At 55.2% G+C, this 57671-nt stretch carries 45 protein-coding genes and 1 tRNA gene (1 of these 46 only partly in view); 26 read left to right on the top strand and 20 right to left on the bottom strand.

What is annotated here, in order from left to right:
- Both HMPREF2625_RS10485 and HMPREF2625_RS10480 read right to left on the bottom strand, forming a co-directional pair.
- On the bottom strand, window positions 1-565 hold the 5' portion of the coding sequence (locus HMPREF2625_RS10485; RefSeq protein ID WP_013397478.1) for a DUF1003 domain-containing protein. The gene continues 227 nt to the left of window position 1, outside the view; 565 of the gene's 792 nt are visible here — the first part of the coding sequence; the start codon lies at window positions 563-565; its stop codon lies off the left edge, out of view.
- Window positions 558-1886 carry a magnesium transporter MgtE N-terminal domain-containing protein gene (locus HMPREF2625_RS10480; RefSeq protein ID WP_004005110.1) on the bottom strand — a complete coding sequence of 443 codons (1329 nt, stop codon included), beginning with the start codon at window positions 1884-1886 and terminating at the stop codon, window positions 558-560. The genes HMPREF2625_RS10485 and HMPREF2625_RS10480 overlap by 8 nt, the downstream gene beginning before the upstream one ends.
- A gap of 184 nt (window positions 1887-2070) precedes the next feature.
- On the opposite strand from HMPREF2625_RS10480, the gene HMPREF2625_RS10475 reads away from it, so the two are divergent.
- Window positions 2071-3078: a hypothetical protein gene (locus HMPREF2625_RS10475; RefSeq protein WP_070524397.1), complete on the top strand. Its 1008-nt coding sequence runs from the start codon at window positions 2071-2073 to the stop codon at window positions 3076-3078.
- 95 nt (window positions 3079-3173) lie between these two features.
- Here the strand turns inward: HMPREF2625_RS10475 and HMPREF2625_RS10470 are convergent, their stop codons facing one another.
- A complete protein-coding gene (locus HMPREF2625_RS10470; RefSeq protein WP_004005107.1) occupies window positions 3174-4703 on the bottom strand; it encodes an aminopeptidase P family protein in 1530 nt (509 codons plus the stop codon).
- A gap of 126 nt (window positions 4704-4829) precedes the next feature.
- Between HMPREF2625_RS10470 and HMPREF2625_RS10465 the strand changes: the two genes are divergently transcribed.
- The gene (locus tag HMPREF2625_RS10465) at window positions 4830-5693 is read left to right on the top strand and encodes a PHP domain-containing protein (protein ID WP_070524395.1); all 864 of its coding nucleotides are present in this window, start codon (window positions 4830-4832) and stop codon (window positions 5691-5693) included.
- 112 nt (window positions 5694-5805) lie between these two features.
- Here HMPREF2625_RS10465 and HMPREF2625_RS10460 read toward each other — a convergent pair whose 3' ends face one another.
- The 4 genes from HMPREF2625_RS10460 to HMPREF2625_RS10445 form a co-directional block, all read right to left on the bottom strand.
- The gene (locus HMPREF2625_RS10460) at window positions 5806-7047 is read right to left on the bottom strand and encodes a DNA-methyltransferase (protein WP_246826789.1); all 1242 of its coding nucleotides are present in this window, start codon (window positions 7045-7047) and stop codon (window positions 5806-5808) included.
- Window positions 7048-7054: 7 nt separating this feature from the next.
- Window positions 7055-8797, bottom strand: a complete 1743-nt coding sequence (locus HMPREF2625_RS10455; protein WP_070524392.1) for a DEAD/DEAH box helicase — start codon at window positions 8795-8797, stop codon at window positions 7055-7057.
- Between the two features lie 425 nt (window positions 8798-9222).
- Window positions 9223-9450: a DUF3107 domain-containing protein gene (locus tag HMPREF2625_RS10450; protein WP_004005102.1), complete on the bottom strand. Its 228-nt coding sequence runs from the start codon at window positions 9448-9450 to the stop codon at window positions 9223-9225.
- Window positions 9451-9598: 148 nt separating this feature from the next.
- Window positions 9599-10846 carry a glutamyl-tRNA reductase gene (locus HMPREF2625_RS10445; RefSeq protein ID WP_070524390.1) on the bottom strand — a complete coding sequence of 416 codons (1248 nt, stop codon included), beginning with the start codon at window positions 10844-10846 and terminating at the stop codon, window positions 9599-9601.
- A gap of 276 nt (window positions 10847-11122) precedes the next feature.
- Here HMPREF2625_RS10445 and hemE point away from each other — a divergent pair, with 276 nt between their 5' ends.
- From hemE to hemB, 7 genes are all read left to right on the top strand, one after another.
- A complete protein-coding gene (gene hemE, locus HMPREF2625_RS10440; RefSeq protein ID WP_070524388.1) occupies window positions 11123-12310 on the top strand; it encodes a uroporphyrinogen decarboxylase in 1188 nt (395 codons plus the stop codon).
- Between the two features lie 47 nt (window positions 12311-12357).
- The gene (gene hemG / locus HMPREF2625_RS10435; protein ID WP_070524386.1) at window positions 12358-13821 is read left to right on the top strand and encodes a protoporphyrinogen oxidase; all 1464 of its coding nucleotides are present in this window, start codon (window positions 12358-12360) and stop codon (window positions 13819-13821) included.
- A 179-nt stretch (window positions 13822-14000) separates the two neighbouring features.
- A complete protein-coding gene (hemQ, locus tag HMPREF2625_RS10430; protein WP_013397467.1) occupies window positions 14001-14792 on the top strand; it encodes a hydrogen peroxide-dependent heme synthase in 792 nt (263 codons plus the stop codon).
- Complete coding sequence (locus tag HMPREF2625_RS10425) at window positions 14789-16153, top strand: ferrochelatase (protein WP_070524384.1); 1365 nt, start codon at window positions 14789-14791, stop codon at window positions 16151-16153. The genes hemQ and HMPREF2625_RS10425 overlap by 4 nt, the downstream gene beginning before the upstream one ends.
- A 75-nt stretch (window positions 16154-16228) precedes the next feature.
- Window positions 16229-17344: a hydroxymethylbilane synthase gene (hemC, locus tag HMPREF2625_RS10420; RefSeq protein ID WP_070524382.1), complete on the top strand. Its 1116-nt coding sequence runs from the start codon at window positions 16229-16231 to the stop codon at window positions 17342-17344.
- Between the two features lie 2 nt (window positions 17345-17346).
- On the top strand, window positions 17347-18246 hold the full coding sequence (locus tag HMPREF2625_RS10415; RefSeq protein ID WP_070524380.1) for a uroporphyrinogen-III synthase: 900 nt from the start codon (window positions 17347-17349) through the stop codon (window positions 18244-18246).
- A gap of 38 nt (window positions 18247-18284) precedes the next feature.
- Entirely contained in the window at window positions 18285-19280 is a 996-nt protein-coding gene (gene hemB, locus HMPREF2625_RS10410) for a porphobilinogen synthase (protein WP_070524485.1), read from the top strand.
- 13 nt (window positions 19281-19293) lie between these two features.
- Here the strand turns inward: hemB and HMPREF2625_RS10405 are convergent, their stop codons facing one another.
- The 6 genes from HMPREF2625_RS10405 to HMPREF2625_RS10380 form a co-directional block, all read right to left on the bottom strand.
- Entirely contained in the window at window positions 19294-19929 is a 636-nt protein-coding gene (locus HMPREF2625_RS10405; RefSeq protein WP_070524378.1) for a DUF1643 domain-containing protein, read from the bottom strand.
- A 116-nt stretch (window positions 19930-20045) separates the two neighbouring features.
- A complete protein-coding gene (locus HMPREF2625_RS10400) occupies window positions 20046-20774 on the bottom strand; it encodes a DUF6318 family protein (protein WP_037231075.1) in 729 nt (242 codons plus the stop codon).
- 598 nt (window positions 20775-21372) lie between these two features.
- On the bottom strand, window positions 21373-22374 hold the full coding sequence (locus HMPREF2625_RS10395) for a hypothetical protein (RefSeq protein WP_070524376.1): 1002 nt from the start codon (window positions 22372-22374) through the stop codon (window positions 21373-21375).
- A 160-nt stretch (window positions 22375-22534) separates the two neighbouring features.
- The gene (gene hemL / locus HMPREF2625_RS10390; protein ID WP_070524375.1) at window positions 22535-23884 is read right to left on the bottom strand and encodes a glutamate-1-semialdehyde 2,1-aminomutase; all 1350 of its coding nucleotides are present in this window, start codon (window positions 23882-23884) and stop codon (window positions 22535-22537) included.
- Between the two features lie 211 nt (window positions 23885-24095).
- Window positions 24096-24530: an EVE domain-containing protein gene (locus HMPREF2625_RS10385; RefSeq protein ID WP_070524373.1), complete on the bottom strand. Its 435-nt coding sequence runs from the start codon at window positions 24528-24530 to the stop codon at window positions 24096-24098.
- Window positions 24531-24624: 94 nt separating this feature from the next.
- On the bottom strand, window positions 24625-24993 hold the full coding sequence (locus HMPREF2625_RS10380) for a VOC family protein (protein WP_070524371.1): 369 nt from the start codon (window positions 24991-24993) through the stop codon (window positions 24625-24627).
- Between the two features lie 74 nt (window positions 24994-25067).
- On the opposite strand from HMPREF2625_RS10380, the gene HMPREF2625_RS10375 reads away from it, so the two are divergent.
- From HMPREF2625_RS10375 to HMPREF2625_RS10365, 3 genes are all read left to right on the top strand, one after another.
- The gene (locus HMPREF2625_RS10375) at window positions 25068-25514 is read left to right on the top strand and encodes a MarR family winged helix-turn-helix transcriptional regulator (protein WP_070524369.1); all 447 of its coding nucleotides are present in this window, start codon (window positions 25068-25070) and stop codon (window positions 25512-25514) included.
- Between the two features lie 199 nt (window positions 25515-25713).
- Entirely contained in the window at window positions 25714-26430 is a 717-nt protein-coding gene (locus HMPREF2625_RS10370) for a hypothetical protein (RefSeq protein WP_004005085.1), read from the top strand.
- Between the two features lie 81 nt (window positions 26431-26511).
- The gene (locus HMPREF2625_RS10365; RefSeq protein WP_070524367.1) at window positions 26512-27366 is read left to right on the top strand and encodes a hypothetical protein; all 855 of its coding nucleotides are present in this window, start codon (window positions 26512-26514) and stop codon (window positions 27364-27366) included.
- 104 nt (window positions 27367-27470) lie between these two features.
- Here the strand turns inward: HMPREF2625_RS10365 and HMPREF2625_RS10360 are convergent, their stop codons facing one another.
- The 3 genes from HMPREF2625_RS10360 to HMPREF2625_RS10350 all read right to left on the bottom strand — a co-directional run bounded on the left by HMPREF2625_RS10360 (window position 27471) and on the right by HMPREF2625_RS10350 (window position 30616).
- Window positions 27471-28133 carry a hypothetical protein gene (locus tag HMPREF2625_RS10360; RefSeq protein WP_070524366.1) on the bottom strand — a complete coding sequence of 221 codons (663 nt, stop codon included), beginning with the start codon at window positions 28131-28133 and terminating at the stop codon, window positions 27471-27473.
- A gap of 225 nt (window positions 28134-28358) precedes the next feature.
- Window positions 28359-29702, bottom strand: coding sequence for a threonine/serine exporter family protein (locus HMPREF2625_RS10355; protein ID WP_070524364.1), 1344 nt, complete (start codon window positions 29700-29702; stop codon window positions 28359-28361).
- A gap of 221 nt (window positions 29703-29923) precedes the next feature.
- A complete protein-coding gene (locus tag HMPREF2625_RS10350; protein ID WP_070524362.1) occupies window positions 29924-30616 on the bottom strand; it encodes a 3'-5' exonuclease family protein in 693 nt (230 codons plus the stop codon).
- 106 nt (window positions 30617-30722) lie between these two features.
- Between HMPREF2625_RS10350 and HMPREF2625_RS10345 the strand changes: the two genes are divergently transcribed.
- Together HMPREF2625_RS10345 and HMPREF2625_RS10340 are read left to right on the top strand one after the other, a co-directional pair.
- Window positions 30723-34241, top strand: a complete 3519-nt coding sequence (locus HMPREF2625_RS10345; RefSeq protein ID WP_070524360.1) for a PD-(D/E)XK nuclease family protein — start codon at window positions 30723-30725, stop codon at window positions 34239-34241.
- A gap of 208 nt (window positions 34242-34449) precedes the next feature.
- Window positions 34450-38784 carry an ATP-dependent DNA helicase gene (locus tag HMPREF2625_RS10340; RefSeq protein ID WP_246826788.1) on the top strand — a complete coding sequence of 1445 codons (4335 nt, stop codon included), beginning with the start codon at window positions 34450-34452 and terminating at the stop codon, window positions 38782-38784.
- Window positions 38785-38910: 126 nt separating this feature from the next.
- On the opposite strand, the gene HMPREF2625_RS10335 is transcribed toward HMPREF2625_RS10340, so the two are convergent.
- Window positions 38911-39906 carry a macrolide 2'-phosphotransferase gene (locus HMPREF2625_RS10335; protein WP_013397446.1) on the bottom strand — a complete coding sequence of 332 codons (996 nt, stop codon included), beginning with the start codon at window positions 39904-39906 and terminating at the stop codon, window positions 38911-38913.
- 228 nt (window positions 39907-40134) lie between these two features.
- Here HMPREF2625_RS10335 and HMPREF2625_RS10330 point away from each other — a divergent pair, with 228 nt between their 5' ends.
- Together HMPREF2625_RS10330 and HMPREF2625_RS10325 are read left to right on the top strand one after the other, a co-directional pair.
- On the top strand, window positions 40135-42081 hold the full coding sequence (locus HMPREF2625_RS10330) for an ATP-dependent helicase (protein WP_070524356.1): 1947 nt from the start codon (window positions 40135-40137) through the stop codon (window positions 42079-42081).
- A gap of 70 nt (window positions 42082-42151) precedes the next feature.
- The gene (locus HMPREF2625_RS10325) at window positions 42152-42742 is read left to right on the top strand and encodes a M48 metallopeptidase family protein (RefSeq protein ID WP_070524484.1); all 591 of its coding nucleotides are present in this window, start codon (window positions 42152-42154) and stop codon (window positions 42740-42742) included.
- Between the two features lie 151 nt (window positions 42743-42893).
- Here the strand turns inward: HMPREF2625_RS10325 and HMPREF2625_RS10320 are convergent, their stop codons facing one another.
- Window positions 42894-44336 carry a zinc-dependent metalloprotease gene (locus HMPREF2625_RS10320; protein ID WP_070524355.1) on the bottom strand — a complete coding sequence of 481 codons (1443 nt, stop codon included), beginning with the start codon at window positions 44334-44336 and terminating at the stop codon, window positions 42894-42896.
- A gap of 214 nt (window positions 44337-44550) precedes the next feature.
- Between HMPREF2625_RS10320 and HMPREF2625_RS10315 the strand changes: the two genes are divergently transcribed.
- The 9 genes from HMPREF2625_RS10315 to HMPREF2625_RS10270 all read left to right on the top strand — a co-directional run bounded on the left by HMPREF2625_RS10315 (window position 44551) and on the right by HMPREF2625_RS10270 (window position 53501).
- Window positions 44551-45744 (top strand): YlbL family protein, encoded by a 1194-nt coding sequence (locus tag HMPREF2625_RS10315; RefSeq protein WP_070524353.1) that lies wholly within the window; start codon window positions 44551-44553, stop codon window positions 45742-45744.
- A gap of 153 nt (window positions 45745-45897) precedes the next feature.
- Window positions 45898-49080: a UPF0182 family membrane protein gene (locus tag HMPREF2625_RS10310; protein ID WP_070524351.1), complete on the top strand. Its 3183-nt coding sequence runs from the start codon at window positions 45898-45900 to the stop codon at window positions 49078-49080.
- 211 nt (window positions 49081-49291) lie between these two features.
- Window positions 49292-49368, top strand: a tRNA-Met gene (locus tag HMPREF2625_RS10305).
- A gap of 435 nt (window positions 49369-49803) precedes the next feature.
- Window positions 49804-50034, top strand: a complete 231-nt coding sequence (locus tag HMPREF2625_RS11190) for a helix-turn-helix domain-containing protein (RefSeq protein WP_371440673.1) — start codon at window positions 49804-49806, stop codon at window positions 50032-50034.
- Between the two features lie 10 nt (window positions 50035-50044).
- Window positions 50045-50677 carry a hypothetical protein gene (locus HMPREF2625_RS10295; RefSeq protein ID WP_070524346.1) on the top strand — a complete coding sequence of 211 codons (633 nt, stop codon included), beginning with the start codon at window positions 50045-50047 and terminating at the stop codon, window positions 50675-50677.
- A gap of 416 nt (window positions 50678-51093) precedes the next feature.
- The gene (locus HMPREF2625_RS10285; RefSeq protein WP_070524344.1) at window positions 51094-52017 is read left to right on the top strand and encodes a DUF2637 domain-containing protein; all 924 of its coding nucleotides are present in this window, start codon (window positions 51094-51096) and stop codon (window positions 52015-52017) included.
- 2 nt (window positions 52018-52019) lie between these two features.
- Entirely contained in the window at window positions 52020-52445 is a 426-nt protein-coding gene (locus HMPREF2625_RS10280; RefSeq protein WP_070524341.1) for a hypothetical protein, read from the top strand.
- A gap of 186 nt (window positions 52446-52631) precedes the next feature.
- A complete protein-coding gene (locus tag HMPREF2625_RS10275; protein ID WP_141745434.1) occupies window positions 52632-52988 on the top strand; it encodes a hypothetical protein in 357 nt (118 codons plus the stop codon).
- 270 nt (window positions 52989-53258) lie between these two features.
- Window positions 53259-53501 carry a hypothetical protein gene (locus tag HMPREF2625_RS10270; RefSeq protein WP_070524338.1) on the top strand — a complete coding sequence of 81 codons (243 nt, stop codon included), beginning with the start codon at window positions 53259-53261 and terminating at the stop codon, window positions 53499-53501.
- A 680-nt stretch (window positions 53502-54181) separates the two neighbouring features.
- On the opposite strand, the gene HMPREF2625_RS10260 is transcribed toward HMPREF2625_RS10270, so the two are convergent.
- Entirely contained in the window at window positions 54182-54832 is a 651-nt protein-coding gene (locus HMPREF2625_RS10260) for a class I SAM-dependent methyltransferase (protein WP_070524334.1), read from the bottom strand.
- A 642-nt stretch (window positions 54833-55474) separates the two neighbouring features.
- Between HMPREF2625_RS10260 and HMPREF2625_RS10250 the strand changes: the two genes are divergently transcribed.
- A complete protein-coding gene (locus tag HMPREF2625_RS10250; RefSeq protein WP_083295664.1) occupies window positions 55475-55861 on the top strand; it encodes a cysteine peptidase family C39 domain-containing protein in 387 nt (128 codons plus the stop codon).
- 280 nt (window positions 55862-56141) lie between these two features.
- Here HMPREF2625_RS10250 and HMPREF2625_RS10245 read toward each other — a convergent pair whose 3' ends face one another.
- Window positions 56142-56990, bottom strand: a complete 849-nt coding sequence (locus HMPREF2625_RS10245; RefSeq protein ID WP_070524330.1) for an aldo/keto reductase — start codon at window positions 56988-56990, stop codon at window positions 56142-56144.
- Between the last annotated feature and the right edge of the window lie 681 nt (window positions 56991-57671).

Below are 57671 nucleotides of genomic sequence, written 5' to 3'. Positions count from 1 at the left end.
CGCGGGTAGCAACCTCGCGCAGGGCGATGCGCAGCGAAGCGATCTCGCGCGTCAAATACTGTGTCTCCTCAAGGTTTTGCTGATCGCGTTTGCGGTCCTCGGAGGCAACCACGCGGTCGCGGTCATCCTGCCGGTTCTGCGCCAACAGCAGCAGGGGAGCGGCGTAGGATGCCTGCAATGAGAGCATCAGGGTGAGCAGAGTGAAGTTGAGGCTTCGCGGGTCGAACTGCAGCTCTTCGGGGGCGAGCGTATTCCAGCCCAGCCACACGCCACAGAAAACGGTCATCCACAGCAGAAATTGCGGCGTACCCATGTACCGGGCGAACGCCTCAGTCATACGTCCGAAAGCGTCCGGGTTCGGGTTGTACGCAAAAAGCTTGTTCTTGCGCTCTGCCGGGGTGCTCAGTTGAGACTCAGCGCGGTTACCGCTCCTGCTGGTTTCCCGGGTGTCGCGGCTGCGTTCGGCGTATTTCTTTTCGAGACGGTCTTTGAGGATACGCGCTTTATCGATCCTCGGATTTTCCTCGTGCTTCAGGTTTTCGTTGCGGCGGTTCTGATCAGACAAAGCGTCGCCCTACCTTTCGTACGGGGGTTCCGTCGTCGAATGTGCGCCAGTCTTCGGGCAGGAGCGCATCGAGTACGTCGTCAATCGTGACCGCACCGACCAGGCGGTGAGATTCGTTCACGATGGGGATAATGGTCAAGTCGTAGGCGGCGAGTACGCGCGCTAATTCCGCAAGACTTGCCTGGTCAGAGACCGGTTCGGTGTCTGTGTCTAGAATGTGGCCAATCGATTCGCTCGGCGGCACCCGCAAAAGCTGCTGCATATGCACCAGCCCCAAATATTTGCCAGTCGGCGTTTCTAGGGGCGGTCGGGCCACCAAAACTGCGGCGGCCATCGCGGGCGAGATTTCTTCGGCACGAATATGCGCCAGCGCCTCGGCAACTGTGGCTTCGGGGGAGAGGATAATCGGTACCGGGTTCATGAGCGAACCGGCGGTGCCCTCGTCATATTCGAGCAGGCGGCGCACATCGTCTGCCTCATCCGGTTCCATGAGTTCGAGCAGCTTTTCACGCTGCACGTCGTCGAGCTCGATCAGAAGGTCGGCGGCGTCATCCGGTTCCATCTCTTCGAGCACCTGAGCAGCACGTTCGTCTGCTAGGTAGGAAAGAATTTGTACCTGGTCCTCTTCGGGCAGCTCTTGAAGCACGTCCGCCAGGCGCTCATCCTGCAGCTCCGCCGCGATTTCGACCATGCGTTTATCGTTCATCTCGTGGATCGCATCGGCAAGGTCGGCAGGTTTAGAATTTTCGTGGTTCGCCACGAAAGCGGTTGCGGCCTGCGGCTCCAGCTCGGTGGAGAGCATCGCCTGATCCCAGTCCACCACCAGGGTTTCTTTGGAGCGGCGGCGCCACCCGCTGGAACTGCTCACACGGGATACGAAGAGTTCGGTCACGCCCCAATCACCGTTGCGGCGCTGTTCAATGGCGACGTCTTCGATCACGGCATCCCCGCTGCCGTCGAGCAGGCGCACACGGCGGTCGAAAAGTTCGCCCACAACCAGAGTCTCGGAGTTGCGTTGTTCAAAGCGGCGCAGATTCACGAGCCCGGTTGAAATAATTTGTGAGGCGTCGATGCTGCGCACACGAGTCATTGGCATGAAGACACGCTTTTTGCCGAGCACCTCAATAATGATGCCCACGACCACGGGTTCGCTGCCTTTGCGCAGGTGAGCACCAGCCGCCAGCGCCGCGCCAAAACCGCGCTTGAGTACGACTACATCACGCAGGCGACCGAGGCGGTCACCGAAGGGGTCGAAGACATCAAGACCGAGCAGGCGGGCGATATAAATTTTGCTGGGGGCGCTGAATTTAGTATTGCTCACTCTATCTAGGGTACGCTGTGAACCCCGAATACGCACTTCACCAGTGCTTTAGGCATGCTGCGAGTCATGACCGGTGTGGGGTCGCAGGCCCTAACCGATGCGCAAAATTTTTCTATGCGTGGGGAACTAAGCCCATCGCAAATATCCCGCCGCCTGCAGGCCCTCTCCCGGTAAAATATAGGGCATGACTCAGATGCCTCCCAATATGCCCCCGTCTTCTTATTTAGCGTCTCGCCTGGCGCAGGCCAACGGGCAGCTTATGCCTCAGGGCGAACCCGTGGCAGCCTTTAGCCGCCGTGAAGAAGCCTTCGCTGCTTTTGATGTGCTTGCCGCCGCAAACTACCCTATCACTGCGCTTTACCTTGTGAACGAAGGACTCAAACAGGTCGAATACCCCACCCAGCAGGGGTACGGCCGTCCGCTTCTGGTCGCTCTTATTCAGGGTATTCTTGCGGGCCTGTTCTACTCAGCGTTGGTTTCCACTGCGGGCACGAACTTCTGGGCTGCCGCCTCGTCAGCCGTGCCGATCGCCGTTGCGGTTTTCGTGGTCTGGAAAATTTTTGAGCTTCGCCGCGGCGGTTCCGGTCGCTACCCGATGCGCGGCGAGGCAGTCCCGGAACGCACCATAGTCTACGCCCTGAGTGATTATTCTTCGGAGGCGCGGCGCATCCTCTCGGCGAACCCGCTGTTTCAGAAGGCGGTAGCTTCGGCATCCTCGGGAACGCCGAGTGCAGGTACCGGCTTGCCCCATGCCGCCAGCCCCTATGTCTCTTATACACCAACGTCTGCCGGTGAATCTTCGCAGGCTCCGAGCACCCCGTCGACTGTGACGGATCAGCAAGGTGGCTACACCGAAAACCGCGATAGCGCTGCCAAGAACCCGAATCCCGAGCAAGCGGATGCGGGCGGACAACAGGGTACAGCGGCACAGGAGATTCCGTGGCAAAGCCCAGTCGGTGGGGATTCCCAAGCGTCACAAGCCGCTGCATCACAAACTGCCGCGCCGCAAACCCAGCCCAACGACTCTTCTGAGCAGTCTTCGCCCGCCGACGACGCCCGCGAGCACAAGTCTCAGACGCAAGCGGCACAGCGGTTCGGTCTGCGCATTGACGATCCGGAAGAATATGCCAAAACTATCCGGCAAGCTCCAACTCGTGAGACTCCTAAGCCCAAGGGAGTCAAGGAAGACTAGCGTCCAACGCCACAGAGGCATCTGACACAACGAAAAAGTCCCCGCAGCCAGTACTGTACTGATCGCGGGGACTTTCCGTCTGTGAAAGTAAGAGACTACTGGGCGAGCTTCGCCATCCACGCTTCAATCTCTTCAACCGTGCGGGGCAGTGCCGCCGAGAGGTTTACATTGCCGTCCTCGGTGCACAGCACGTCATCCTCCAAGCGAATACCGATACCGCGGTACTCCTCAGGAACAGACAAATCCTCATCCTTGAAGTACAGCGCGGGTTCAATCGTGAAGACCATGCCCGGCTCCAAAGTTGCGCCGGTGTACAGCTCCGCCTTCGCCTGCGCGCAGTCGTGCACATCCAAACCCAAATGGTGGCTGGTGCCGTGCGGCATCCACCGACGATGCTGACCACCCTCAACCGTCAAAGAAACCTCAGCCGAAACGGGTAGCAGTCCCCACTCCTCCAGACGATGCGCCAGCACCTCCATCGCGGCATCGTGAATCTCATGGAACTTACGACCCGGCACAGCGACCTTGAACGCTGCATCCGCAGCATCCAGCACCGCGTTATAGACCTTCGCCTGAACCTCGGTAAACTTACCGTTCACCGGGAACGTGCGGGTCACATCGGCGGTGTACAGGGTATCGTCCTCAACACCGGCATCCAGCAGCAGCAGCTTGCCCTCATCCACGGTGCCGTTATTGCGAATCCAGTGCAGAATCGTCGCGTTATTCCCGCACGCCGCAATCGTGTCATAGCCCAGGTCGTTGCCGTCGGTACGTGCTACCGAGAAAAACGCTGTCTCCACCACGCGCTCACCACGATGATGCGCCACCGCCTTCGGAAGCTCACGCACAACCTCCTCGAAGCCCTTAACCGTCATATCGACCGAACGCTGCAGGTTCTCAACCTCGATTTCATCCTTAATCAGGCGGGCTTCAGAGAGCGCCACCGTCAGCTCGGAATCGAGCTTATCGGATTCCTCCAGCGCAACGCCCGTGTTATACCGGGAGGTATCAACCAGCGCATCAATGGAAGGATCAACCTCACGCACCAGTCGGATGCGTACCCCGCCCAACGCCTGAGCTCCGGCGTTCTTCGTAATCGCAACTTCAAGCTCCGAAAGGTCCTTCGTCCGCACACCGTAACGCTCCGAAAACTCCTTGAGCGTGGGGCGCGGACCAACCCAGAACTCGCCATAGCGCGCATCCGCGTAAAACTGCGTGGTGTCACGGCCAGCTAACGGGCGGAAATACAGGGTAACTTCATGGTTCGAGCCGTTATCGCCGGTGCCCTCATCTACGGGCTCAAAGACCAGCACGGCGTCAGCCTCATGATCAACACCCAACCCGGTCTGATGTGCAAACGCCGAATGCGGGCGGAAACGGTAATCGCAATCGTTCGAGCGAACCTTCAGCGGCCCCGCGGGCAGAACCAGACGCTCACCTGGGAACTTTTGGGAAATCTTCTTACGACGTTGCGCCGCAAAATCGGCGACGCGCTCGCGGGTATAGCCATCATCCGCAGCGGGCTCCCAGTTAGATGCGATGAACTCCTGAAAAGCTGATGCTTTGGGGGTATCGCGGTGATCTGTTGTTGGAGCTCCGGTGCTCTTCTTCGTATTTTCAGTCATAGTTGTATTCTATCCCACGCGCCGCGAGAAATCGCCGGTATACCGCCGCTATTTTCTGCGGGAAATCGCCTTGAGCGAGGCACTATCGCGGGTGATGCGGACGTGGGGTGCGTTAGAGTTAGAACTATGACCGAACGTTACGATCTGCATATTCACTCTGCAATTTCTGATGGTACTCAGCCGCTCACCGAATTAATTCCGCTTATTCACGAGGCGGGACTGACAGGATTCGCGCTTACCGACCATGACACCGCGTGCGGATGGTCGCAGGCGGCCGAGCTGGCGGGGGAGTACGGGCTGGATTTTCTGCCCGGTGCCGAGTTTTCGTGCCGTTATACGTACCGCGATGAGCAGGGGCGAAAGCGTACTAAGAGCGTGCATCTGCTGGCCTACGGGTATGACCCGCAATCCTCCGAGTTGGCGCGGCGGGTTGAGGAAATTCGGTGCTCGCGTGCGGGGCGGGCGCGGCGCATCGTTGAGCTACTATCCGCCGACTACCCGCTCACCTGGGAGCATGTGCAGGAACAGACGGGTGAAGAGAATGCATCGGTGGGGCGACCCCATATTGCGGATGCGCTGATCGCCGCCGGAATCGTCGCCAGCCGTGAGGAGGCGTTCGGTCGTATTCTCTATGCGGGCTCACCCTACTATGTGCCGCAGGAGAGTATGGACCCGCTGGAGGCGACTCGGTTGGTGCGCGCGGCGGGCGGTGTGCCGGTGGTGGCGCATCCGATGAGTGAAAATCGTGGGCCTGCGTTGCCGCTTGAATACCTGGGGCAGATGGCGGATGCGGGCCTCGCCGGGGTCGAGGTCTACCACCGCGAAAATTCTGAACCGAATCGTGCGCGTCTGTTGGAATTTGCGCGCGACCGTGAGCTTTTGGTGACCGGTTCCAGCGACTACCACGGTGCGGGCAAACCAAACCAGCTGGGGGAGAATACCACTGCCCGCGAAACTGTTGAGGCGATCCGCGCCCAGATTCGCGGCTAAAGCTCACAACCGAACTAAAGTAATCACTGTAACCCGTACACTTTGCCGCATATCGTACGGTTAAACCCTACGAAGATGCAGCAAAGTGTACGGCATACGCCGGGTCAGTCCGCTATGAAGACGCCGCCGTCTCCTTGACCTGCTTCCGCTTCTTCGTCAGCTCTTGGCGTTTGCGGTCTTTACGCAGTTTTTCGCGAGCCTGGGCGCGCAGCTCGCGTTCCAAAACATCGGTCGAAGGATGCCGCACAAACTGGCTGTGCGCCCCGTCTATAGGCTTCACACGCTCCTGAATCTTCTTGCTCTGTTCTGCCAGTGCGCGCCGCGATGCCGCCGTGAGCGCATCCCGAGAGGTACCCCCGCGAACCCCCACGTGACGATGCGGAGTAAACAGCACCGCCGCACCGCGCGGAACGCCGCGGTAGTCGGCGAACGATTCAGCATCTACGTTCAGGCGTTTCGCCATGACCTCAATCGCGGGCGGGTTCTGATCCACACACACGAACCTGCGCCCCAATGCCGCCGCAGCCGCACCGGTGGTACCGGAACCAGCGAAGAAATCCAGCACCCAGTCGCCCGGGCGTGACGAAGCAGCAATCATCCGCTTGAGCAGACCCAGCGGCTTTTGCGTGGGGTACCCGGTCTTTTCCTTACCCGTGGGCGAAACGATTGTATGCCACCACACATCGGTGGGGAGTTTGCCGCGCGCTGCTTTCTCTTCGGTCACCAGACCAGGGGCCATATAGGGTTCGCGGTCTACCGCATCCGCATTGAAGTAGTATTCCTGCGGGTTCTTGACATACATCAAGATATTGTCGTGTTTAGTGGGCCAGCGCTTTGTCGATTTTGCGCCGTAGTCGTAGGCCCAAATAATCTCGTTGATAAAACAATCGCGCCCAAAAATCATGTCGCACATAACCTTGGCGTAGTGAACTTCACGCCAATCGAGGTGCAGGTAGAGGGTGCCATCCTCCGTGAGCAGACGGTGAGCCTGCCTAATACGCGGCTCTAAGAACGCCCAGTAGTCCTCAAAAGCATCGTGATAACTCGCAAGGGTTTGCAGGGCACTCGTGTAGCTTTTGCCCTGAAATCCGGTGCGATTACCGTTGCCTTTTCCCTGTTCTTCGCCGTCTGCAGCGGGGGCGGTTTTGAGGGTACGCCGGGTCTGGGTTTTGCCGGTATTAAACGGCGGATCAATGTAGATCACAGTGAACGAGGAACTTGGCAGCTCGCTCAGATACGCCAGATTATCGGCCTGAACTACCAGCGAGGAACCGTTCGGATCGAAAGCTGGAACATCGCCGGTACCCGACCGTTTGGGCACAGATGCGTCGGCGGAGGATACTGCTTCGCTCACTCGCTATTTACTCCTCACCCGATGCGGCATCAGACTTCTTCCGCCCCTTTGTCTTGGCTGCGGTCGAGTCTGCCTTGCCCTTATTCCCGGAACGGCGACGGCTGCGGCGGCGCGATGAGCCTTTAGAATCTGTTTTCTCAACCGAGCTATCCTTGGCAGAGCCGGATTTCTTAGCCGATTTTTTCTCAGCGGATTTCCCAACGGTTTTCCCGGCGTGTGTCTCAACGGTTTCACCCTCAACACGTCGAGTACGGCGGCGCGGTCGGCGTTCACGCTTCGGTGCGGCATCCTTCGAGGGCGAATCCTCCCCGCGCTTTTCGGACTTTGCCTTGCGGGAACCGCCGCGGGAGCCGCGGGGTTTAGAACCGCGCGAACGCGAGCCCCGAGAGGAACGGGAACTGCCCCGCGAAGAGCGCGAGTCGCCATAATCATCAAGGTGCTCCGCATCCAAACCTTCGAGAGTCTGCTCGGAACGCGGCAGGCGGCCCTTGGTTCCCGGCGGAATATCCAGATCGTAGAACAGATGCTCAGAAGAAGAATAAGTTTCTACGGGGTCGGAAACGCCTAGATCGAGCGCATCGTTAATGAGGCGCCACCGGGCAATATCCTCCCAATCCACGAAGGTTACGGCGGTACCCTCATGACCCGCACGACCGGTACGTCCGGTGCGGTGCAGATAGGTTTTCTCGTCTTCGGGCACGCGGTGGTTAATCACATGGGTTACGTCTTCCACATCGATACCGCGAGCCGCAACATCGGTTGCCACCAGAATATCCACCTTGCCGTTGCGGAAAGCACGCAAAGCCTGCTCGCGAGCGCCCTGGTTGAGGTCGCCGTGCAGGGGAGCGGCGGCGAATCCGCGCGCGATAAGCTCATCGGCAACACGCGCGGCATCGCGCTTGGTCTTTGTGAAGATCACGGTGCGTCCGCGTCCATGAGCACGCAGGATGCGGCCGAGCATTTCGTCCTTATCCATATGGTGCACGCGGTAAACCACCTGACGAATCGAGGCTTTGGTCTTGGCGTGATCTTCCGGGTCTGCCGCACTGATATGCATGGGCTTAGTCATGTATTTGCGCGCCATCGTGATCACCGGGCCGGGCATCGTCGCGGAGAACAGCATGGTCTGGCGGTCGGTGGGTAGGTACCCCATAATTTTTTCGACGGAAGGCAAAAAGCCTAGGTCGAGCATCTCATCGGCCTCATCCAGCACCACCGTTTTTACCTGGGTGAGGGTGAGCGCACCATGCTGGTACAGGTCGATCAGGCGCCCGGGAGTGCCGACCACAACTTCCAGCCCCTTGGTGAGCTGCTCAACCTGAGGCTCGTAGGGAACGCCGCCGTACAGGGTTGCCACTCGGGCGTTGCGCAGTTTAGAGGCTACCGCTAAATCGTTACCCACCTGAATTGCAAGCTCGCGGGTGGGTACCAAGATAAGCGCCTGAGGCGCCCCCGGCTTCTGTAGCGAACCCCACTGATCGTCGTCACGACCCACCACACGTTGAATCGTGGGGAGACCGAACCCGAGGGTTTTACCGGTACCGGTTTTTGCCTGCCCAATAATGTCATGCCCGGCAAGTGCGACCGGCAGGGTCATTTCCTGGATGGGGAAGGGGCTCACAATGCCCACAGCGGCAAGCGCATCGCTAATATCTTGGCGGACCCCAAAGTCGGCAAAGGACTTGGGGGAAGACTGTGGTGTTGAGGAAGGCTGGGCCTCATCGGTCGTCGCGTTTTGAGCGTCGGTCATCTCATATCTTCCTGCCCTGATCGGGCGGTTTGCGCCGCGCCCGTACCTGTGCGTGAGTGTGCACAGGTGTTATGCCGTGTAGCTGCCCAAGTACTGTGCTGTGGGGAGCACGGTGTGTTCACAACGCCGGGCTGGCGCTAGGTGAAGGAAGCCGATCGCGGGAAATTCATATTCCGAAGCCGAGCTCTTGAAGATGTACCTGCCGTAAAAGAACTCAGGCTCTCGGAAAGACGCGGTGTCTGGTATATCAAGAACGACCGGGCATCCACTTAACCCTTAAATCTTAACCCGTCTTGGCGTCAGATGCACCCTTACAGGTCGATATGTCGAGTATGCGTACTGCCGTATGAATGCGCGAAGCCCGCATTCATACGGCAAAACCGTGAATGCGGGCTTCGTAAAAATTATTGGGTGTACCCCTGCTATTAGGCGCCGACACCGAACCCAACGCGGCGCTTCTCTTCGGAGCCGAGTTCAACATAACCGATCTGCTCACCGGGTACGAGGGTGGTTGCTCCCTTATCGTCGGTGATCTCAAGGAGGGAACCGTTCGTAATGGCGTCGGCTACCTTGGTTCGGATAGTCTCGACGCTTTCCTTGGTTTCGAGCGTAACTTCGCGGCTAATGTGACGAATGCCAATTTTGATTTCCATGATGACCCTTCAAGCCGTCAGCGGTGTTTTCTTCTGGATTTAGTGTACCGTGCCTGCCAGGCGGATGCCGTAAGGATGCGCGCATGATTCGCCTGTGGCTTAGGGCTGCGGTGGAATAAAGCGCAGCGTGCAGAAGATTATCCCGCAATTAGCGGTCGTCGATGGTGATTCCGTAGAGCGTTTCGAGCGCCGCAATGTAGTCGGAGGTTCGCCCCTGGGTTGCGAGCTGTTTCGCGCGTATCGTGGGGGTGTGCAGAAGGGACTTCACCATGCGGCGCATTGCGAGTTCGAGCTGCTCGGTGGCGGCGGTACAACCGAATTGGCTGCGTACCTTATCGAGCTCTTCGTCCAGCACCTCCATAGTATGAGAGCGAAGCGCCACGATTGCCGAATCAATATTGCGAGTCTTTTGCCGTGCAGCAAAGGCCTGCGTTTCAGACTCGACGATGCGCTCGGCGGTAGCGACCGCCTCCTCAGTTTCTTCGGGGGCGGCCAAACGCACGGACTCTAAGGTAATAAGCTCCACCTGCGGCAGATCCGCAATAGCGGGATCAAAATCTCGGGAGAGCGCTAAGTCAAGGATTGTATGATGCCCCGGTGGAATTTCGGCGGGGGAGAGCGGGTCAGACCCGCCCGAGCAGCCAACAATCACATCCGCCTGTTCCATGGCCTTATACGTTTCACCTTTGGGAACCGCGCGAACATCGCGTTTTGCGGCAAACTCCGGGGCGCGGCCCGAACGGGAGTTAACCCAAATGTCTTCGCATCCGCGTTCACGCAGGGCTGCAATAGTAGCACCCGCGTAGGCACCCGTTCCAAAGACGAGAGCACGGCGGGTTTTCCAGTCTTTCTCGGCGACCGCATCCGCCAAATCGAGAGCAACCGAGACGATGGAACGCCCCTGTGACCCGATAGTGGTGTGCTGCCCAACCTGACGGGCGGTGTGTGCCGCATGCTCGAAAAGCTGTACAAGCTCCCCGGGAACCGCCCCTTCTTCTTGGGCGTAGGCAAGCGCACGGCGCACTTGCCCGGCGATTTCGCGCTCGCCGACCACGGCGGACTCTAGCCCTGATGCCACTGTAAAGAGATGTTTGGCAGCTTCAAGGTTTTCATAGATTTCAAAACTGTCTGCAATAAGCTCTGCATCGAGTTCAGATTTTTGCGCAATCTCGGCGTAGAGCATATCGCTTACGGGGCCTAAATGCTCGGCCACCGAGAGCTGCACATAAATTTCGAGGCGGTTGCAGGTTGCCAGCACAATAGTGCCGGTAACGCCCAAGTTTTGCGCGGTTTCGGTACGAAAAAGCTCGGGTATGCCAGCTGCACCGTTGCTCAGTAGAGCGACGGTGGTGAGATCGATGATCCTGTGTGATGCAACAAATGAGTACGTAGCCACTAGACAATAATCATAAACACATTTTTAGTCGGTGAGTGTAACCTAACGTGAGCTGGCTCCCAATAATGTGAGTTTGTGTGAAAAGGTCCCGAACTATGCCCAACAAGGCCCAGCAAAGGACCGGTGTATAAAAACTTAGGGTAAATAAATTTTGAGATAGCTAAAACAGCTTTAAAAATAAGGTAACCCTACACCAAAACTTATAAAGGTTACGAAGGGGTACTTTATGACACCGTGTCATAAAAACAGGCGCGAAAACCTGTCAAACTAGAGGGTATGACCGAAACCCAGCAGCCCCAGCGAGCCGCCAATGGTGCAGATTCTCAGCAGTCGCGCTCTACAGTGGGTAATCACCCGAGAGATCGCCAGCGTGATTTGCTGACCGAGGCGCAGCTGTCGCGCCTGAGCGCATCTCACCCGCTGCGTGCCGCTCAAACCGCCGATTCTCCGATGCTGCAGGCACTCACCGGGCGCGCATCTGAGCATCGTCCGGTCTGGTTTATGCGCCAAGCGGGGCGTTCGCTGCCCGAGTATCGCAAGGCGCGCGAGGGAATTCCCATGTTGGACGCCTGTTTGACACCCGAACTTGCCGCCGAGATTACCGTGCAGCCGGTGCGCCGCCACAAAGTCGATGCCGGTATTTTCTTTTCGGATATCGTTATCCCCATGAAACTCGCGGGCGTGAATGTCGATATTGTGCCCGGTCGCGGTCCCGTACTCGAACATCCCGTGCGCACGCTTGATGAAGTGCGTTCCCTGCCCGAACTGACCGATGCGGCACTTGACCCCATTCGTGAGGCAGTCGCAGCAACCGTCGACATGCTCGGTTCCACCCCTCTCATTGGTTTTGCGGGTGCTCCTTTCACCGTTGCCGCCTATATGGTTGAGGGTGGTCCCTCCCGCGATCACCTGCGTCCCCGCACCATGATGCATGCTGACCCCGTTGCCTGGCGCGAGTTGGCGCAGTGGGCCGCGCGCACCTCGGGGCAGTTTTTGCGGGCTCAGATCGAGGCGGGTGCATCCGCCGTGCAGCTCTTCGACTCTTGGGCAGGCTCTTTAGGGGAAGCAGACTACCGCCGGTATGTGCAGGAACACTCTGCCACCACCTTGAGCATGGTCGAAGAATTTGGGGTGCCGCGCATCCACTTTGGTACCGGAACCGCCGAGTTGCTGCCCGCCATGCATGAAGCTGGTGCCGATGTGATCGGGGTGGACTACCGCCTGCCTCTTGATGAGGCAAACCGCAGGCTCAACGGCGCGGTGCCGCTTCAGGGAAATATCGATCCCGCGCTTTTAGCCGCAGGGCGTGAGACTCTATATGCTCACGCGGACGAGGTACTCGCCGCCGGGGCGAGCGCCCCCGCCCATATCGTGAACCTGGGGCACGGGGTGCCGCCCACAACGGACCCGCAGGTGCTCACCGATCTAGTGACATATCTTCACGAACGCACCCGACGCCCATAAAACGGATACTCTTAAGAGAGGCAGTTAGAACCGAAACATTAACGGGGATGAATATGGTACATCAGCACAAGAATCATCATGCACCAAGCGCCATCGTAGTTGGCGGCGGCATTTCTGGGTTGTTGGCGGCGCGTCGTCTTACCGATGCCGGAGTGAACGTAACCGTCCTAGACCAGAACGATTATCTGGGGGGCGCCCTCGGCGCGCATAAGGTCGCCGGTTTGGTGCTAGATTCCGGTGCGGAATCCTATGCGACCCGAACCCCAACCGTGACAAACCTCATCAAAGAGCTTGGTCTAGACGACCAGATTGTGCATCCCAACTCCCACGGTTCATGGCTGTATCTGCCTCAGGGTGCCCGAAAGACCCCGAGTACTGGAATTATGGGCATTCCCGGCGATCTTTCCGATAAATCTTTGGCTGGTGTGCTCGGTAAAAGCGGTTTGCGCCGCGCTCGCATGGATAAGGTGCTTCCCGCCTCGGTTGGGGCAAACGCAAAGACGCTGGGCGAACTGGTACGTGCCCGTATGGGTAAAAAAGTACTCGATAATCTGGTTGCGCCCGTGGTCTCCGGGGTGTACTCGACCCACCCGGATATGCTCGATATTGATGCCGTTATCCCCGGCTTACGCGAAGGGCTGAAAAAGCATAAGTCCCTAGCCGCCGCCTCCGCCGCGATACGCGCTCAAGCACCCGCGGGTTCCCAGGTCGCCGGACTATCTGGGGGCATGCACCTGCTGATCGAACAGCTTATCGAGAAGATGCCCGCACCCGTGCGGTACATTCCCGAATGCGGCGTGATCGCGGTGGATCGTGACCCCATCACTAATGAATGGGTGGTAATTCGCCGCCGCAGCGACGGTGAGAAAGCTGCCTCGGTGGGCGCCGATTATTTGGTGATTGCTACCGATGGTTCCACCGCTGCGCGTCTGCTCGGACCGCATATTAAGGGAAGTTCTCTGCCTAATATTGACCCCGGTCCCGAGGTTGCTCTTGTAACGCTCGTTGTCGATCAGCCCGCGCTTAACTCGAACCCGCGTGGTACGGGTCTGCTGGTTTCCGAAGCCGTGACGAACGTGCGTGCCAAAGCGCTCACCCATGCCACCGCTAAATGGGCGTGGGTAGCCGAAGAGGCAGGCAAGAACCGCCACGTGGTGCGACTTTCCTACGGCCGCGGGGGAGAACAGAGTACTTTCTCCGACGTTTCTCTTGACGAAGACCAACTGATCACCCTCGCCTTGCGCGACGCCTCGAAACTGCTCGATGTGCCCATTACTGCCCAAAATCTGGTGGACGCAGATGTGGTTCGCTGGAACGGCGTGCTGCCTCTCTCAACGCCCGGATACCGCGAGCGTGTGCAGCTTTTCCGTGAACGCGCGGCAGAACTCGATACCGTCTGCACGGTTGGTTCGTGGGCCGCAGGATCCGGACTCGCCGCCGTGGTGCGCGATACCCAGGAACAGCTGGATCAATTCATTGCACATATAACACAAAAACGCGCCTCGAAGTGACGAAGATACTTGCGGCTGCCCGCGCAGTGCAGGCACCGTGTTAACCAAAGAAAACAGAAGACAAAACCTCACGAGTGAGGAGCATAACCGCAGGCAGACTAAGATCTGTTTGGCTGAGACTCGCAGGTGAACAGAAAACATTCAGCGAATCTTGGGCGGTTTTCACCGAAAGGAAGAAAATGTCTCACGAAGAACATCAGAATGCGGCTCACGGCTCTCATGGAAGCGGGTACGGGGGCGCGCCCAAAGGATATGCCGTGCAGCATTCCCCAGCTGATGAGAACAAACGCGGTCGTGAAGAAGGCGAAACTCTGCACTATACCCTGTACACCGTCTTCGCCCGTGCCGGGCAGCGTGCCGAGAGCGCATCCTCAGCGGAAGCTATCGCAGAGTTCGAGCAGCTCATCGAGGAGCTCAAAGCGGACGGCGTAACGCTACGCGGGCTCTACGATGTTTCCGCTATGCGCGATAACGCAGATGTTATGGTGTGGACCCACGGGCCGACCCCCGAAAAGCTGCAGGCAGCCGTGCGCAAGATTCGCCGTACCGCGCTCTTCAGCGCGACCACCATCGTCTGGTCGACTATGGGCGTGCACCGCGAGGCAGAATTCACCCGCAACCATGCACCCGCCTATGCGCGCCAGAAGGCACCCGAGGCATGGGTATGCGTTTACCCCTTCGTGCGTTCCTACGACTGGTACTACATGAATCCCGAACGCCGCGCCGAAATGCTCAAGAACCACGGCATGAAGGCTATCGATTTCCCGCAGGTGCTCGCGAACACCGTGGCAACCTTCGGTTTGAACGACTACGAATGGGTACTCGCCCTTGAGGCTCCCGAATTGGTCGATCTGGTCGATATGATGCGCCACTTCCGCAATACCGAGGCACGCCTGCACGTGCGTGAAGAAATTCCCTTCTACACCGGTCGTCGTGTGAACGCCGCCGATGTCGCCGAGGTGCTCGCGTGAGTGAGACCGTACGCGCAGGGTGCTGCGGGAACGTCCCGGACGATGTTTGCCCGAACGCTACAGACCCCGCAAATACCGCCTCCAACGGACCAGCAGTGCTCACCCCCGAGACGCTAAAGTCGTACCGGGGGGAGTGCGGTATTACACGCTCTCGCACCGCCGTGCCCGCCCCCTATGACCTGGTGATTCTTTCTTCCTTCGGCGGGCCCGAAGGACAGGAAGACGTGATTCCCTTCCTGCGCAACGTTACGGCGGGGCGCGGCATACCCGATGAACGTCTGGAGGAAGTCGCCACCCACTACCGCGCAAACGGTGGTATCTCGCCCATTAACGAGCAGAATCGTGCGCTTTTGGTGGCACTTCGAGAAGCCATGCAGGAACGTGGGCCGCATATTCCGATCGTGTGGGCAAACCGCAACTGGAAACCCTATGTGACCGACGTAGTACAGCAGGCTTATGAGGAAGGGCACCGCAATATTCTGGTGCTCGCCACCAGTGCCTACCCCGGGTACTCCAGCTGCCGCCAATACCGCGAAGACTACGGCGTGGCGCTGGAGAAACTCGGTCTTCAAGACCGCATGCGCATCGATAAGATTCGCCAATTTTTCGATGCCCCCGGGTTCGTTGAGGCCTTTACTGAGGGCTTAGAGAACGGGCTGAAACAGGTTCGCAGTACCGTGGCGGAGCGCATTGCTGACGGAACAGCGGCTGCCGGGAATGGGCGCATTCGCATTATGTTCTGCACCCATTCGGTGCCGACCTCTGCCGCTAATGAGGCGGGTCCGCGCGGAATCGACTACGAGGGTGGTTCCGCCTATGTGGAGAAACACCTGCAGGTGGCGCGCGCTATTCTTGCAAAGATCCGCGAACAGGACGAGAGCCTTCTGGATAACATCGATTGGGAGCTCGTCTATCAGTCGCGTTCCGGCTCACCCTCCACGCCCTGGCTAGAGCCCGATGTTAACGATGCCATCGATAAAATTGCCGGTGACGTAGACGGCATTATTATGGTTCCGCTGGGATTCGTCTCTGACCATATGGAAGTCCTCTGGGACCTCGATACCGAGGCGATGGAAACCTGCCGTAACCACGGTATCGTGGCGGTGCGCACCCCCACTCCCGGCGTGCACCCCGCCTATGTAGAATCGCTGCGCCGCCTGATTGCCGAGCGTATGGCTGAGCCTGCAGAATCCGGCCACGACAGGCGCGAAAGCGTTTTCGGGGAGTCCATATCCGGCGAACTCGGTTGGTTCGACGAATGTGACCCCGACTGCTGTAAACCCCAGCGCGGTCAGGAAAAACCTGTGATCGCGGAGTATACCCCTAAGAAAACCTGTGCCTGCTGTCATGAGCACGTATAAGCGCCGCCGTATATGCGGGATCCCATCCGAGTGATGAACCCGCATATACGGTACCCATAAAACCTGAGGAGAACCATGAGCGACCCCTATATTCTCGGCACCCGAGGCTCAGCCTTGGCGCTCACCCAGAGCACCCTTGCCGCTGAACACATCGTTCAGGTGTTCAACGCTCACTCCCGCGAACACGGTGCCGAACGCACCCTATCCTTTGACATCACCACCGTCAAAACCGACGGGGATGTGCTCACCGGACCGCTCGCAACCCTCGGCGGCACCGGAGTCTTCGCCGCCGCACTGCGCCAGCGCCTTCTCGACGGTGATACCTCCGGTGGAGTCGATGTTGCGGTGCACTCCCTCAAAGACTTACCTGCCGAACCGTGCCCCGGGCTCGTTATTGCGGCAATTCTTGAACGCGAAGACCCGCGCGATGCCCTGGTAGCGCGCGATAACCTCACCCTCGATACCCTACCTACGGGTGCCCGCGTCGGTACCGGGTCACCGCGCCGCGCCGCACAGGTACATGCCCTGCGCCCCGACCTTGAAATCGTTGATATTCGCGGCAACGTGGGCACTCGTATAGCCCGCGTGAAAGGGCTCGAAGAACACGGAAACCGCCAAGTCGTCGTGCGTGACAGCACCGAAACCGACGAAGCCGCACACCGTGGAATCGGTACCGAAAACACCGGTGATTGCGATGCCGTCATCCTCGCCGTTTCGGGGCTCAAACGCCTTGGCAAAGAATCCGTTATTACCGAGTACCTTGACCCCTCCCGCATGCTCCCGGCTCCCGGGCAGGGAGCGCTCGCTATTGAAGTGCGCGAAACAGAATTTGCTAACCCCGATACCGCGACCTTATTCGACTCTGAAATTTCCCGGCCCGTGCGCACCCTGGGGGAAGCGCTTATTGCTGCCGACCACTTTGAAACCCACCTTGAGGTCACCGCTGAACGTCGTCTTCTGCGCCGTCTTGAGGCCGGATGCGCCGCCCCCATTGGCGCCTATGCCACCGTCAAAGACGGCGATCTTGTGCTCACAGCAGTTGTCGCATCGCCTGACGGTACCGAAAGCTTGCGACACACGTCCGCCACTGGTGAGCTTGATGTTCCCGGTGCTGAACGATTGGGTATTCGCGTTGCCGAAGACCTGCTTCAGATGGGCGCCGCAGCCCTTGCCGGTCTTGAGGTGAAATAGAGGTGGCTCGTGTTCTGCTGACCCGCACGGCGGCTCAAGGTGCGCCTTTTGAGCGTGCTTTGAACGATTTGGCGGCGGAGCGAGGCATTCCGAAGATTCAGGTGGATTTTGCGCCCATGCAGCTGCCCCGTACAGTTGCGCCCGAGTATTCGCTGTTTTCCTTGGTGAGCTTAGCGGCGGACGGAGCCTTTCTCTGGGCTACTTTCACGAGCGCGAATGCGGTGCGTTCCTGCGCCGAGCTTTTTGGCACATCCTTTGCATGGGCACTGCGCGATGGCGGAACCCGGATCGCCTGCGTGGGATCCGCAACAGCACGGGCACTACGCGAGATCGGCCTGGAACCCCACTTCATGCCCGAAAAACAGGATGCTCTGGGGATGCTCGCAGAATTTCCTACCGAGGGCGCCAACCCTGAGCTGGGCATCCCTGAGAGTCTGCGTAAGCCGCAGAATACCCCGGAATCTGCCGCATTGGGCTGGGACGATATGCTTTCTGCTCAGGTGAGCGTGCTCGTCTTCGAAGGGGCAAACGCCCGCTCAACTCTGCGTGAAGGGCTAGTGGGATTAGGCTTCCGTGCCGTGCGTGCGGTGGTATATGAGATGGTCCCGGCGACCGCCTCCGTACTTGAGGCGGGGGAGATTTCTTGTGTGAATGCGCGTGAGCTTACTGCCGGTACTGGCTCGAATTCCGCCGCAGTAGACGTTATTGTTGCCACCGCTCCGTCAAGGCTCAAAGAACTGGTGGGGGAGAACCCAAACCCTGAACGAACCCCGCCGGTGGCAGCTATTGGCCGTACGACCGCCCGCACGTGCGAGGAGCTAGGGCTGCGCCATAGGACGGCTGCTTCTCCCACCCCGGAGGCCCTAGCTCTAGCAGCCATTGAACTGCTGCGTTCCGCCTAGGCGCTAAATAATAGAAGTATTTTAGAAAGGCTATGTCGATGAACCTTACCCGACGACCCCGCCGACTGCGCACCACCGCCGCGATGCGCGCCCTCACCGCCGAGACCGCGCTGCGTCCCGAGCAGCTTATTCAGGTGTTTTTCGTGCGCGACGGCATTAGCGAACCACAGCCAATTTCCTCAATGCCCGGCCAGTACCAGCACACTCTAGAATCTCTGATTCCCGCCGTGCGTCAGGCCACGGAGGCGGGCATTAAATGCATCGACCTCTTCGGGGTTCCGCTTGACGATGATAAGGACGAGGTAGGCTCGGCGGCCTGGGACGACAACGGTATTTTGAACCGCGCTATTGCTGCCTGCCGGGCAGAGTTTGGCGACGAGGTTGTTATTATGGCCGATACCTGCCTGGATGAGTTCACCTCTCACGGGCACTGCGGCGTGCTTGTCGATGATGGTTACGGCACCATGATTGTCGATAACGATGCAACCGTGGAACTGTACTGCAAGATGGCGGTGTCTCAGGCACGCGCCGGGGCGCACACGGTGTCGCCTTCGGGCATGATGGACGGACAGATTGCCGCAATGCGCGCCGCACTGGACGAGGCCGGGTTCCAGAACGTCTCTATCATGGCGTATTCGGCGAAGTATGCCTCCGCGTTCTTTGGTCCGTTCCGCGACGCGGTGGAGTCTAGCTTTACCGGGAACCGCAAAACGTATCAGCAGGATCCGGCGAACCGCCGCGAATCTCTCCTAGAGGTGCAGACCGATATTGACGAGGGCGCCGATATGGTGATGGTCAAGCCTGCCGGAAGCTATCTCGATATTGTGCGTGAGGTCGCCGAGTTTTCACCTGTGCCGGTGGCGGCGTACCAGGTGTCGGGGGAGTACGCCATGATTGAGGCCGCCGCAGCAAACGGCTGGATCGATCGTCGTGCCGTGGCGTTGGAGGCTCTGCGGTCGATTCACCGCGCGGGTGCAGACATGATTCTCACCTACTATGCAACCGAAGCCGCCCGCTGGCTGCGTGAAGACTAACCCTAGGGATACTTTATTGGGGAGTAAACCGGGCAAGGACCATGCGGGTACCAGACGGCAAGTTCCTGAGGGCACTGTTGATACCTCGCGGTGACCAGGAACGCGCATCCAATGAGCCATCAGGAACATGGGAATATGGTAGCTCCAGACGGTAGCAGGAACGATCTGCGAGCCGCCGGATAAACTCGCTTATCTGCTGATGCCACACTTCCCGGCTCTCAGGTGAATTATTCTCTTTGCCCCAGCCACAGACGATTGGCGCGTGCGGGAACTCGGTAAGTACCGTCTCTAATTCGGCAACCGCATGCTGGTCTAGGGAATAATCTATATTGTGTGCATTTGGTTCTACGAAGGTAAATAGATTAATAAGTAGCACTGTACGGGCGTGCAGCAATGGTGCAGAATGCGCGGGATCGAGAAAACGACAGGTTCCCAGCATAGCCTGAGTTAGAGCTTTTACCGTAGGATCGGAGGTTCTAAAGCTTCCGGCTAAACTTGGGTTTAACCCAATGAAAATAGCGGGTTCACCGGTTCCGTGAGTGTTATCAATTCTATAGCGGTATCTATGGAATCTTTCTATAAGTAGCTCAGAACTCCAGGTAATACCGTCTTCTAAAATACCCTGGCGCAACAATTTGGAGATTTCCATCGAGTTCCTTTTTTAAGTATATGTATTAGCCTACAGTTTTTGGAAATCCCCGCCAGCGCATCCATCATGAATGTACCGGCGGGGATTAACACGGCTAGGAAAGCAAAATCTAAGAATTATTTCTGGGCTTGCTTGCGGGTAATGCTGTCGATAATCCAACCTGTTTCTTCATAATGAACGGTAAGCGTGTAAAGATTATCGGCATAGTTGGTATTCCTGCTGCGCTTGTGCCGGCCATCTGCGCCTACGGTGATGATATAGGACCATCCCACGAAGAAATCCCAGGAATACACGCCGTTACCCTGGTGAACGGGGTCATTTCTGAAATCATAAGAGCGCTGCTCACCGCCAATAATCCAGCCACCGTCGTGGTACAGTTTTGCATCTGCGTTGTAAGCATTAATCTCTTCGACGAGGTTTTTAGACACAAACTTATATGCCTCGGTGTAATCACCTGTCTGCATGCCGTAATTGCGCCATTGCGTCCATGCCTTCATGCTTTTCATCATGCCGTCAAGGGTGGGTTCGGTGTAGCCAGGTGGATTTGTGGGTTTAGGAACATTCTGTGCCGGGCCGTAAATATCGGCCGCTCGGAACTCTCCCGCAGGAGCTTTAGACTTGCCGGAATACTTGGGCCCGGACGAGCTGGGGGCGGCACTGGGTGAATCGGCAGGTTCTGGAGGTTCGGTCTCAGGCGCGGCGGCGCTGCTGGTTGTCGTGCTGGGCCGTGCCCCGGGCTTGTCCTCGTCGTCGCAGGCGGTCAAGAGCGCTACCAGAGACGAAGCTCCTAGAAAACCGAACGCGGCTCGGCGTGTACAGGTGGTGAAGTTATTGCTGATGCTCATCGGTGAATTGGCTTTCTGAGTTGTAGTGGTTGGTGAATAGTCGGAAGTGATATGTACCCCCACAGAAGAACCTCAGTGTTGCACAGCAGGCGAGCTAACCGACGATGGTGTGACGCATACTCTCGGCCTGAATTAGCCGATCCGGAAGGTTTGCGCCCAGCCGCAGAACGTTGTGATCTTCTTTAGGGAAGGTCAAGGCAATCTTTGAGGATTCGCCGAGTACCTTGCGAGAGCCGCGTCTTATATCCGCATTTCATGGTGCGGATGCGCAAAACGGTACGCACAATACAGGGCAGAAGATCCTCAAAAGAGTGCCTCTAGTGCAACTGTACGACGAATAAACGTTTTGTGCGAACCAATCACAAAGTTTACGTAAAAAATATTTAATTTAATAGGATATTCTCAGAAAACCGTTGAAGAAATGTAGAAGATTTACTTTACTGTCATAACTTTTAGTGCCGGATTGAGAAGATATCGTCAAAAAGCGAAGAATATTCAAAGATAGGCTCTCCATAAAACGTGAAACCAGCATTTCTGCGATAGCGTCACGATATTAGAGAACCCATCTTTGTGCCTGTGCAGCAGAGCGAGGAAAACTCTAATGTGTCTGCTTGAAGGATGCGCGATCTGCCGCCTCCTGCGCGTGTTTACCGGCTGGAATATAGCCCTTAGTGATGCACACGAGGCGCGCATCCCGGCCATATTCTTCGAGCCGTTCTCGGTCGGCAGGGGAGTTATCGTCAGCCCAGCGTTCTTGCTCCACGCGGAAGGCAATCTGCCGAACCAAATACTCAAGATTGGGGTCGCGCAGCTCTTTCGTATATTTGTTGGCCCGAGGTACCTTAAATTCCAGATTCCACTGCGATAAATCTTTGGTATCAGGGTCAGTGGCATCTGGGTCTTGAGGCACCACGCGGTAACTCCTCAGCTGGCGGTATGGAATATCGCGCGGGTTGCGGAAAGGTCCCCGGCCGACCTGCAGAAGAGTGGGGGTGGAGACAAGGTACGAGTTCGTATACGAGACGAGCGCGACGATACCGGCAATATATCCGATTCCCAGAATAATAGCGTTATAGGGAACCGGCGGCGCGTATTCAAAATCGATATCGGTCAGCCGAAGTAAAAACAGGGCAATGGACGCGAAAAAGATAAGGCCGCTTATCAGCGCGGTAGTGCTCAGGTCATGATCTAGCGTTAGTCCAGATTGATGACCCGTCGTACGCAGGGGCTTGCTGAGCTTACCCAGGGTAGCGCTGTAGATTTTGGGCATACCTACAGCGCGGTCGTCTGGAGAAGCGCCGTGGAAGATGCGGTAGTTGCGCCGCCCAATACGTGCCGCTGCATATACCATCAGGAACGGGAGAGATAGGGCTATGGGGCGGAGTATTTCATTAAACTCCCAGAACAGCATGAAAAGGGACGCGTTAACAATCCATGCCCAAAGGTACAGGAAAAAGTGTTTATACGACCAAAACCACTTAGCGTGCTCGGTTTTGAGCGCATACTTTTTACGCACCCGCACCGGATAGACCGCCTCAATGAGCAGGCATAGCCCCAAATATACGATGAATGCTATAAGCCAAATATCCCGAAAGTCCATAACAGCATTCTACGTTGTTCGCTTTTGCGATGTTCACAGTATGGATGAATATCTCAGAAAATACCCGCCGTCAGCAAAGCTGAGAAGCTGCTGCTGGCGGCGGGCAGAGTCCGGAATTTATAACGAGATTTTGTGGGAAAGTGCTGGGTCAGAGGATGTGCTATGCCTTAGCTGCCGCACGTGCCGCGCCCGGGAGCACTTCAATGATGCGTTCCATCGCGGTATCGTCGTGTGCTCCGGAGAGGAACCACGCCTCAAAAGCACTTGGGGGAAGGTATACGCCAGCATCAAGCATGGCGTGGAAAAATGCCGTGTATTTGGCGGTGGCAGAACCCTTAATATCGGCGTAGTTGTGCACGCCGTGCTCGCCGGTACCAAAGGCAACCGAGAACAGGTTGCCCGCCGTCTGAATCGAATGATCCACCCCGGCATCGGTAAGCGATTGCGTCAGTGCAGCCTGCAGCTGTTCCGAACGTGTATCGAGCGTGCGGTAGAGGGCATCATCGGCAAGTTTGAGGGTCGTAATGCCGGATGCCACCGAGAGCGGATTACCCGAGAGCGTGCCCGCCTGGTAGACGGGGCCGGTCGGTGCCAGATGCTCCAACACCTCACGTTTACCGGCGAGTGCGGCGATCGGCATACCGCCGCCGATCACTTTACCGAAAGTGAAAATATCGGGAACCCAGCCGTTATCTTCGGGAGCAAATTTACCCCAGTACCCGGCAGACGAGACACGGAAACCGGTCAGCACCTCATCAAAAATCAGCAGGGCATTATTGCTCTGCGTAATTTCGCGCAGGCCGCGGTTAAAGCCCGGTTCGGGAGTCACCACGCCCATATTGCAGGGGGCGGCTTCGGTAATGACGGCGGCAATTCCTCCCGGATGCGTGGCGAAAGCCTCGCGCACAGCGTCAAGATCGTTGTAGGGGAGCACGATAGTTTCGGATGCGGTTGCTGCGGTCACGCCCGCCGAGCCGGGTAGGGCGAGAGTCGCCACGCCGGAGCCTGCTTCAGAGAGCAGCGCATCCACATGCCCGTGATAGCAGCCCGAGAATTTGATAATTTTATCGCGCCCGGTGATGCCGCGTGCCAGGCGAATAGCAGTCATGGTGGCTTCGGTGCCGGTAGATACCATACGTACCTGCTCGATTGCGCCGGGGATCGCGGTGTTGATGCGATCGACCACAAGCTCTGCGAGTTCTGCTTCGGGTGCGGACGCAGCGCCGAACGACAGTCCGCGTGAGGCAGCCTCTTGAACCGCCGCAACAACCTGCGGATGCGCGTGCCCAAGAATCGCCGGACCCCACGAACAGACGAGGTCCACGTATTCGTTGCCGTCAGCATCATAGATGTAGGGGCCGGATGCACGGGTCACAAAGGCGGGCGTGCCGCCCACGGAGTTGAAAGCGCGCACGGGGGAGTTTACCCCGCCGGGGATTACGGAACGGGAGCGTTCAAAAAGCTCTTCGCTGTGCTGGTGTGCAAGGTGGTGTTCAGCTGATACGCTCATGGGTAACCTTTCGTGTGTGGGCGCCTGAAAGTCTCTTATCCCATGATAGGCGGTTATCGGTCATCGGACAGCGACGCTGCGTCAATACTCACGGACCTGGGTGAGTTGGCAACCGAATATAACGGGCAGTTTAGATTTGTTTTCACATGCCCGATCGCCCACACTTTGCTGCCGCCGATGGGTCAGCATGGCCATACAGTCGCATGGCCGCCTAACGCTTGTTCGGGGTTATCTCGTGCTTGCTCGCCATCATGTAACGGTAAATGTGCTCGAAGAAGTCGTGGGAGACTTCAAAATGTCCGTACCGCAGCTGTTTCGCATAACTCCGCCATTCGGGGCGCTCGCGTGCTACCTCAATCGGACACGGATGCGGTGCATCCTGAAACACAACATCACGCCTGAACGGCTCAAAATTTTCGGCCATGCGGAACTGGTAGACTCGGTCGTCCACAATCTGCCCCACAGCGGTAAAAGCCTGAACTTTTTCACCGGAATTCATACCGGTTTTAGGGCTGTAATACAGAATCCAATCTCCCCGTTTCATGCGTGCCAGCGGTGCCTGTTTGCCGTGGCAAACCTGGCAGAATCCGCCCGCAACGCCGAGTAAAACATGATCGCGTGAGGCTACTCCAACCCAGTAGCGCATAAGAACCTCCTAAAACCGTGAAGAGTACCAAGAGTCCGGGGCTCACACGGTATTGATAAACCCCGGACTCCAGATTATGTCTTGAAGCGGATCTTTAGGCCCGATCGTGTACCGTCACCGCGTACCCGTCCGGGTCAGCAAAAATAATGCTCTCACCGAAAGGTCCGGGTGTTGGTTCTTGCAGAATGCGCACGCCAGCTTCCTTGAGCTTCGTAAGAAGGTTCCACACATCGCTACCGTGCATCCACAAGGCTACACCCAAACCGGGGCGCGAAATTTCGTCAAGGTTTACCCCGGGCAGCGGCTCGCGCACGGCGAAGGGGATGGGCTCAGTTGCGAAGACCACGGCATTCGGCGGCGCTTGCGGGGTGCGGCGCAAGCCGAGATAGGTTTCGTAGAACTTCGCGGAACGCTCAAGATCGCGCACCTGCAATGCGATGAAGCTAGGGCCAGTCACCGTCATGATAGTCCTCCTCAAGTAGACCATATTTTGCATGTCAGTATGCTGACATTAACAGCATATGTCAGAATATTGACATGAGGCAAGAGGAATTTAATCAACTTATTGGATACCGACTCAAAGAAGTGCAATCGCTGCTGCGCTCGCGCATGGAAGAGGTTCTGCGCCCGCTTGGGATTACCGTTGCGCAATACGTGTGCCTGGAAATTCTAAAATCTACCCCGGGTGCTTCTAACGCTGAGCTGGCGCGGCAGGCTTTCGTAACCCGCCAAACGATGAATACGCTTTTGCGAGGGCTTCAAGAACGCAGTTTGATCGAGCGAGCAGAACAAGCCCCCCGAGGTCGCGCGCTACCGACCATACTCACAGCGGAAGGGGAGCGTGTGCTCGATCAGGCGACCGGGCGCATCCGCGATGTTGAGCAGCACATGGTGGGTGGACTCAGCGATGCGAAACGGCAAGAATTATGGGATTTGCTGACGATCTGTGTTGAAGGGCTGCACGCTGGAGGGTCAAAGACCTGATGCAAGGAGGAGCAAAGTCTTCCCTCTAAGACTTAAATATCCCGTATTGGAGGAGATGTAATGCTAGCCTTGAAATGCCAATAAAGAACAGAATGGGGGACTCTAGCACCAGTTGCAAGAATCAGAATATTTAGACACTCACCAAAGAATTATTTAAATAATCTATAGAACGTCAAGGACCGTGGAAGGATGTACACCTGTGAATACATCAGTTTTTGTGAGTGCAGGTATTGCTGGTGGTGTGTTGCTTACCTGTGCAGCGTTACATATTACCTATTTGGGGATGAGAGCTAAACGTGAGAGCGAAGCAATGCTTCGGCGGGCACGATACCCGTGGTGGATTCTAGTGATTGTTGATATTTTTCTGGTGGGCTTTGGCAGTTTCTTTGCATTTGTTCTTTCTGTCATTCTGACGCCAAGCGCAGGGACTCCTATAGTCATCGTACTTTTTGCTGTACCGATGTGCCTAATATTCGCATTCTTTATTTTTATTATTCTCCTTATACGTGGTCTCACGATTCGGTATATCGAACTTGTTCCTTCGGGGTTTGTCTTTCGTAGTGGTTTTGGGCGAGTGCATAATATTCCTTTTTCTGATATCAAAGGGTACGATTATCGCCCAGCTCGATTTGATTTCGAAGGAACCCTTCGCGTGTCTATGGGAGATCGACACGCTGTGAATACTTCCCGCGGCGATAGGCTCCGCGTGATCAATCACGAAGGTAAAAAAATTCTTCAGACACAGGTACGTCATTCGGCCATGCCGGATTATGTGGGACAGTGCTTGATGTTTCGCGGTATGCAGGAACGATGGCCTCAGCTGGGGTACTCAGAGGATGAAAAAATTCTGGCGGAGTACACGAAAGATGTGGTTGTCAGGTATCTAACCGTTAATCGATGGCGACAGGATTTTTAAGGGAGGAACTGTGCATGAGACCTGGGTACCTCTCAGGGTATCCTGGTAGGGAAATATCACCGATGATATGGAGTTTCTATAATGGTTTTTGCCTGGATTGCCGTGGCAGTGCTATGTTCTATTCACCTTATTTTCTCGCTGGCACAATCTTGGGTGGAGTCTAAAAAACATCCGTACCGCGTACGGCGCTTTCATGGAGCTAACTATATTCTCTATATTTTAGTTATTGGATATCTGTATTTTGCTCCACTCATATTTTCAGGAGAATATGATGGGTCGCATACCATTAAGATAACAATCTTTGCATATGGTGGACCCATCCTGATATTAGGTTTATTTTTCCTCGTTGCTCAGCATGATATGAGTTATATCGATATAACCTCTGAAGGGTTCCTGACTCAGACCGTCTTCGGGAAAGAAAAATTTACTCCCTTTGCAGCTATTGACGGGTATATATACAGTCCCAAAAGGAAACGTCAAACCTTAGATGGGCAGCACTGGAAAATTACTCAAGACCTTAGCGATGATCTTTATCTGATAGATCCCTGGGGAAACACAGTTTTCTCATGTATTCCGGCCAAACCTCAAGAAAGAATCTTTGGCGCCTTGCTCTATGCGCGGGCACGTTCTGGTCGTTGGCCTGACCTTGAGAACCCTGAAGATGAACTTGTGATCATGAAACTAGCAGACTCCAAATATGAAGTAACCGATTTCTTGATGGAATACCCTCAAGTAAATGGATTTATAACGCCCGAACAGACTGCTGCCCCACAACAACCAATGCCGCCACAATACCCGCAGAACGCGTATCCTCAAGAGGGCTATCTGAATTCAGGTCAGCAGCCCTCGAACCAGCAGATGAGCCCCTATGGATACCTGCAGCAGCCCCACAACTATCAGCAGAATCAAAACCCACCGCAGGGGAGCGCATCGTAAAACCTGCAAGCCTCAGATAATTTCACCCGGAATATAGCCCCTGACAATAAACGGTGGGAGCAGAAACAGCCAAATAATTTCTGCTCCCACCGTTTACTGTGGAATTACTGAATGTCTTGCGGCATCAACAGGTTCTTACCGACCGGATGCTCATTCCAGAGGGCTTTTTCGGCGATACCGTTTGCTGCTTGAGTTTCGACAATGTGCTGATCGCTGCTGTTTCGCGGGTCAGGCCAGCGGGAGTTATACATCCTAAACGCCAAAACCGCGAGCACACGTTCCCCACGGTATATTTTGGGGCGGAAAGAAACTTGACGGCCGTCAGAGGAGAACAGCGTCAGTATTTTGTTGTTGTACTCGTACCAATAGCTGTAAGCGCTTACCTCGCTGTAATAGATGCGGGTAATCCGGCCGAAAGCATTTCGTTGCTCTACATAGTCACGCGCTGTCTCAACGTAGATATTTCTATAGTTGAGGTACGCCCAAACGGCTAAGGCATAAAAGATAACAACACACAGGATAAAAGATCCCAGGATTGAGAGTGATTGTTGGGGCGTTTGCGTTGTGTTTGGATGCAGCACCATATACACGATAAGAGCTGTGAGCAGAGTGCCCACCAGAGCCGAAATGAAGACCGAAATAAGGATTAAGGCCGGATGTCTGACGCGCAAAACGCCATCTGGACTTATAGGGAACTTGGCGGCACGGCGGGCATAAAGTTTATCAAAGGCAGTATTCAGAGGGCGCTGGATAATGCGGTGTAGCATGACGGTGATCTTTCTCGTTCGGTAAGTGGTCGAGAGGAAAATATGCCGTGCAAACAAGCGATACCGGAAGAGCAGTCGCTTGGTTGGTGAGTGTGAGCGGCACAAAACCCCTGAAACAATACAAACGTAGCACACGAGATAGGGCACAGGTTTGCTGACTCGTCACGGAAGCTTGCAGAATCCGCCACCTAAACGACGAGCCGTCACGCATTCATTGCAGAAGATCTACCGCATATGTGAGGCGCTATCGAGTTTTTTCATCACCTGAGTATCCTGATCGAAGAGCCAGTTCTTATCGAAAAGAAGGCGCACAAACGCCAGCCCTAGCCCCAGGGCCAAGAAGGTGAGGAGCGACTGCACGAAACCATTGGTAGCCGCGTACATATTCCCGCCCGAAAAATACGACATTGACAGATAAAACGGCACACCCGGAACCATCGTCACCACAGCAGGCACCGACAAGGAGATACGAGAATATTTACGCCCGTGCAGCGGCGCCACGATCTCCGCCATAATGCCGACCCCGAACACCGCGACCGTCGCCGCCATATGGGGAGCCCAGCCCGCCTCCACAAGCCAAATACGCGCCGGGTTAGCGATAGCGGCAATAACGCCGCCCCATACGCACGCCACGGGAGATGCGGCAAAGAGCATGGCAAACCCGGCGGCAGCAACTCCCGATGAGATAACCTGCAGCAGGATATATAACCCCACCGGAATATCCGGGCGAATATTTTGCAAAAGCGGAATCTCGAAGAGCGAGGCAAGAACCCACACCGCGAAAGACCCGCTCACCAAAAGTACCGCCACATAGGTCAGGCGTGAAACACCGGCCAGGAAATCCATACGGGAAATATCGAGCATGCCGGTCACCATAGGGAATCCTGGCACCAAGAACAGAATTGAGGAGATGAACCCCACCATATGGTCGCTTCCCACGAGGTTTAGAGCCACCAGAAGCCTAATAATTCCAATATAGGTTCCTGCCCCAAGAAATCCGCACGCCATCCAAATCGCCATATGGCTTGTACCGCGCTTCATCAGGGTAGAACGCAAAAATTGCCCGGCACCAGCGGCAATAAACACGACGAGGCATTCCACCAGACCACCCCTGTTGAGGAAGGCGAACCCGGTACAGGCTACGGCGGAGGCGAGGGAGAGCATCCAGCGTTTGTAGAGATGCGGCATGGAATCGATGCGGGTAATCTCGGCATCAGCCTCAGATGGAGATATGCGATCGGGAAGCTCAGAAATGAACTTACCCAACAGGTCAATCTTGTAGGAATTAATGCCCATCGTGCGCTGCTCGGCAACTTCAGTACGGAAATTACCGTCTGCATATGATGAGGTGGCGATCTCTGTGAAGGTCACTTGCGCATGATGTTCCTGCAGCCCCACGGCCTTCGCTAAACGCGCCATTGATGCCTTGATACGGTAGGCACTTGCCCCCGATTTCATGAGGATTCTGCCGAGCTTGAGGACCACCTGCGATTGCGACACGATATATTTGTGTTGCTCGCGGGAGGAACCGAGATAGATACTGTACGTGTTGGTGTCTTGATATTCCATGACAATTCTGAATGCTGATGTGATACATAACCGGCGCGCTGCATTGCGCCTTGGGGCGAGAACCCCTACCTCTTTAGCATAGGCGTTAGCGGCGCGCAGGTATAGTGCCGGACGTATTGAAAACCGGCGAGATAATCTTCGCGATACTTAGTCAATAGGGGAGTTAAGCAGCCTCAACAGACTCTGTTCAACGTGACGAAATCAACGAGGCTGATAGAGAATTAGCGGCGTATTGGCCACCGACCGTCGATAACCTCGTTCTCTTTACCCGGCTTAGTGCGCAGCCAGTCCTGGAAATCGCGCGCCTGATCAAGCGACCACTGAACCTGATGCGTGTGGAGGGCAGCGGCATCTGTGGCAATCTCGGGGAAACGCTCGGCGAGCTTAACGAGTAGTCGCTCGGCGGCGAGGGCATCCGCCTTAGATGTGTGGGCGTTCTCTAGAACCACACCGTGCTCGGTGGTGAGGGTTTCGAGCTTGCGGTTGCCGCGTTTGCGGGGAATAACGTGCTTATGAATCACGTACGGGTCAAGAATGTGCCCGGCGGGAAGCTCGCCGTGGGCGATGTTATAGCGGAGCATCTCGTGGTGAAGCACCGAAAAATCGTAGGCGGCGTTAAACGCGATGACGGGTATGCCGTCTAGGAAGAGCGAACCGATCGCACCCGCGACCTCCCAGATCACCTGCTGGGCAGGTTGTCCGTGGGAGCGCGCATATTCGGTTGTGATACCGTGCACGGATGCGGCACCTTCGGGAATCTCAATGCCGGGGTTAGCCAGCCACTCGCCAGCTCGCTGCACGCTCCCATCCGGGTTCAGCAGAAGCAGCGAAGCGGTCACGATGCGGGCGGTGGTCACATCGACACCGGTGGTCTCTAAATCGAAGGTTGCGCGAGGGGCATCTATCCAGCTCATAGCTCAAGCCTAGCGGAGTTCGCGTGTAAATGCCCGATGCTTCGTGACGTTCTCAGGCAGAGGACACGTCTGCGTAGCGCCGAGAAACCCCGATAAACTTAAAGCCATGACGGCTACACTCATCCTGGGGGCGCCCGGTACGGGCAAGACTGAGCGCGTGATTACGGCGGCGGTAGATTTTCTAAACGCCGGGGGCGATCCCGCGCGGCTTTTGGTGCTGACCCCTACCCGCGCGGGTGCTACTCGTGTGCGCGATGAGCTGGCACGGCGTATTGACCGCAGCATGTCTACCGCGCCCACTCGCGCGTGGGCTGCGTATGCCTTCGATCTGCTGCGTCGCGCGCATGTGTCGGGACTTTTGCCCGGGGTGGAGTTCGCTCCGAAGCTGCTTTCCGGACCCGAACAGGATGTGATGATCGGCGAAATCCTGGCGGGGCACCGCGAAGGCAAAGGCGCGGCGGTGCGCTGGCCCGCCGATTTGCATGAGGCACTAGGTACGCGTGGTTTCCGCCAGGAGATTCGGGACTTTTTTGACCGTATTGCCGAATATGCGCTAACCGCCGAAGAACTTGAAAACCTGGCGCAAACCCTGGACCGCCCGGCCTGGCATTCGGTGGCGCAGCTCTATACCGAGTACCAGCAAATTCGTCGTCTGCGTGCCCCAAACGCTTACGATCCCGCCGCGTTAATCCATGAGGCGTGCGCCTTCCTGCTGGCAAACCCCAAATATTTGCGGGAAGAACGCGCGCGCTTCGACTTGATCCTGATTGACGATGCGCAGGAACTTAGCCCCTCCGTGTATCGGCTGATGCGCATCCTAGTAGGGCGCGAGCCGGCGCAGGTTCTTGCCACATACACGGGCGATCAGCGCGAGGCAGTGGAGGCCGCATTTGCCCCGTTCGCACGGGTGTTAATTACCTGCTGCACCGAAACCGTGGTGCAGGGGTTCCGCGGTGCGCGCCCCGACCTAGCGGCGACTTTACCCCAGATTTTCCCGGAATTGCAGCGAGAAGAACTGAAGACTTCGTACTGCATGAATGCGCCCATCACCCTGGCTTGGCGGAATATCGCGCGTCGGCTCCCCGTGATTGCGAATGTACCTACGCCGCGCAAACCGCAGGCCGCACCGAGTAAATATGAGGAATCTGCGCTCCTGCGCCTCAGCGATGATGGTGACCTGCTTGATCCGCGGCACTCTGATGAACTTCCCGAGGGGGTTTTCGGGTACCTTCTGGGTTCTCCTCAGGACGAGGCGAACCAGGTAGCACAACTCCTTCTTGAGGACTATCTGTACCGGGGAGCGGCGTATGCGCGTTCGGCGATTATCGTGCGAAGCGGCACCGAAGTTTCGCGGTTCCGGCGTGTTTTGGCGGCATCCGGCATCCCTACCGTGACGGGTGCAGCGCTGGTTCCGGTGCGTGATGAACCCGCTGTACGCCCTTTCCTGGATGCGCTTTCTCTGCTGGTTTATGCCCGTCAGCAAAGCGCCGACTACCTGAAACTGCCGGATCATAACGATTTTGACGGGAGCCTCACGGAGAATATAACCCCCGAAGCTGTCACGGAGGCGGGCACACGTTCTGCCGATGACGAGGCCGAAAAGCTTGCGCGGCAAAGCCTAGCCGATGTTCTCGCCGAAGAAAATCGCACAAATCCCGGCAGCGGCGCTCACAACGCGATTACCTTGCTGACTTCGCGGCTTGGGGGCGCATCCAGCATGGAAGTGCGCCGTCTACGTCAGCAGCTTCGCGCCGCAGAACTGCGAGCGGGCGGGCACCGTTGTAGCGACGATCTTCTGCTGGGCGCCCTCTTGAACCCGCAGGCACTTCCGGCGCAAGGTATCGGTGCGGCGGTACGCCGCGTGGCACGTGTACTTGCCGCTGGACATAAGGCCCTCACCGAACGCGGCGCCAACGCCGAAACCGTACTCTGGGCACTGTGGCAGGCAAGCGGACTCGAAAAAATTTGGGTGACCGAAAGCGCGCAGACCGGGCCGGAAGCCGAGCGGGCGCATCGAAATCTTGACGCCATGATAGGGCTTTTTGAGGCGGCTACTCGTTTCGTCGACCAGATGCCCGGTTCCTCCGCTGAGCTGTTCCTCGACTATATCGATGCCCAAGACCTTCCCATGGATACTCTCGCGGCGCGCGGCAAACGCTACGATGCGGTTGAAATCCTCACCCCGGCACTCGCGGTGGGCAGGCACTGGCAGACCGTCTACGTCTGCGGGCTGCAGGATGGAACCTGGCCGAATACGACGGTGCGAGGCTCGCTCCTCAAAGCTGGTGAGCTGACCGACATCTGCGATATGGGTATTGCCGCAGCTCAGCAGGTGCGCATGAGCGACCGTGTGCGGGCGGTGCGGCACGACGAATTACGCATGTTCTCCACGGCAATATCGCGGGCGAACGAAAGGCTCGTTGTCACCGCCGTGAGCTCAACGGAAGACGCACCCAGCGAATTTTTCGATATTCTCGTGCCGGATGCGCGCACCGCCGACATCACCCACGTGCGCCGCCCTATGACCCTGCGCGCCCTCGTCGCGGAACTGAGGCGGTATGCGCAGGCTCAAGACACAGACCCTACCTTGGCAAATGCTGCGGCAGCACAGCTCAACAGGCTGGCGCAGGCGGGGGCACCCGGAGCAGCCCCGGAACAGTGGTGGGGACTTTTACCTCTCTCGACCGAGCAGAATGCGTTTACACCGCATCCACACCGCGACAGCTTGCCGACTGAATCTGGTGACCCCGAAAAACTCACAGTTCCGGTATCGCCCTCGCGTATCGAGACGATTCATAAATCGCCCCTGGACTGGTTCGTATCGGCGGCTCGTGCCGAGGCGCAGACCGATACCTCGCGCTCGCTGGGAACGCTCATTCACGCGATCGCAGAAGAGTACCCGGATGCCGATTATATGACCCTGCGCGGTCAGCTTGAAGAACGCCTGAGTACGCTTGCGCTGCCTGATACTTGGGAGGGGCAGCAGATACGTGAACGTGCCGAGAAAATGGTGGATAAACTCGCGGTGTATATCAATGAGATTATGCCGGGTGATCACCGCGAACTCGTGGGTGTCGAGGGGTCCTTCCGGGTTTTGGTTCCCGGCGATACCGTGAACGCCCAGATCTCTGGGCGAGTCGATAGGCTGGAGAAAACCGAGGACGGCCGATACGTCATCGTTGATTTGAAGACGGGCAAGACCAAACCCAATAAAAACCAGATCGCCGAACATGCTCAGCTTGCCGCCTATCAGGTAGCGGTAGAGGCGGGCGCCGGGGATGCCATGAGCCGTGATTTCGGCGTTGAGCCTGACGGTCTTGATATTCCTGCCGGGCTTGAGCACCGCGAGGCGGCGCCCCAGCGTTTCGAGGTTTTCACGCGCAAATCCGGGGGAGCCGCGCTCGTGCAGCTGGGCGACGGCACCGCAGCAACCTCCCGAAACCGCCCGCAAGAGCAAGATGCGCTCGACCCAGATACCGGTATCTGGGCGGTTCAGCTGGTTCAGCGTGCGGCGGAGCTGATCGCCGGTGCTGTTATGCAGACGCGGCATCGGCCCGGGGAAACCTGCCGACTGCCGGAAATTTGCCCTCTATGCCCGCAGGGACGCCAGATCACTCAGGACTAGCCCGGCAACGGCACTTTCGGCTCGCTCGTGTGCCGGGCAGACAACCCCGGCAGAAACGACAGGCTCCCACAGGACACTAGTTAGTGGTGCCTAGAGGGTGACGTGCGGCCTCTATTCTGAACTGCGTCGGTGGTAAACTGCATCCTGTGGCTGTATCACATCTGATACAGCTGACACTATCACCCCGTCAGGAATGGATACGTACCGTATGACTACCTCTGAACCGGATCAGCCGCACAAGCATGACGGCGACCGTGGCGCATCCGGAGTATCCGGGGGAACAGCACACCAACCTGCCCGACTTAGCGCCCGCGAGATCGCGCATGCGCTGGGGCTGAACCCGCCCACCGATGAACAGGTTCGCATTATTGAGTCGCCGCTTGAACCGCGGCTGGTGATCGCTGGCGCGGGCTCGGGAAAGACCGCGACGATGGTCGATCGTGTGGTGTGGCTTGTGGCCAATAAAATCGTGCGCGCCGACGAAGTTCTGGGCGTTACCTTTACCCGCAAAGCCGCAGGAGAGCTGCGCGATCGCATGCGCACCCGCCTAAATATTCTGCGCGAGCGTAACCTGATTGAGCTGAGCGAAGAAGAACTTCTTGCAGGCTCTTCCGAGCCCACCGTCTCTACCTACCACTCATACGCGAATAATCTCGTCAAAGAATACGGTCTGCGCCTGGGCGTTGAGCAGGATGCACAAATGCTTGGCGATGCTCAAGCCTGGCAGCTCGCCGCGCAGATCGTGCAGTACTGGGACGGTGACTTGCCCGCCGCCAGCTCAGCCTCGGGAGTCGCCTCAAAAAGTACGATTGTGCAGAGCCTTTTGCAGCTGTCGGGGGAGTGCGCCGAACATTTGGTAAGCCCGCAGCAGGTTATCGAATTTTGTTCCGCACACCTGGCGGCGTACGAATCACTCAGCTCGCCCGGTCCCAGCGCCAACGCGAAAAAGGTCATAGAGAGGCTGAAAGCCAAAATTATTTTGGCGAAGCTTGTGCAGCGGTATGCGCGAGTGAAAGCGCGTATGCAGGTGCTCGATTACGGCGACTTGATCGCGTTGGCGGCGCGGATCGCCCGTGAGGTGCCAGCCGCCGCACAGCTGGAGCGGGAACGCTATAAGGTTGTGCTTCTTGACGAGTTTCAGGATACATCGCACGCCCAGCTGCGGCTCTTCGCTGATTTATATGGCGCTCGCGACGGGCATGATGGGCGTCCCGGTCAGCCTGAGCATCCGGTCATGGCGGTGGGGGACCCGAAACAGTCTATTTATGGGTTTCGAGGTGCCTCCGACGGTCAGCTGTTTAGTTTTTATCAATACTTCCCAACACGCGATGAAACGCCTCTTTATTTGACAGTCGCGTGGCGTAATGACGTCGCTATTTTGGATGCCGCAAACCTGATCGCCGCTAAACTCAAGAATATTCCCGAATGGGTGCGTGCCCCTGCTCCGCCTCACGTGCCCGATCTGCGGCCTCGCTCGGTGATCCTCAACCCCGATGAGGCCGGTTACCGCGCTATGCTCGGCTCAGTGCAGTTGGCACGCTACGGGTCTGAGACCGAGGAAGCGCAGGGTATTGCCGAACGCATCGCCGCCGAACGCGCCCGCTACGCCGATACTCCGGAACAGATGCCCACGATGGCGGTGCTCACCCGCACCCGCGCGCAGATGGAACCCATTCGCCAGGCTTGCGAGAGCCTGGGTGTTCCCGTACAGGTGGTTGGTCTGGGTGGGCTTCTGGAACGCCCCGAAATTATTGATATGGTCTCGATGCTGCGGGTCTTAGCAGACCCGAACCGTTCAGATGCCTTGATGCGTCTGCTCGCTGGCGCACGTTGGCGGTTGGGCACAGCGGATCTGCTTGCGCTGGGGGATTGGTCGAATTACCTGACGACCACGCGCGAGAAAAATATGGGACGAACCTTTGGCGAGCAGCCCTCTGAGGAGACGAGCGGAGATGTACCTTCGAGCCCTCAAACTGATACCGATGCCAATCTGCGTGCCGCCCACGAAGAATTTGAGCGAGTCCGTAAAAACGCTGTGGAAGACCTCGCTGAATACGGTTCGCTTATTGAAGCGATCGAGCATCTTCCCGCAGCAGATGAGGCCGGTAACCCCATCTACCCTGCGGATTACCCCGAATCCCGGCGCCGTCTGAGCGTTGAAGGTTTGCGCCGTCTGCACGCTTTCACCGCCGAGGTTGAGTATCTGCGCCAGTTCACCACCGAGGATATTGACACCCTGCTCTATGAGATTGAGCGTGTGATGCTCCTGGATATCGAGCTTGCCGCCCGCCCCGGCGGGGACGCCTATGGATCGCGCGCACATCTGGATGCCTTTCATGAGGTCGCCGCAAGTTACGCTGCGAGTTCACCGCGCATCAATGCGATGCTCTATACTGGCGCAGACGGAACCGAGGTCGATGAGGACGCCCCCACCGCCCGGCGGTTTGTGCTCTCTGCCAACGGTATTAGCTATCTGCTGGGTTTCCTCTCCTGGCTGGAACAGGCCCAAAACCACGAGCGGGGACTAACCCCCGCCGAAGAGGAACCCCGGCGAGATGCGGTGCAAATCCTTACGATGCACGCGTCGAAAGGTCTGGAATGGGATCACGTGTATCTGCCACGTATGTGCGATAAATATCCCACTCGCCCACACACCTGGCACCGCCTGGAACATGGAAGCCTGCCCTGGCCTCTACGAGGTGACCGCGACTATCTGCCGTCCGCATTAGAACGGGCTGAAGAGGTGAGCGCCCTAGAGAACTATAAAGAGCTCAATGCGCGTCTTGAAGACGGCGAAGATATGGCGAATGACTATGTGGGCTTTGAGGGACGGAGGCTGGTTTATGTGGCGATGACCCGCGCCCGCTCGCTGCTGCACATCAGTAATTGCCGATGGGTGGGCCCGAATGTAAACCCCTATCAGCCCGAGCCCTATTGGAACGAGCTGGTGCAATTCGCGCAGGGTGATGCTGAGGAACCTTACGAAGGTATTCAGGTGGCACCCTGGCTGTATCCGGGCTACCTGGGCACCGGTTTTTACACCTCTGGGTGGGCGATTGAGCATCGTGACGCCAGCATTGAGGTACTTTTTGGGCGCTGCTTATGGCTTGAGAACTACAGTATTCCCCAGGGTATAAGCCTGGAAAATGGTACGTCTGTACCGGTTATTCCTGCTCATGATGACCCCGAAGATACGGCGGTTTCTCAGCGCTATACAAGCGCGGTCTATGAGCAGATTGCGCGTTCGCTTGTGCACGACGGTGGAAACCCGATCACAAATGCCGAGGTACTGAATCTGCCTGAAGTGCACCGGGTGAAGCAGGCGCTGATGGGCGGCGTGCAGGAGCCCGACCTGCCCGATCCGCAAGAGTCCAAAGAAGCATACGACGAAAATCTGGAACAGCTCAAAAAGCGTTACGGGCTGGATGCGGTCGAGAATTTCCGCTACGCCCGCGAACCTTTAGCGCAGCTTGCGGAAGGGAAACGTGTCCCTGAGCAGCCGGGAGTGCGACCGAAGATTGTGCACCGTTTCTTGGAACCGGCGGCATGGGTTAAAGATAACCCGCAGCAGGGCTCCGTGCTGACCGCCGACTGGCCCTTTGACCCCTTTGACGGCGCTCAGGTGATCCGCTGGGCATCCGAGAAAGATCTCGCCGAACGCACCGAGAATCGTGACATTATTGCGGTACCCGGTCAGCGGCGTGCACGGGTGGAGCGTGCCGCTCTTAATGTGGCGCGTGGATCGTTAAGCCTTGACGAGCTCGATAAACTTACTAGCCCCACCGAAGCGGAAGCTCAACAGATTCAAGATTGGGAGCATGAGGTCGATCTGCTTCTTGCCTTGGCACAGCGCGCCGTTACCCCAGCGGTTCCCACGAAACCCGAGCATATGTCGGCATCCACCCTCATTGCTTTGTCGGAGGATAAAGAGACGGTTCTGAGTCGTCTGGTGCGCCCGGTACCGATGCAGCCATCTGCGGCGGCGCGGCAGGGTACACTTTTCCACGCCTGGGTTGAGGAGTACTTCGGGGACGAACCTATGCTCGATATACAGGACGAACTTTATAGCGATGACGATCTTGACGGCAGTTTCGACCTTGATAAACTGCGCGCGACATTCCTTGAGAGCGAATGGGCTTTCCGCACCATATGGCGTGCCGAATACCCGGTGGAAACTCACGTGGCGGGCGTGAACATCCGCGGGCGTATTGATGCGGTCTTCCGCCGTACCGAACAGGTCCCTAACGCCGACGGCACCCTCCAGGAGCAGGAACACTGGGATCTTGTGGACTGGAAAACCGGGCGTAAACCCTCCGCACACGCGATGCGGCATAAGCGCATCCAGCTGGCGCTGTACCGGCTTGCCTTCGCCAAAATACAGGGGATAGACCCTGAACGTGTGCACGCGGCGTTCTACTATGTGGGCTCCGACCAGACCGTGTGGGACACCGATATCGCCGGTGGTCTGCAGAACGAACAGCAGCTTGAACGCATTATCTCCCGCGCCGGATGGGGCGAAGAACTTCCGGGGCGGCCGCGGTAGCCTGGTCCACGCATCATAGTAGAGGCGATAGCGCAACCGGAATATATCCTTAGTCGCAACAAAATAAAGGCTGAGACGCTACCCAACAGGGTGGCGTCTCAGCCTTTAAACCTATCGTTTTCTACTCTAATCTTCGTCGTCAATAACCTGCGGAATATCTTCTTCCTCTTCTTGCCCGAGCAGCCCACCGGTCGCGCGCAGACCATCCTGCACATCCAAAAGCATGGCGACGGCATGCTGCACAATATCGTCATCGCCGATCTCAGCACCATGCGCCAACCACTGAGCAATCGCAAATTCCGCATAGAAGTGCGCCCGCTGAATCAAATGCTCATCCGGTTCGGGGCGCATCTGCCGCTGGTAAGCATCCAATACACTGTCGGTAAAGCCCTGATCGGAACAAGAGAACAGCCACGCAAAATCTTGGGCAGGATCTCCCACCTGAACATCAGACCAACCGGTCACCTCAACAATCTTCGCGCCATCAAGCACCAAGTTATCGGAGTTCATGTCACCATGAATCACGTGAGCCTGGAACTGCCATGTGGGGCCGGGAGAGAGCACCGAACGCCAATGTGCTAACAGATCCGCAGGAATCTTGCCGGTTTGCGCCACACGCTCAAGCTCAACACTGCGGCGGCGGCGAATCTCCTCAGAATTATACGAGGGTAGGCCCGCCTCAAACACCAGATCGTGCGGCATCGTGTGCAGAGTCGCCAAAATTTTACCGAGAGAAACAGCTAGGCTATCTTGACCTTCTGCCGTATGCCCATTCTGCGCCGCAAGATCATCAACCTCATAAGAGGTACCGGGAATATGCGTGTAAATGAAAACGCTGCCGTCCTGATAGGGCACAGTACCCACCACAGTCGGCACCTGAAAAGGCAGGCGAGCACGCAGACCGGGGGTAAAAGACTGAAGAATAAGGTGCTCCGCCTCAAGCCGCATGCTGGCATCAGGGCGACGAGGAGCACGTACACGCCAGCGACGATTGGTCGAATCCACAATAATAGCTGAGTCAAAATCGGCGGTGTCGTCAAGAACGGCGGATGCGCCCACAGGGTAAATTCCCGGCACACCCGCTGACACAATGGCGGCAAGCTGAAGAGGCGTTAAAGTCACCCTCTTAGGGTATCAAATGAGCCTCATGAGGTTCGGCACGTTCGCCCCTCGCACACATTTTCACGTACGATCCCTTGAAAACTCGGGACACGCAGCAATAAACACGGAATAAAGATACTCCTACCCTGGGCATGCTTACACTAACCGCCGCAGACAGACCCCACCTAAGGTAAAGGTACAATAGTAACCAGCGTGTGAACACCCGCAGAGCACCAGGAGAGGGGCGTTATGCCAACACAGGGCGCCGGAGCATCCAAACAGCAAGCTCTCTTCGGCATACCCGCCCAAAAATCGTCCCCGGCTCACACCCGGACTCCACAGGCACCGGCACGATCCGCACCCCCACCAGCAGCCCCCCAACAAAATCACGCTGCGCCCCAGCTTTCCCCCGAAGACATCCTCGCGGGTCTCGACGAAGACCAACGCCGGGTCGCCTCCGAACTCAACGGCGCGATGCGCGTACTCGCAGGCGCTGGAACCGGCAAAACCCGCGCTATCACCCACCGCATCGCCTACGGAATCGCCTGCGGAAAATACGTTCCCCAACGCGTTATGGCTCTCACCTTCACCACCCGCGCGGCAGAAGAAATGCGCCTTCGACTGCGATCCCTCGGTGCCGTAGGAGTCCAAACCCGAACCTTTCACTCCGCAGCGCTGCGCCAACTCAGGTATTTTTGGCCCAGCGCTATCGGCGGCTCATTCCCCGATATCGTCAAACATAAAGCCGGTTTAATCACCGAAGCTGCCCAGCGCCTGCGCATGAGCGTCGACCGGGCACTTGTACGCGACATTGCGGCAGAAATCGAGTGGGCAAAAGTCAGCCTGTTCACCCCCGACACCCTCACGCCGCACCTGCACCAGCGCAACCTGCCCTCCGGAATAACCCCGCAGAACATGGTGCGGCTCTTCCGCGCCTACGAAGATCTCAAAGACGAAAGGAACCTCATCGACTTTGAGGATGTTCTGCTCCTGACCGTCGGCATCATCGAAGATGACGATGCACTCGCTGCCACCATCCGTGAACAGTACCGACATTTCGTGGTAGACGAATATCAGGATGTTTCGCCCCTCCAACAGCGCCTTCTCGACGCCTGGCTGGGGGAGCGCGACGATTTATGCGTCGTGGGCGATGCCTCGCAGACCATATACTCGTTTACCGGTGCCACCAGTCGGCACCTCCTGGAATTTCCGCGACGGTACCGGGGCGCACACACGGTACGGCTCACCCGAGACTACCGCTCGCACAGCCAAGTGGTCGAACTGGCAAACCGACTCCTAGCGGCACGGCGACCGCGCCCGGACTCCACCGAATTCTCCTGGGCACCCCCGCTCAAACTCATTTCCCAGCGCGGACCGGGAGTTGAAAGCCAATGGTTCGGATATACGGATGACGAACGTGAAGCCGAAGGCATTGCCGAACAAATCCAGGATCTCCTCGAAAAAGATGGCGTTCCGGCATCAGAAATCGCGGTGCTTTTCCGCACTAACGGGCAGTCCGGGCTTCTGGAGGCGGCGCTCGCCGATCGCGGTATTCCGTATCAGTTACGCGGGGTTGAGCAATTCTTCGATCGTCCCGAGGTCAAGCAAGCTATGCTTGCCCTGCGAGCGTCGGCAAAATCAACCGACGGTTCCGAGAACGTGCCCCGTTATGTGCGTGAAGTGCTGGAATCTTTGGGATACACCGAAAAAGCGCCCCAGTCCGCTGGCGCTGTACGCCAAAAATGGGAGTCTCTTGCCGCAATTGTCTCGATGGTTGATCATCTGGAAGATACCCGCATCGAAGACATCGCTCAAGCGGAGGCCGCAGGGGCTCCGGTTCCGCATCGGCTTACCGTACACGATGTCGTTGCAACGCTTGCGCACCGTCTTGCCACCCAGGATGCTCCCGTTATGGAAGGCGTCACGCTAGCCTCTTTGCACTCTGCAAAGGGGCTGGAATGGGATGCGGTCTTCCTCTGCGGTTTAAACGAGGGACTTATGCCCATTACCTTTGCTCAAACCTCTGACGAAATCGATGAAGAACGCCGCCTGCTTTATGTGGGGATTACACGTGCCCGCAAATACCTGTGGTTCACATGGTCGGATTCACGGACCGCCGGTGGGCGGGGAAAACGCCGTCGTTCCCGCTTCCTGGATGATATTGACCCGTCCCGTCAATCCGCCCGACATGGCTAAATACTTCTGCGCATTCGCGGAGAATTACGATCATAAGACACCGTACCTAACGCTCATGATAGGGCAACATATGATGGCACGACAGAAAGTCCGACAGCACCACGAAGTTATTCCGGCGACCGTATCCGCCCCGGAAATCCTGGTGGTGCGTTCGTCTCGCCGCCGCAGAACCGTCAGTGCCCAGCCACAGGAAGATGGAAGTATTCGCCTGTTGGTTCCCGGGGCGAGTACGGATGCGCAAATTCGCGAATATCTGGAAAGCCTGATTCCCCGCGTGCAACGGAAACAGCGGGAGACTTCGCGGCGGCGCCGCATTTTTGCGTCTGATGATTACTTAACGGAGCGTGCTCGTGCTCTGGCTGCAAGGCATCTGTCCGAGCTCGTGCCCGAGAAATTTCCCAATTCTATCCGTTGGGTCTCGAATCAGCGTAAACGGTGGGGATCCGCCACACCGACTCAGGGCACCATCCGTATTTCCGATGATCTTCAGGGAGCCCCCGAATACGTGGTTGACTCCGTGGTCTACCACGAACTTTGTCACTTCGTGGAACTTCACCATAACGCTCGTTTTCGCACTCTAGAAGCTCGGTTCCCCGACCTTGATAAGGCACGGGCATTCCTGGCGGGTATGGAATTTATACGCGCGCAAGCCATCAACTAAGAACCGCGATGATTTACAACAAATGTGGTCCCGAAGGCAGAAAACCTTCGGAACCCACAGAGCATGTTATCGGCTGGTATCACGCATGAGATGCGGTGCTCATCCCTCAAGCGCCCACAGCGTCTAATGCGCGATTACGAAGCATGGCGTGTTATGTATTAGGTTCGTCGCCGGTGGAAGATTCACCGCCGTCGGACTCGCCTTCATCAAAACCACCGTCCAGAAGTTTCTGCAGCTCGGTGTCAAAGTCAATATCCTCAACCTTGAACTCATCCTGGCGTGCTTCATAGGCATCGGGGTCTTCAAGCTCAGCGGCGGTCGGCAGAGTCTCCGGTGCTGCCCACAGTTCATCGCGGGCCTCATATCCGTGCTTCTCCTCATAGGTGCGCCAGAAATTCTGCGCCTCACGCACCAGGCGAGGGCGAATCTCCAAGCCGACCAGAGTCTCGAACACGCGCTCGGTCGGGCCGCCTTCGATACGACGCCGCACCAGTGTTTCCGCCAGCTGCGGGGCTGTGGGCAGGTTTTGGGTTGCCTGCTCAGCTACCAACGATACCCAGCCCTCTACTAGGGCAAGAAGAGCTTCCAGACGCTCAACTGCAAGTTCTTGGTCTTCGGTGCGCTGCGGGTTGAACAAGCCGCCGTCAAATGCATCCTGCACGGCCTCGGGGTTGCTCAAATCTACCTGGGATGCGGCATCCTGAATACGATTCATATCCACACGGATACCACGAGCATAACGGCTTACCAGCTCCAAAATATCTTCACGCAGCCACGGGTTTGTGCGGTGCAGACGAATCAGTGCTGCCTCACGCACCGCCAGGTACAGCAGAATTTCCTGTGCGGGCACCTCAATATCTTCAGCAAGCTGAGTGTAACCGGCGGGCAAGAGCGCACTGCGCCCTGGCGCGAGGGGGAATCCAATATCGGTAGAAGAATATACCTCACCGGCAAGTTCGGTCAGCGCCTGCGCCATCTGAGCCCCAAAAATCATGGAACCGATATTGTTCAAGAATCCGGTGCCGCCCAAAAGTTGAGCCAGCTCTTCGGGAACATCTTCGGTGGAGGGGAGCACCATCGCCTGAGTTACCTCAGCCGCTACGGGCTGTACCATATCACGCCAAGATTCGAAGGAAGAATCGAGCCATTCAGCCTTGGACCAGGCCTCAACAGGAATATTGTGACGCTCAAAAATGGTGACGCTGTCCAACCACAGATCGGCGAGGTTAGAGGCATCGCGCGTGGCCGCCCTCAAAGACTCGGTGATGGCAGGATCCTCCCCGGTGGTCGCCAAAAGTTGACGAGCCTGGTCTTTCACACCCTGCCAGTTAATCCCGTTTTCACTAGCCCCAGCAGTAAACATTGATTGCACCTGCGCAAAAATACCCTGGAGCATAGAGGGGTCAAAAGACATACCCATAGCGTTCATATCTTCAGGGTTTATATTTCCGTTCAGAAAAGCAAACGGGTTATCCGTTGTGCCATTGCCGTTCTGCTCGGCGTTAGGATCAAAACCCTGTTCCTGCATCTTTTTCAGGAACTCCTCAAGGGGATCGCGGTCATTCGAATTATCGTTGGTGGGGTTCTCAGCCATGTCACATACCTTTCAGTATTGAGGGCGGGCACAGTCTGCCCCTACCCATCTAGTAAAGGGTACCTGGTAAACCTGTGAGTTTGCCGTGATTTCGCGGTATTCGCTCTAGGCACAGCCCATACTATGACCTCGGCGTCGTACAATGCTGACGCCGCAGTGTACCCCAACCCATCATGTGGTGTTCCCAACAAAAATATCGGGTACTCTAAGAAGCATGGCTAAGCGTGCATTTTTCTTGAGAAAATCCCATCAGCAGAGCGATGAATCTCTTCCACTATCAGAACGACGTCCCCTGAATTTGCGCTTTCTAACTGCTTCCGCAACCTGTTTGCTGATGCTCGGTGCTTTCGTGCTGCCCAGCTCATATAGCAAAGAAGGTCCCGGACCTCTCTTCGATATTCTCGGGCAGTACCAGGATCAAGATATTATCCAGATCAACGGCATGCAAACCTATCCCACCACCGGGAAGTTGAATATGACCACGGTATCTGTCTCCGGCGGGCCCTACACCGTTCTCCCCGGAGCGGATGCGTTCTACAGTTGGCTGGCTGCGGACGGCAACCGTTACCTTGTGGTTCCCTCCGAAATTACTTATCCGCACGTTACCCACCAGCAAGCTAACCAGGTCAGCAGCGCACAAATGGCGGATTCTCAAACCCAGGCGAAAGTTGCTGCGGCGCGTTACCTTAAACTGCCGGTGACCGAGAAGATCAGCGTTCTCCAAACCGCCTCCGGATCACCCGCTGAGGGGCAGGTGCAGGGTGGGGACCGCATCCTCAAAGTGGGGGATAAGCAGATCAATACTCTCAAAGATGTTACCGAAACTGTGCAAGCTTCAGAAGGGCGTCCCGTCACCTTCGAAATCAGCCGGAACGGCGAGAACCAGAATATTACTCTCACACCGCGGCGTGACGATAAATCGGGGCGCTGGCTTGTCGGAATTGTGCTCAAACAGGACTTTGATCTTCCCTTTGAGGCAACCTATAACCTTGACGGCGTTGGCGGACCCAGCGCGGGTCTCATGCTCACCCTCGGTACCATCGATAAGCTCACCGAGCAAAGCCTGCTTGCCCCCGAAGGCGCAGGAAACGAAGATTCAGCCCGAAGCTATGTCGCCGGAACTGGCACCATAGATGCCAGCGGTAAAGTCGGTGCCATCGGCGGCATTAAATATAAGATTATCGCCTCCGGACACCACGGTGCCCACTACTTTCTGGCACCGCGCGAAAACTGTGGCGATCTTCAAGAAATCCGCAGAACCGACCCCGATGTTTTCAAATACTATCGTGGGGAAACACCGGCAGGTGATATGCAGGTAATCCCGGTCGATAACGTTGATGAAGCTGTGGATGCCCTCACCAAGATTAAGAACGGAGCCGCCCCCGATCAGTTCCCCACCTGCGGGTAAAAAGTTTTCGGCAATCTAGGCGTGCACATCAGGTTATAGGCAAACATACGGTAATTCTCCGCGTGTTTGCCCACGCTCCTGTCTGTGTCAGAGTGCCACATTTGAGATAATGTTTATTAACTATGTTCCAGCCACCAACGAAGTGAGGAATCCGTGACGGCATCTGATAACGAACATCAACCTCCTCAGCCTCCCCGTCGCGCGGGAGCAGACCAGAAAAAGAAAAAGCGGCGCTATCCGGGTCCTTTGGGTATTACCATCGCGGTGGTCATAGTCTTGATTATGGCGTTTGTGTATGCCACACAGGTGTATACGGATTGGCTATGGTTCAATCAGCTTGGTTTTGGCAGTGTCTTCACCACCGAAATCTTGCTTCAGAGCTCTATCTTTGTGGTAACCGCACTCGTCGTAGCGGTGCCGTTCTGGGCTTCGATGTCTTATGCCATCAAACATGCTGACCACGATGATTCTCAGGCGAAGAAAGACGCCAAAAACGCGGATAAATCCGAGGAACAGGCGCATCACGAGACTTCTAAATCCGGTCCGCATGAGCGCCATACGACCGAGCATGAGCATACGGATGCTGAAGACCTTCTGCGTGACATGTTTGGCGGGCGTGATTTCACCGATAGTATGGCGCGGTACCGCCGGGGTATGGAACGCATCCGCAAGATTCTCTTGGTGATTCTACCAGTTGCTTTAGGGTTCTTTATTGGGAGTGCCGGAATTAGCCAGTGGCAAACCGTGGCGCTTTTCTTGAACCGCCAGGACTTCGGCGTTCAAGACCCCGAATTTGGGTTGGATGTTGGATTCTTCGTTTTCACTCTTCCGTTCCTGAACCTAGTGGTTAATCTTTTGACCGCTGTTATCGTGCTCTGCGCTATTGGCGGGGCTATTATGCACTACTTCTACGGTGGTATTAAGGTTCGCCCGGGCGGTGTAGGAACTTCCGCCGCGTTCCGCCGTCATGCTGCGGTTTTGGCATGCGCCTTCCTTCTGGTGCGCGGTGCTGCATTCTGGCTGGAGCGGTACACTGCAGTTCAGCAGCAGTCGGGGCGCTGGGCCGGTGCTATGTACACCGATACGAACGCTATTATTCCTGTACGCTCTATTTTGGCGATTTCGGCAGTTCTGGTGGCTGTGTTGTTCTTAGCTACGGCTTCCGCGCATCGTTGGCGTTTGCCTCTAGTGGGAACCGCGATGCTGGTGGTTGTAGCTCTCGTCGCTGGTGGGCTGTACCCCTGGATCGTGCAGCGTTTTCAGGTTGTGCCGAATGAACAGGCTGCACAGTCGCAGTTTATTCAACGCAATATCGACGCCACACGGTACGCCTACGGTCTCGATAAGGTAGAGACTACTCCCTATGATGCCACGATCGATACTCGTCAAGGTGCTCTGGGGAACTCTAGTGAGACTATTGCGAACATCCGTCTTTTGGACCCGAACGTGGTAAGCTCGGCATTCGCGCAGATGCAGCAGTTCCGTCCATACTATCGGTTCGACTCGAATCTCTCGGTGGATCGCTATTCCGTAGACAATAAGACTCAGGACACAGTGATTGCCGCCCGTGAGTTGAATCCTTCCCAGACTTCGGATGATTCCTGGTACAACCGCCACGTGGTGTACACCCACGGGTACGGCGTGATTGCAGCTTACGGTAACCAGGTTGACGGTGCGGGTAACCCCAAGTTCATGCAGTCCGGTATCAAGGCGAATGGCGTTATTTCTGAAAACTATGAGCCTCGTATTTACTTCGGTATGAGCTCTCCGCAGTATTCCATTGTGGGTGGCAGCGGCGATCAGCTGGAACTCGACCGTCCGCAGTCCGCCGATGAAACGAATTCTTCGGATGCAAAATACACGTTCAACGGCAACGGTGGTCCACGGTTGGATTCCACGCTGAACCGTCTCTCTTACGCGATCAAGTTCCAGTCATCCGATATTTTGCTTTCGGATGCGGTTCGTGATGGTTCGCAGATTCTGTACGAACGTAACCCGGTAGATCGCGTTCAGAAGGCTGCGCCGTATTTGAAGGTGGATTCCAAAGCATACCCCGCTATTATCAATAACCGGGTGCAGTGGATTGTGGATGCTTATACGACCACAAACCAGTTCCCGTATGCGCAGGGTGTAAGCCAGGAGAATAATCAGAATCCGCGCACGAATTCGATGAACTACATTCGTAACTCGGTGAAAGCCACCGTGGATGCCTACGACGGTTCGGTCACCCTTTATGCATGGGATGAAAATGATCCTATTTTGAAGGCATGGCAGGGCGTATTCCCCGGAACCGTGAAGAGCTATAAAGAGATGAGCGCCGAGCTTCTTAACCATGTGCGCTACCCCTCGGATATGTTTACTATTCAGCGCTCGATGCTGAATAAGTATCATGTGACGAACTCGAACAGCCTCTACGCGGGCGATGACGTCTGGTCGATTCCGAATGATCCTACGAATGATAGCGGTCGCCAGATTCCACCTTATTACCTCTCGCTTCAGATGCCTGGGGATAGGAAGGCTCATTTCTCGCTGACGTCGACCTTTATTCCTCAGCAGAGTGATTCAAACTCGCGTAACGTGATGTACGGATTCCTCGCTGCAAATGGTGATGCCGGTACCGGCAAGGACGGCGAACGCAGCGCGGATTACGGCAAGCTGCGACTGCTCGAACTGCCACGCTCATCGGTGGTTCCGGGGCCTGGTCAGGCGCAGAATATCTTCAACTCTGATGCTGAGGTCTCGAACCAGCTGAACCTCCTGCGGCGCGGGTCCTCTGAAGTCATTAACGGCAATATGCTTACTCTGCCGGTGGCGGGCGGTATTCTGTATGTTCAGCCGGTCTACGTGCAGTCTAGCGGTGACGCACGGTACCCGCGTTTACAGCGAGTGTTGGTCAGCTTCGGTGACAAGGTTGGTTTTGCTCCCACGCTAGAGGAAGCACTCAACCAGGTCTTCAACGGTTCTTCCGGTGCCAAGATGGATGCTCAGTCGGGACCGTCAGGAGCCGGCACTGAAGGCAATGGGGAGAAGACGTCTGGATCTTCGTCCAGCTCTTCTGAGGCCTCTGGCTCGAACCAGTCCGCTAGCCTGAAACAGCACTTGGCGGATGCATCCAAGGCTATGCAGGATTCGGATGCCGCTCTCAAGAAGGGCGATTGGGCAGCATACGGTGAGGCCCAGAAGCGTCTGAACGATTCTCTGCAGAGGGCTATTGAAGCCGAAAATAAACAACAGCAGGACCAGAAACAGGGCGGCGATCAGCAGGGAAGTGAGCAGCAGCCGAGCGGTTCATCCTCAGCATCGCAGAGTCCTTCTGGGGAATCTACCTCTAAATAAGATGTAGCATTGCGGTCTGACGGTCATAGCGGGGCGTCATCACATCCGGGTGGCGCCCCGCTTCGTCATCTTAAATTATTGATTCGGGCCGTCTATGAGAGCAGTAAGGGGTGTTCAGACATCCAGTTTTGGGATTTTCTGTGGTGTTTATCTCAGCAGATAGCTTCAAGTTGAGATGTTGCAGAGCGGTATGTATAGTTGTATGAGTCGCCGCGGGGTGGAGCAGTTCGGTAGCTCGCCGGGCTCATAACCCGGAGGTCGCAGGTTCAAATCCTGCCCCCGCAACCACTTCATAAGTCGCTCCAGTTGGTTTGAAACCGACTGGAGCGATTTTCTTTTCCCCTTCATTGCTTGAAGCAGTGGAGGGGATTTTTGTATTTAAAATGCCTTCTCCCACTAGTTCTCCAATCGAGATTCCTAGCTCACCCGCCAAAGTTAGAAGTTCTTGCAGTGCGAAAGGGGACTTCCCGCGCAGTTTTGCTGAAACTGTCCCTTGAGTAAGGTCCAAAAGCTCTGCGACTTGCATTTGGGTAAGTTTTCCGCGCCTGAGCCAGACTTGAACTTCTCTGCCAACTGCTTCATTGATATTGAGTGTTTCTGGGTTGTTCATAATCAATACACTACATAAAAAATTCTATGGAAACAATAACTTTTGCAAAGAAATATTGGTTAATACAATAATTCGTATTGCATATTATTGATGTAGCCAATAATCTAGTTGTTATGACATATAAAGATGAAGTTGCCGGCAACGTCCGTGCAGAAGTAAGCAGACTCGGTGTCGACCAGCATGAACTAGCGAAGGTCCTTGGAATGTCTCAAGGGCAGGTCAGTTCCCGCCTACGGGGTTCTGTGGAATTCCGGCCCAGTGAACTCGAAAAGATCGCAAACTTCATGCAACTAGACGTTGAAGTTTTCACCACGCGCTCAAACCGTAAGCCAATCCACCGCTAAGGAAACCACAATGAGCTCCACCCTCGACAAAATCATCCAAGACTCCACCGAAGAAACCACATTCCTTGAAGAACTCGGAGTCAATGAAGCACAATCCCTGACAAACCAGTTGCACCAGTCCTTAGAAAATACAATCCAGCTCTACATCAAGGCATGGCGCCACAGGATATGGAAAACCCTCGGGTACGCAAACTGGAACAGCTACATCAACGGCGAGTTCGGAGACATCCGTCCAAGCATCCCTAAAGCTGAACGACAAGAAGCAGTTATCCAAATGACCGAATCAGGAATGTCCACACGTTCCATCGCCTCAGCTATTGGAGTTTCCAAAGACACCGCGAACCGCTACGCCCAAAAAGCACGCGAAGAGAAAAAGCTCAGTTCAGAAACACTGATTTACGGCATGGACGGACGTCGACGTTTACCGGTACGAACACAGCTCAACGATGACTTACTAGATATGCCAGCAGATGCAACGGGTATCGGGTACTTCTCACAAAAGGATAAAAACAAACCAGCATCCAAACCACAAGTAGTGCATAAGAAGCCCCGCGAAACCGAGAATACTTACGGATTAGCTGAAGTAGAAAAAATTGCTACGGAGTACGAAGAAGCAATTAAAGCCCTCCATTTTGGCAAATGACCGTCGGAAGTTTAATACCAATGACATTCCACTTCACTTAGTCACCGCCACCTCGCGGTCGCTTCTTGCAACAGCCGGTCTCATTAACCTGTTCAACCTTCAGCCGGATCTCACCGGTGACAATGATGAAATCATCACAACTCTCGAATCAACAGTCCAGACCTTGGATAACGCTATTGATTCGCTAAGGGGAGCAGATGAGTAACGAGCAAGAGGGTATGAAAAAGGTGGGAGCTGACACCTTGAAAGTTTACTCAGCCCCCACATTAGGAAATACCAATTCTTCATCAATAGATATTCAACGTCCACAAACTACGAATTAGTACGAGCGGCTAGATCCGATGATAAATCAGAACGCTAACGCTCATGTTAGCTCTAACGCTCACGCTCATTTTAGCAGACCAGGTAAGACTTTCATGAAGAGAACTAACCACAGCCCACGCATCAACCCTGACTCCCTACGAACCCTCTGGTTCACCGTGGGGCTGATTATCGTATTGGGCATTACCTCATTTCTCGTCAGCTTCAATGGTCTGCTCGATGTAGCTGCTTGGGTCGGACTTCCACACTCCTTGCGCTGGACAGTACCGGGCTTTATTGATGTTTCCATTTTGGCGTACTCAATGGCAGCCGTTATCCACAAAGCCCGTGGAGAACGTGTTACCGCAAAATGGGTTTCGCTGGCGGTCTTCACACTGATTTCGGTGGTTGCAAATGCTATCCACGCCATCAGTAAGGGTGAAGGTACCACTATGCCCCAGATTGTCATCGGCGCAACTATTGCTGCCGCAGCACCTATCGCTGTCTTCGCTGCCACCGAAGAACTCTCACGCCTAGCATTCCGAGCACCGACTCACCCTCTGGAGCAAACCACCTCCATCATTGAGGACGAGCAGACTACCGCCTTAGAGCACGACAACACTAATGCACCTCAGCTGCCACTCGCACCAGCTGAAGAAAGCTCACATACCATGCAAGAAATCAACACCTCAGAAGAAACAGCGCAGTCCACTCCAACGGTTACTGAATCACCTCTAACAGTGCCGGCGACTGAGGAACCTACTCTTTCCGTTCCTTTAGAAGAAAACGAGACTAGCTCTGCTGCCGTCACCGATGAATCTGCCGAAGTACAGAATGAAACACCTCAGAAGCCTACGCAAGCAGATCTGGATGCAGAAATGCAGGGCTTAGCTACGTGGGTTAAAGAACAGCACGGTGCTGGACACAAGGTCACAGGCGCTTCTGTCGCGGAATACATCGGCAAAAGCCCCCGCACTGGGAGCAATCGTTTGAACCAGCTCAAAGAAGCTATGCCTGAGCTATTTGAGGGAGAGCAGTAAAAATGTCACTGAAGATGATGACTTGGGCTTTCACCAAGGATTTGAAGAACTCGCAATTTCAGGTACTCGTGGCTATTGCTAATGAGGCTAATGACGCCGGTGAATGCTTCACCGGACAGCTCAAACTGGCTTACCTGGCCAACGTTGGTGAACGCACACTACGCAACTGCATCAATCAGTTCCGCGAGATGGACTTGTTGCACGCTGAGCGTCGTCCAATGAGCTTTGGTAGCGGTCGTAAGGCTGACACCATCATTTTGCACTTCGAGAACGAAGCTCACCAGAAGGCCCCTTCGCTGATGCTTCATCCGAAAAGAAAGAAGCAGCGGCTCGACGGAAAAAGTATGAGTCAGTCTCCTACGGTGAAGCTGAAACCACTCAACCGGCAAATATTGCCGGTAGAAATTTCAACCGGCAAACTCAGGTAGTTCAACCGGCAAAATTGAACAAAGTGCCTTTAATAGGAACGCGCGCGTTAACCCATCTTAACCCGTTTAACCCGTCCGTCAGTCAGTCTGATAACACCAGTACCTCTCCGGTCTTTGGTGCTGGTGCGTGAGTGCGATGGTGATATTTCCAAGGCGTCTCGTCAGTTGGGAGTGGCCCCTCATGCGTTGCGTCATTCTCATCTTACGGTGCAGGATTTGGTGCAGCTGGTGGATAACTCTTTGAATGTGCATTGGGCTCGACGGGCTGCTGGTCGTGAGGGGCAGCCGTTGAGCATCAGGGAGTTACTGAGCTGTTTTCCTGAATCTAAAGATGACGATAAGCAGTGGTTACGTACCGTTCCCGTGGCGATACTGCGTTGCGGGGGATGGAACGTTGACCAAGAGAGTCTATACGCCGGGGTTATGGAGCTCACTGGGTACTCGGCTAATACCTGCCGGATTATGGTGAACCGCTGCCGTTGGTACTATCACATTGCTCGCACCATCGCTGAATACGGAACATTGACTGACTCACCCTCTTAGTCTTTGCGGTAATTCCTTATCACCTAGTAGGGGCGGGAAGACTTGCCTTTTCGCTGTATGACTTGATTGGTCTGCTTGGCTCGTGTCTTCCTTGCTCACGGGTTACTTCAAGGGTGTGTGCCATCAAGCGCCCCCGGCGCGTAGATGGTGCACGCCCAGCGGTTCAACCGCCGCGGTTGCGCCGGGTGTGGGGCGGCGGTAGCCCCACTAATGGCACTCTTGGCAAGGTGCTGTGATTTACGTAGGTGCTGTGTGGGGCGAATACAGGGCATGAGTATTTTCCGTCGTCGTTCTAAGTTCTCCTCGCAGACTGATTTTGATGATGTGTCTTTGATGCAGCGTCTGCGTGAAGATTTGTTGCAGTCCTCAGAGTGGGTTGAGCGTTTTGAGTTATGGATTGGTGATTCCCGCGCGCGTATCGCCCTGGTCGGGGCAGCGACGATTCTTGCGTTGTTGCTGTTTTGGTTCATCACGATTTTGTTGTTTGGCACCCCCGGGGGGGGGGGACCGTGAGTTCACTGATGTTCATGCTGCGCAACTGTCTCAGGTGAGACAGTTGGATGCTCCGGTCAGTTGAATTACGAAGAAGCGATATCAACATAAAGAATAACTTCGGGACACATTACGGTACTTCTGTTGAAACACAATTAAACTATTATGACTGGGTGGTTAGTAACGCAAAAGAGATTCAATTTCAAAGTGATTTTAGTTTTTGAACCCGCCACAGGAGATGTAACTGTAAAATGCTGGGGAGCCAATGCAGAAAGTATCCAGTTATCAGCAGGAAAGCAACACTCAGCAAATAGTCTTTAGCGAAAATTGCAGCCCACAAATGAACTAGAGATCCCCAGGAATGGGCCACAAAATTTGATTGAAAAGACTGGAGTAGTGAGAGTGGAGGGGTTTTGCTGTTCAGGGTTGGGCGCAACTGTTTTGTAATAAGGTCCCATCTTGAAATGCTGAGCAACTTTTTGAAACAATTTACACCAAATCTAACTGCCAACCTATTAACATCATCTGCAATATCAAGGATCGGGAAACTCCTAGAAGCAGCACCAATAAAAAGACTAAACCCGGTAGATGCCAATATTGTTATAATGCAAAACCAGAAAGAGTCATAACCTGCTTTATTCCCTACAAAGGTTATGCCTGAAAACACAAATAAAGTTATAAGTAATAAAACAGCAATTGACTTATGATACATAATCCAGGGGATTCCTAGCTTGAATAACCATACCAAAGGTGTTTAGTCTCTCATCACCTAGAAGTAACCCATGTTTTTCCAGCCCACATAAGTCCTTAATATCACTGATTAGCGGATCAAAACGCTTAATTTCCTTGAATCCAGTATTGGAATACAATTTAGTTAGTAGCTCTTCAGTATACAGAAACCGGTGCCCATGGGAGTAAAACACAGAGTTTATTGTAAAGGTAGGATCATTTAAATCATCTGCATGAGAAAATAAATGGTTTATGAGTCTAACGTAAATTAATCTTACGTTGTCATTATTGTGAAGAAGAAGTCCCACTAGTCTATGTAGGTCAGGAGTGGAAAAGCGGACGTAACCTCCAGGCCTAAGAACTCTATATACCTCTCTCAACATACGGGCTCCTGAAGGGTATTCCATATGCTCTATAAGATGCTCTGAGAAAACTACACTGAACGTGCAGTCATCAAATGGCAGTTTTGCCGAAGCATCAAGTTCGTAAATTGAATCAGATTGGGGATGCAAGTCTGTATTAAGCCATCCCCGGAAACAAAATGGTCCTGCTCCCAAATGAAGTTTATAATCCGAGTTATCGTCGAAGTAATTGTCGTATACTGAACTATATCTACTTTGCATGACTTTTCCTCATTTAAATTCGTGCAACCTGCTTCAATATACTATATCATAGTAAGTGGCTAGACTATTGGTAGATTTTTTGAAGGGGAAAGACACATTCCCAAGGGTGCCGTTGACATGGAGGATGGCGGTAGTCATCTTTTCAGGAGGCCCGCACTCAAGGATTATATGGCGGGTTCTCGGCGATCCGTTTTACCTTTCCTATACAGGTAAGCGCTTTGTGCGCTTTCTCTGGGTAATGTTTTTGTATTTATTCTATCGCTGGTATAACTACTGTTTTTCAGCCGAGCTGATGAATACAACCAAAATGTATTTTATTAAGATAAAAAAACCAACAACCTTTACCCTGGAAATGGACTAACTGAGTATCCTTCTAAAATTATCATAAAATTCAATGAAGATGAACGGCCGTTAAAATTAATTGCTGATCGAGATTTTCGTATAGAAAAAATGAATCCGGGTGCGGAAATAAAATCAAGTTATAATATTAAAGATGATTCGCTATACGTTAAATTGAGTAACGATACAATCGGATCGGAAATATCTTCCGGGTACTATCCAGTACAAGTTGCCACAGAAGAAGTTGGCCTATTTGAATTGTTCGTTGATTGAGAAACACAAATTTAGAAATATCATACTAACATGAAACGATTACCTGTTATAAAACAACTGACTGCAACAGGTTGTGGAGCGGCTTGTTTAGCTATGATGGCTAAATCGTTAGGAATAAAGCTGTCTTACGCCGAAGCAGCCGAAGTTTGCAGTCCAGGCCGTGACGGCGTAAACGCACTGACGATACTAAAAGGTGCTCAACAACTCGGAATGAGAGGCCGAGGGCTGCGAGTGGAGGTTGATTCCTTTACCGCACTTGAATTACCAGTTATATTACACTGGGGATTTAACCATTTTGTAGTACTCGAAAAATGGAATGGAGCCAACGGTACCATAGTCGACCCAAATCATGGAAGAAGGAGAGTCGACTGGGAAGAAGTGGATTCTAAGTTTACGGGTGTGTGCATGCAGAAGTAGCTGGGTTAGCTGTTGGGTGGTGGCCCATATTGGGGCATGTAATCCGGAGGTCGCAGGTTCAAATCCTGCCCCCGCAACGGAATACTCCCGAAGTCATAACTATGACTTCGGGAGTTTTTTCACATCATTGATTCAATGTGCTGTACCTAGTTATATCTGTAGCTGCCAGAAGAAACGCGCGAACCAAACGATGATTTCCGAGCTTCCACAACCAAAATGACTCATGGGTGTATTGCGAGAATACTCATGCAGCTCAAAGCTCCGTATAGTTTCCAGCGGACTATAAATTAAAGCGCGTGAGCAACCCCTCCACATGTTCAACCTTACGAGGATCAAAGATCAATGACTGATCGGTATTTAGCGTTTTAACTGAAGCTATATCTTCGGCGCTCAACTCAAAATCGAAGATATCAAAATTTTGCTCCATACGTTCCCGTCGCACACTTTTCGGAATAGCAACTATCCCTTCCTGCATCTGCCATCGCAGAATTACTTGGGCAGGAGACTTACCGTATTTTTCTCCAATTTCTACAAGTATCGGGCTATTGAAAATATCATTAGCACCTTCGGCAAAGGGCGCCCACGCTTGTGGCTGAATACCTTTCCCCTTCATATAGGAGATTTCATCAACACGCTGGTGGAACGGGTTAATCTCAATCTGATTAACAGCCGGGGTGACCTCGCTGAAGTGTGAAATATCGGCTATACGCACCGAATCGAAATTGCTCACACCAATTGCGCGCACGTGACCTGCCTGATAGAGCTCTTCTAGTGCTCGCCATGCGCCGAAATAGTTATTCAAAGGTAGATGGATAAGATACAGGTCGAGATAGTCTACTCCTAGCCTCTGGCGCGACTCATCAAACCCTCGCTTGGCGCCCTCATAAGAGTAATCTGGCACCCACAGTTTAGAGGTTACGAAGATATCCTCACGATCAAGACCACTTGCCTCAATAGCTGCTCCGACTGCCTGCTCGTTTTGGTAGCCAGCAGCCGTATCAATCAGACGGTATCCTACCTCCAATGCCTCGGACACAACGCGCTCGCATTCGGCGAGGTCATCAATGTATAAAACGCCGAGCCCAAGCTGAGGCATCTTCACGCCATTATTGAGAGTTACGTACTGCATGTATCCTCCTCAGGTAGTTGAAATATAGATGGCATCACAGCTGGTTAGTCCTTACCGTTACAAACCTCCTGCTAGCAAGTTGCGACAGCTGTGAAGTGCTATCTGTAGTGTCACTCTAAGCCTTCGAGTAGACTCTAAAGCAATACCTCCACAGAATGAGATAGCTTACATTTCCAAAACCGGATGCAGTGCTTAGTCAAGAGGCGTACTTTCCTGTGTCTAAAATTGGGTTGGGTACAAGTCCTCTTTACCCGTTTCTATTCCATGTAGCCACAGGCGTACTTGCTGATCTGTCGTTTGAGAAACCCCAGGGGCAAAAGGGAAGGGGCTGCATGAACCCTAGAACTTTTCTTCGTACAAGAACAAAAAGTAGGTGGATGCTGTTTAAGGGTTAAGTTGATACTCTGCTTTCTTTAATTGCATAAGGTAAACATATCGAGGCTATTTATTAATAAATGGTTATATATGTCGAGGGCGAATCGCCAAATATTTTGAATCATCGTAGAGTAGCTACTAAGCGATAAATTCCCGCCACTTTCACCCAGGGCTTACTCTGGGGTTCCGCCGCTGGAAACCTGAAATACATAAGCCAGTAGGAGTGTGTGGGGGCGAATCGTTTTTCCGTATTTTATTCACCCAGCCACAATTATTTTGAGGATGTGTTCACCGATGAATACTCGT

The organism is Rothia sp. HMSC064D08 (assembly GCF_001809525.1).
In the GTDB taxonomy this organism is placed as follows: Bacteria; Actinomycetota; Actinomycetes; order Actinomycetales; family Micrococcaceae; genus Rothia; species Rothia dentocariosa.
This window is presented reverse-complemented; position numbering and strand designations above follow the sequence as displayed.

Bases quoted from the DNA above. Each gene is read 5' to 3' on its own strand.
- HMPREF2625_RS10475 (WP_070524397.1), top strand. From the start codon at position 2,071: ATGACTCAGATGCCTCCCAATATGCCCCCGTCTTCTTATTTAGCGTCT.
- HMPREF2625_RS10470 (WP_004005107.1), bottom strand. From the start codon at position 4,703: ATGACTGAAAATACGAAGAAGAGCACCGGAGCTCCAACAACAGATCAC.
- HMPREF2625_RS10465 (WP_070524395.1), top strand. From the start codon at position 4,830: ATGACCGAACGTTACGATCTGCATATTCACTCTGCAATTTCTGATGGT.
- HMPREF2625_RS10455 (WP_070524392.1), bottom strand. From the start codon at position 8,797: ATGACCGACGCTCAAAACGCGACGACCGATGAGGCCCAGCCTTCCTCA.
- HMPREF2625_RS10450 (WP_004005102.1), bottom strand. From the start codon at position 9,450: ATGGAAATCAAAATTGGCATTCGTCACATTAGCCGCGAAGTTACGCTC.
- hemE (WP_070524388.1), top strand. From the start codon at position 11,123: ATGACCGAAACCCAGCAGCCCCAGCGAGCCGCCAATGGTGCAGATTCT.
- hemG (WP_070524386.1), top strand. From the start codon at position 12,358: ATGAATATGGTACATCAGCACAAGAATCATCATGCACCAAGCGCCATC.
- hemQ (WP_013397467.1), top strand. From the start codon at position 14,001: ATGTCTCACGAAGAACATCAGAATGCGGCTCACGGCTCTCATGGAAGC.
- hemC (WP_070524382.1), top strand. From the start codon at position 16,229: ATGAGCGACCCCTATATTCTCGGCACCCGAGGCTCAGCCTTGGCGCTC.
- hemB (WP_070524485.1), top strand. From the start codon at position 18,285: ATGAACCTTACCCGACGACCCCGCCGACTGCGCACCACCGCCGCGATG.
- HMPREF2625_RS10405 (WP_070524378.1), bottom strand. From the start codon at position 19,929: ATGGAAATCTCCAAATTGTTGCGCCAGGGTATTTTAGAAGACGGTATT.
- HMPREF2625_RS10400 (WP_037231075.1), bottom strand. From the start codon at position 20,774: ATGAGCATCAGCAATAACTTCACCACCTGTACACGCCGAGCCGCGTTC.
- HMPREF2625_RS10395 (WP_070524376.1), bottom strand. From the start codon at position 22,374: ATGGACTTTCGGGATATTTGGCTTATAGCATTCATCGTATATTTGGGG.
- hemL (WP_070524375.1), bottom strand. From the start codon at position 23,884: ATGAGCGTATCAGCTGAACACCACCTTGCACACCAGCACAGCGAAGAG.
- HMPREF2625_RS10385 (WP_070524373.1), bottom strand. From the start codon at position 24,530: ATGCGCTACTGGGTTGGAGTAGCCTCACGCGATCATGTTTTACTCGGC.
- HMPREF2625_RS10380 (WP_070524371.1), bottom strand. From the start codon at position 24,993: ATGACGGTGACTGGCCCTAGCTTCATCGCATTGCAGGTGCGCGATCTT.
- HMPREF2625_RS10375 (WP_070524369.1), top strand. From the start codon at position 25,068: ATGAGGCAAGAGGAATTTAATCAACTTATTGGATACCGACTCAAAGAA.
- HMPREF2625_RS10365 (WP_070524367.1), top strand. From the start codon at position 26,512: ATGGTTTTTGCCTGGATTGCCGTGGCAGTGCTATGTTCTATTCACCTT.
- HMPREF2625_RS10360 (WP_070524366.1), bottom strand. From the start codon at position 28,133: ATGCTACACCGCATTATCCAGCGCCCTCTGAATACTGCCTTTGATAAA.
- HMPREF2625_RS10355 (WP_070524364.1), bottom strand. From the start codon at position 29,702: ATGGAATATCAAGACACCAACACGTACAGTATCTATCTCGGTTCCTCC.
- HMPREF2625_RS10350 (WP_070524362.1), bottom strand. From the start codon at position 30,616: ATGAGCTGGATAGATGCCCCTCGCGCAACCTTCGATTTAGAGACCACC.
- HMPREF2625_RS10345 (WP_070524360.1), top strand. From the start codon at position 30,723: ATGACGGCTACACTCATCCTGGGGGCGCCCGGTACGGGCAAGACTGAG.
- HMPREF2625_RS10340 (WP_246826788.1), top strand. From the start codon at position 34,450: ATGACTACCTCTGAACCGGATCAGCCGCACAAGCATGACGGCGACCGT.
- HMPREF2625_RS10330 (WP_070524356.1), top strand. From the start codon at position 40,135: ATGCCAACACAGGGCGCCGGAGCATCCAAACAGCAAGCTCTCTTCGGC.
- HMPREF2625_RS10325 (WP_070524484.1), top strand. From the start codon at position 42,152: ATGATGGCACGACAGAAAGTCCGACAGCACCACGAAGTTATTCCGGCG.
- HMPREF2625_RS10320 (WP_070524355.1), bottom strand. From the start codon at position 44,336: ATGGCTGAGAACCCCACCAACGATAATTCGAATGACCGCGATCCCCTT.
- HMPREF2625_RS10315 (WP_070524353.1), top strand. From the start codon at position 44,551: ATGGCTAAGCGTGCATTTTTCTTGAGAAAATCCCATCAGCAGAGCGAT.
- HMPREF2625_RS11190 (WP_371440673.1), top strand. From the start codon at position 49,804: ATGACATATAAAGATGAAGTTGCCGGCAACGTCCGTGCAGAAGTAAGC.
- HMPREF2625_RS10295 (WP_070524346.1), top strand. From the start codon at position 50,045: ATGAGCTCCACCCTCGACAAAATCATCCAAGACTCCACCGAAGAAACC.
- HMPREF2625_RS10285 (WP_070524344.1), top strand. From the start codon at position 51,094: ATGAAGAGAACTAACCACAGCCCACGCATCAACCCTGACTCCCTACGA.
- HMPREF2625_RS10280 (WP_070524341.1), top strand. From the start codon at position 52,020: ATGTCACTGAAGATGATGACTTGGGCTTTCACCAAGGATTTGAAGAAC.
- HMPREF2625_RS10270 (WP_070524338.1), top strand. From the start codon at position 53,259: ATGAGTATTTTCCGTCGTCGTTCTAAGTTCTCCTCGCAGACTGATTTT.
- HMPREF2625_RS10260 (WP_070524334.1), bottom strand. From the start codon at position 54,832: ATGCAAAGTAGATATAGTTCAGTATACGACAATTACTTCGACGATAAC.
- HMPREF2625_RS10250 (WP_083295664.1), top strand. From the start codon at position 55,475: ATGAAACGATTACCTGTTATAAAACAACTGACTGCAACAGGTTGTGGA.
- HMPREF2625_RS10245 (WP_070524330.1), bottom strand. From the start codon at position 56,990: ATGCAGTACGTAACTCTCAATAATGGCGTGAAGATGCCTCAGCTTGGG.